The organism is Vibrio anguillarum, from assembly GCF_001989995.2.
GTDB classification, from domain to species: Bacteria; Pseudomonadota; Gammaproteobacteria; order Enterobacterales; family Vibrionaceae; genus Vibrio; species Vibrio anguillarum.
Genome location: NZ_JAHGUP010000074.1, coordinates 1 through 41,445, shown reverse-complemented (window position 1 = coordinate 41,445; position 41,445 = coordinate 1). Strand labels below are relative to the sequence as shown.

The window sequence follows — 41,445 nt, the reverse complement described above, 5'->3', positions numbered from 1 at the left end:
GTTTATGACGCGCTTACGCTAAAAATTATATTCACAACGGATGTAAACTCATCTGGATGAAATCAATCTTCTATATTTACTCACAAATAAAGACATGACCTTTTACTCATCCTCACGTCCAATAAGATGCATCTCTATACATCATACCGCGGTGATAATATAGCGCCTTCCACTGTGCTGACTATGGTTCGCTTAGATATCGTTTGAACAAAGCCTAATTTTATAAGGATTTGAAATGAAAACATCTTTTACATTTACGGAGCCTCAAAGCTATTCCCTCGAACGGGCAACATCACTACAAGAACCATTCTTTGTTAAACAGGTGAAGAATGTACCAGCCAGTGCAACGCAAAGCGTTTTGGAGCTTCGCCAGCGCCGGGTAAAAGATATGGATGATAATCGGTTCCTCTCTGAACCGAGTAATAAAATTAACTTATTAAAACATGTGCAAGAGAAGCTATGCCAAGGCGTTACGCCTCAAGAACAACCAAGCGCCTTTGTTGTTACAGGGCAAATGGGCGCTGGGAAATCGACCGCGATAAAAGCATGTTCGTCACAGCTCAAGAATAACTGTGTGGTGGTTGATTATGATGAACTGAAAAAATACATTCCAGGTTATTCGGAGTTAGCAAGCAATGGGCACCCAAGCACGGTGTCAAACTGCCAACAAACGGCGTTGTTTCTCTGCGAAGGTTTAATAAAGTACGGACTTGAAAAAAAATTCAACATGGTGATACAACGCTCCATGTTAGATCAACAACACTCAATATTACACGTTCTGGATGACTGTAAAAAACATGGCTTTAAGACTCATTTGACGGTGCTGGCCGTTGATAAGTCGTTAAGTATGATGGGGGTTTTCACAAGGTATGAGTCAGCACTTAAAAGTATTAGAGAAGGAAAGTTAGTCCCTGATGGTGCTAGAAGAACGCCATTGAACAAACATGATGAAGCCTATAGCGATATGGAAAGTGTCGAGAAGTTTCAAGAGCTTCTTCCATTATTAGATACGATCACTGTGACCTCAAGAGCGGGAATAAAGCTCTATACAGGAAGAAATCCTGATGAAATTGTCAAAGCTTTACAAGATGGTCGAACGGCTAGTAAAAACCATAAACATTTACAGATGGAGGCATTTAACACTCTAATCGGGCTAGTGCGGTATAACGTCCAATTCCCCAATTACGACTATAACTAAGTGGTCGATTCTGTCGAAACCTTTGACGTTTTAAGTCTAGATACCCTCTGGTAGGTCAGTGTATCTAGAGGCCGTTACCTGTACGTCAAGAATAAGTTTTGCGATAGAAGCCATCCTTAGCGATAAATGTCACTAAAAAGCACTGTCAAACCAATGGATAGTTTTTTAGAAAAAAGAAGAGCTGCACAGGTTAGCCCTTCTTTTTGTTGTGTGGCAATGAGTTGGTTCTAGCTGGATTTATTTTGTTTATAGCGGTCAAAGATAACCGCCGCGAGCAAAATAGTTCCTCGCACTACGTATTGAGAAAAAGGTGACATATTCAGTAGATTCATTGCATTCTCTACCGTACCGAGGATGAGCACACCCGCAATAACGTAAGATACTTTACCTATCCCGCCTTTGAGCGATACCCCACCGAGCACACAAGCAGAGATGACCACTAACTCAAAACCGACGGAAGTCATCGGCTGACCGCTGGTCATACGCGCGGCCAAAATGACCCCTGCGAGCGCAGAGATAAAGCCAGAGATAGTGAAAATGATGATTTTGGTTTTTACGACATTGACACCCGCTAATCGTGCGGCCTCTTCATTACCGCCAATCGCTAATGTATTGCGCCCATAAACCGTACGATTTAGCAAAAAGGCAAAAATAGCGAAGGTGATGATGGTTAACCAAATTGGTGTTGGGATACCAAATAAAGAGGAGTTACCAAGGGTGAAAAAATGTTCTTCAGTGATCCCAACCGCCTTACCGTCAGAGATGATATAACCAAGACCTCGAGCTATTTGCATCGTTGCGAGAGTCGTTATTAGTGCATTGATCTGCAATTTGGCAATAACGAAGCCATTTAGCAAACCAAAGAGTACACCTGAAAGTAAGCCTGCGCCGATACCCAATACCACACTGCTGGTTGCGTTAATCGCCACCGCCGTGACTACGCCAGAGCAGGCAATAACCGAAGCAATCGAGAGATCTAAATCCCCGCAGGCTAGGCAAAAGAGCATGGCGCACGCAACCATGCCGCTCATGGAAATAGCCAGACCGAGCCCTTTCATATTAATGAATGTAGCAAAATAAGGGACAAATAAACTGCAAAGCAAAAATAGCCCAGCAAAGACCATCAGCATGCCGAACTTATCCCAGATGGAAGAGAACTTAAAAGAGCGAGTCGGGCTCTCGGTATTGTCTATTTTGGTTGAACTCGTTACAGCCATTAGGATATTCCTTTTTACGCAGCGACGTCGTTGCCAATCATGGCAAGACGCAACGCAGATTGTTCGTTAAATTCAGTTCGTGTTAATTCACCAGTTACTTTGCCATCTTTCATAACCAGTAATCGGTCAGCGATACCAAGCACTTCAGGCATGTCACTAGAGACAACTAAGACAGTCACGCCATTTTCTGCCAATTTGAAGATCAACTCGTATATCTCAGACTTAGCGCCAACATCAATGCCGCGCGTCGGCTCATCTAGCAAAATGACGCTCATATCGGTAGATAACCAACGACCAAGGATCACTTTTTGTTGATTGCCACCGGAGAGCTCGCCAATGGGTTGATCTAACGAAGCGGTTTTGACGTTTAATGACTGGTTTTGTTTGAGGGCATTACTCGACTCCCACTGGAAGTTGATTAACCCGCCAAGCTTTAGATGCCATGGACGAGCGCTGATGTTGGTGTTTTCTTGCACCGATAAAATAGGCACGATACCGTCTGCTTTGCGATCTTCAGGGCATAAGGTAATGCCCGCCCGAATGGCATCTTCAGGTTTAGTAATCCGTATTTTTTGTCCGTGAAGATAAACATCGCCCGCGGTGGCTTTTTCTGCTCCGAAAATCAAACGGGTAAGTTCTGTTCTGCCCGCACCGACCAGACCAAACAAACCTAATATTTCGCCTTGCTTTATTTCTAGCGAGAGAGGAGCGGTGAGCCCTCTGCCCATCAGGTTTTTAATCGCTAATCCACTTTGACCAAGAGGACGAGAGCGGTAGTTGTAAATGTCATTGATTTCCCGGCCAACCATTAACTCAACCAAACGGTCATGAGTGAGAGTCGAAAGGTCATAACAGGTTTGCACATGGGTACCATCTTTGAAGATGGTGATTGCATCACACAGAGCGAATATTTCTTCCATACGATGAGAAACGTAAAGAATGATTTTGCCGTCGTCGCGCAATTCGCGGATCACTTTAAATAGGTTTTCAATTTCACGTTGAGACAAGCTGCTGGTTGGTTCGTCAAAAGCGATGATGTGTGCATTGCGACTTAGCGCTTTGGCAATTTCAACCATTTGCCACTGGCCAATAGAAAACTCTTTTAATGGGCGAGAGGGGTCAAAATTTTCCCCCAAGCGCAATAACTGTTTACGTGCGTTGCGATTGAGAGTTTCGGTATCGACCCGGCCATGTTTAGTAGGAAGTTGCCCTAAGAAAATGTTTTCTGCCACGCTGAGTTCAGGAACCAAATTAAGCTCTTGATAAATAATGGCGATACCTTGCTCTAATGCGTCAACCGTTGATTGAAATGTTACTGGATGCCCATCAATGAGCAGCTTGCCGTGGGTGGGTTGATGCAGCCCGCTTAGCGTTTTCAATAGAGTCGATTTCCCGGCCCCATTCTCTCCCATTAAGGCATGAACACTACCGCTGTTAACGCGAAAGCTAATGTCGGTCAGTGCCTTAACACCCGTAAAGTGTTTTGATATTTGGCAAAACTCTAAGCAAGAGTGTGAAGCTGCCATAGTCTGTACTCCTGTTTACTTCGCGAAAGCGGTACGAAGAAGCTGTACCGCTTTTAGCCATTGACGACGAACGCCTTACAGGCCTTTCTTCGCCAGTTCTGCTTCGTAGTTGTCGCGAGTAATTAAGACAACGTCCGTCACTTCAACGAATTTTTGTGGTTCAACACCGTCTTTCACCCATTTATAAAGTGATTCGATGCTTTTGAAGCCGTGTACATCGGGGCTCGGTAAAAGAGAACCATAGAACCCTGTTGGTTTCGATTTAGCTAATTCACTGACAGCATCGACGCCATTAATGCCAACACCAATCACATTCACATTACTTGCGTTAAACCCTTGTCCTTCTGTCGCACGAACTCCGCCGAGAACGGTATTGTCGTTCATACCGACGATAAGCCACTGCTTGACCATTGGGTATTGCACCAGTAGCGAGTTTGCTGCATCCAGAGCGCCAGGGATGTCATTTGCTTTGGTTGGCACGCGGTAAATTTGGTTGGATGGGAAACCCGCTTCTTTCAGTGCCTTAATCGAACCATCGACACGACGACGCGCGGTATCCAGCTCGTCTGCGGTTATGGCCATAACGCCCGTTGTTGCGGTATCCCAGTTACGTTTTGTCATCTCTTTGTACAGTTCAGAACCTTGGCGATAACCAATTTCACTGGCAGCCATCATCACCAAAGGCACGTTTGTCATCGGTTCGCCTTTCGCATTAAGGAACTGGTCATCAACCGTGATGACTTTCAAATCGTAGCTTTTTGCTTTAGCCATAATTGCAGGCCCAAGCTTAGGGTCAGGTGTGCAGATGACAAAGCCTTTGGCGCCACTTGCCGCTAGCGTATCGATAGCGTTCAGTGTTTTTTCTCCATCAGGCACCGCCATTTTGATCACTTCAAAGTTATATTGCTTACCTGCTTGCTCAGCAAAATTCCATTCTGTTTGGAACCAAGGCTCTTCAGGTTGTTTTACCAAATAACCTAATTTGAGTTCATCGTTGCTACCGAAAAAGGCATTAGCAGAAATACTGAATAATGCGGTTCCGGTGAGTATTGCGGCAGCGAGTGTGGTTTTTATGCTTTTCATCTTATTTGTCCGTCCACTGGTAGGGTTGTTTCATCTCCATACTTAAGGAAGTTGACGAGCTTTGAAGTGATGAAAATCACAGCAGAAAAATGTAGCGTTTTTGTCCATTCATGTAGCGAGGTAGGGCATGAAGTACCTCTCACTTTTTATGGTTTTATGTGTTTGATTTTATATGCCCGTCGGCTATTTGGCGTTTTTATGCGCTTTTTTTTCTGGAGAAAAGCTGAAGTGATGATTTTAAAACCATTAGCACAGAATGAGTGTGTCGACTAATTTATCCATATTTTTAGCTATTGGGTTCATGGTGATATTGACGTAAGACCGTTATAAAAATAGGCAGTTAATCGGTCTGATGTGGAGTGACCATGAATAATTTGAATATAGATTCACCTTACGTGATCGGCTTAGATTTTGGCTCTGATTCTGTACGAGCTTTATTGGTGAATGCTCGCAATGGTGAAGAGGTTGCGTCTGGCGTGGCTAACTACCCAAGGTGGGCAAAAGGACAATACAGCGACTCGAACCAATCTCAATTTCGTCATCATCCTCTTGATTATATTGAGTCTCTGACCGTTGCTGTCCGAGAAACGTTGGCGCAGGTTTCCACAGAGATCGCACAATCTGTTGTTGGCATTGGCGTGGACAGTACGGGTTCAACTCCAGCCCCTATCGATAAAGAGGGCAATGTGTTGGCGTTGCTTCCTGAGTTTGAGCATAACCCCAATGCCATGTTTATCTTGTGGAAAGATCATACTTCCGTGACCAAAGCGGAACGCATTAATGAGCTGGCCCATTCACACACTTTTCCAGACTACACCAAATACATCGGGGGATTGTATTCATCGGAGTGGTTTTGGGCGAAAGCCGCGTGGGTAGCGGAACAAGATGCAGGGCTTGTTCCTTATATCCATAGCTGGGTTGAGTTGTGTGATTGGGTTCCAGCTCTCCTTGCAGGGTGTCAGCATCCTACAAATTTACGTCGTGGTATTTGTGCTGCAGGGCATAAAGCGATGTGGCATGAAAGCTGGGGCGGTTTACCTTCGCAAGATTTTTTATCGGCCATTTCTCCCACGCTCGATGACATGCGAGATCGAATGTTTACTGAGGTATACACCTCAGACCAATTAGCTGGGCATCTGAGTGCGGAGTGGGCGCAGCGGTTAGGCTTACCAGAGGGAATTGCCATTGCCATTGGTGCTTTTGATTGCCATATGGGCGCGGTGGGCGCTGGCGCTGGCGAACATGATTTAGTGAAAGTTATTGGTACGTCAACATGCGATATTTTGATGGTGGATGCACAAAGTATCGGTGATCGAACCATTCATGGAATATGTGGCCAAGTTGCGGGTAGTGCGATGCCAGACTTAATGGCACTGGAGGCTGGGCAATCAGCATTTGGTGATATTTATGCTTGTTACAAACGTGTGATGTTGTGGCCAATCGCACAACTGGCTAAGCAAAACCCACAATTAGGAATTGATCTGGACGCCGCTGAGGCCTTGTTAATTCCTCAACTTACGGCGGAAGCACAGTCAAAACGTCTGCAACTGGAAACGCCTCTTACCTTAGATTGGCATAACGGGCGGCGAACGCCTTATGCCAATCAGCGTCTCAAAGGCGCAATTACGGGGCTGAATTTAGGCTCTAGCGCACCAGATATCTTTGCATCACTGGTGGAATCAACGGCTCATGGTGCGAAATCAATCGTCGATTGTTTCGTTGAGCAAGGTGTCGAAGTGAAACGTGTCATCGCCATTGGCGGAATTTCTCAAAAGTCACCATTTGTGATGCAAACCTGTGCCAATGTCATTGGGCGAGAGATCGCCGTTGTCGCTTCAGAGCAGTGTTGTGCATTAGGTGCGGCCATTTTTTCAGCTGTTGCGGCCGGGGTTTATAGCGATGCCGAGCAAGCTCAAACTCAAATGGCGAGCCCAATCTGCGATGTTTACTACCCAGATGCTGATACCAAAGGGACGAGCGAATGGCGTTACCACGCTTATCGCCAGTTAGGGCAGCAGATCGAACAATTTTCTGAATTCTTGTTGGCACAGGAGCGTACTGATGAGTGTTAAGACTTCTCTAGGCTTCGATTTAGCGAGCGACCCACAAGCAAAGCAACGTCTGAGTGAGCTTCGGCAGCAAGTATGGCAAGTCAATATGGCGCTACAGACCCACGGTTTAGTTACCTTTACTTGGGGCAATGTATCAGGCATTGACCGCTTAACAGGGTTAGTTGTGATTAAGCCAAGTGGTGTCGAATACGAAGCACTCAATGCCGACAATATGGTGGTGGTTGATCTGAATGGCTTGGTTGTCGAGGGCGATCTTAAACCCTCTTCTGACACGGCTACCCATTTGGCCTTATATCGCGCTTACCCAGAACTTGGCGGCATTGTGCACACGCATTCTCCTCATGCCACCTCTTGGGCTCAAGCAGGTAAAGCCATCCCAGCATTGGGTACTACTCATGCTGACTATTTCTACGGCAGCATTCCCTGTACTCGCCCCTTGACCAATGCCGAAATCGCAACCGACTACGAACACCATACAGGCAAGGTCATCATTGAAACGATCAGTGGTGGTGAAGTGTTGGCCATTCCTGGGGTTATTGTTAATGAACACGGCCCATTCAGCTGGGGGAAGGATGCTGATCACGCCGTTCATAACTCAGTTGTCATGGAGGTTGTCGCCAAAATGGCGCTGCAAACTTTGCAGATCAACCCTCAAGTGACATTCATCAATCAAGCCCTACTGGATAAACATTACTTACGTAAACACGGAGCTAATGCTTATTACGGTCAAAGTAATGTAAAAAATAAATAAGGGATAACAATGAACACGTTTACCAATCAACAAGTGTGGTTTGTCACTGGGTCGCAGCACCTTTACGGACCTCAAGTATTACAAAATGTCGCGCAAAATAGCCAAGAAATTATCCATGGTTTAAATCAATCTCCAGCCATTTCGGTTCCTTTGGTGAACAAAGGTACAGTGAAGACGCCAGATGAGATATTAGAGGTTTGTCGCCAAGCCAATAATGATGATTCATGTATTGGTCTCGTGCTTTGGATGCACACATTCTCGCCTGCAAAAATGTGGATTGCGGGGTTAAGCCAGCTCAATAAGCCGTTCTTGCATCTTCATACTCAATTCAATGCGGCCCTGCCTTGGGATAAAATTGATATGGGCTTTATGAACCTAAATCAAAGCGCCCATGGTTGTCGTGAGTTTGGTTTTATTGGCACGCGACTGGGGATTGATCGAAAAGTAGTCGTGGGGCATTGGGAGAGCCTGATTGTTCACCAACAGGTGGATGATTGGTGCCGTGCAGCGATTGCTATTCATGAAGGGAAGTCGCTTAAAGTAGCGCGTTTTGGCGACAACATGCGTCAAGTCGCGGTGACGGAAGGAAACAAAGTCTCTGCGCAAATTCAATTTGGTTATGAAGTTCATGGCTATGGTTTGGGTGAGCTGAGCGAGAGCGTCAATCAAGTTTCAGACAGTGATGCTAAGGCTTTAATGGATGAATACGCGTCTTGCTACACCATGAGCCCTGAACTTTTCAAAGACAGCGCAAGTATCAATATTCTAACCCAAGAAGCGAAGTTGGAATTGGGTATGCTGCGTTTCTTGGATTCCGTGGGCGCGAAGGCATTCACCAACACCTTTGAAAATTTATCGGGTATTTCGAACCTGCCGGGCTTGGCCACACAACGCTTGATGGAAAAAGGCTTCGGGTACGGCGGTGAGGGGGATTGGAAGACCGCAGCGATGACTCGCATTATGAAAGTGATGGGGCAAGGCCGAGTGGGCGGAACATCGTTCATGGAAGACTACACCTACAACTTTGGTCAGCAAAGCCAAGTGCTCGGCGCTCATATGCTGGAAGTTTGCCCTTCTATTGCTCAAGACAAGCCAAAGATTGAAATTCATCGTCACACTATTGGCTGCAAATGCGATATTGCTCGTATGATGTTCAGCGGAAAAGCGGGGCCTGCGGTAAACGTATCCTTGATTGATCTTGGAAATCGCTTTCGCATGATAGTCAATACGGTCGATACTCAAGCTCCACCACAATCGCTACCTAAATTACCCGTGGCGCATGCGTTATGGACGCCGCAACCCAACCTTGAGACGGCAGCCGCAGCATGGATCCATGCGGGTGGCGCGCATCATACCGTATACAGCCAAGCGGTGAGCGTTGAGATGTTAGCGGATTATGCCGAAATGGCGGGGATCGAAATAGTATTAATCGATAACCAAACCTCCTTGTATCCATTCAAGTCCGCACTCAAAACAAACAGCGTTTATTACCGTTTATCTTCAGGTATTTAAACCCGCGGAACACTCCCTCATCTGAGGGAGTGTTCATTAAGCTATGGTGTGAACATGAATGCTCTTCCTTTATCCACTGGCTTACCATTACTGCGTTATAAAGAGTGGTATTTGGAATTAAAAGCCGATACACCCGATCAATTTCAGCTGTGTTGTGAGGATAAACCTGTATTCGTTGGGCAGCTTGAGCTGATCAACAATGGGCTTATCATTGATATGCGCTCTGTGGTTTGGCATTTCAGATCTAAGCAAAACCATTTAGAGCAGTGGTGCAACATTCAGCTTAACGAAACACTCTCATTGAGTATGACTTACACCTTTTTTCAAGGTGCATTGGTGATTGATTATCTTGCGCGAAACAGCATCCCAACTCGGCTTGATATTCGACATCACATTACTCAAACAGACGTTAGCCACCAACTGGCCACGCAACCTAAAGACATCATCTCTTCGATTAAAGGTTGGCAAAGAAAACGTAATGGCCAACCCAGTGAATACTTAATCGAACCCGTAGGGCATGGCTTCTGTGAGGCTTTTTCTGCGACCCAATGGATAGTCTTAGATGAAAAGTGTGAACTGAAAAATCGTACTTAACGAAGAGGTTGCTTACACTACACGTAAATTACAGTGAATATTGCCCCCATGCAGAATAACCCTCTAAAACCTGGATATAACTTTAATGCTCATTTAGTGGCTGGACTAACGCCAATTATTGAGGGAGATGAACTGGATTTTACGATTGATCGACCTAATGGCATGAAAGGTTTTATTGTCAATTTTACGAGCAAAGGCGAGGGAACCATTTTTTATGGCGAAGATGAGTTTCACGTGAAACCTGGAGACTTACTTTTTTTCCCTCCAACAGCGGCTCACTATTATCATCGAAAAAAAGATTGTGCTTCTTGGTTTCACCGTTGGGTTTATTTTCGGCCACGAGCCTTTTGGCATGACTGGCTAACATGGCAACAGCAAAAAAATGGCGTCTACTTAACGCAAGGGTTGGATGAGAATACCATTCGCTATATTGAAAACCTGTTTATCGATATTGAATACACTTCAAAACAAGATGTCCCTTATCGAAATGATTTATCGATTAACTTGCTCGAACAATTATTGATTAGATGTAAGACACTGCAACCGGACGTTGTCAGCAAACCGCTTGACCCTAGGGTGGTGGAAGCGATGAATTATATGACGCAAAACCTCAATCAAGACTTCACTATCGAGGATGTTTCGGCCCATATCTGTTTATCACCATCGCGTTTAGGCCACCTATTTCGTTCTGAAATGGAGATGACCATAACCCAATGGCGCGACGACCAAAGGATCAGCCGAGCCAAACAATTACTGGTCACGTCTAACTACTCGGTCAATCACATTGGTCGAATTGTGGGCTATTCAGACCCACTCTATTTTTCTCGTGTTTTTAAACGTAAGGCCGGTGTGAGCCCTAAGATTTACCGCGATCAAATTACTTTGTAAACCTATGCAATCTGTCCGTTTGGGCTTTTCGTCAATTTGGGTCGCTTTCATTGAGTGATCGTTTTAGGCGTTTTAAACTGCTGCACGACAAGCCCTGTGATGATCAGCACTAAACCAATCAGAGTGGTGGGGTGAATAGTTTCGCCAATAATAGTAGCCAGCAACAGCAGTGAGATGAAAGGTGAAGCAAAAATGAGATTGCTGATCCTTGCGGTGTTGGCCGTGAGTTTTAATGCACTCAACCACAGCACGAAGGTGATCCCCATTTCAAACAAGCCGACATAAGTTACCGCGCTCCATCCTTTAATCGTAATCTGATGCCAGCTTGCACCTTCATAACAACTTAAACCAATCGCAAAAGGGATGGCGATCAAAAACCCCAGTAAAACGCCAATCACGGGGTCGGCGGTGTTTTTGGTATTAAGAATCCAGTAGCCAGCCCAAAGAAGCGTTGATAGTAGTGCCAGCCCAACACCCAGCGGGCTATCAAACTGCATGGCTAAAATATCACCCTTAGTCGCGATAACCACCACACCAAAATAGCTCAGTGCACACGCTATCCAATCTTGTTTACGGATGGTTTGTCCTAAAAATACAGCGGCCATCAGTGTGAGGGTGATGGCCCAACTGTAGTTGATCGCTTGCGCTTGAGAGGCGGGCAGCAGTGAGTAGGCCTTAAACAGAATGAGGTAGTATGCGAGAGGGTTAATTAAGCCCAACAATAAGTAATACCAAGGGTTAGCGAGAAAGGTACTCACCACTTGGTTGAGCTTGCCTTGCAGCGCGCAAATGCCCAGCAGTACGCACCCAGAGACAGCACTCGCAACCGTCAGCATCTGGATCGGCGTAAATTCAGCCAGCGTAAGTTTGAAAGCCGTGGCAACCGTTGACCACAATAATACGGCAGATAAGCCAAAGCCGAGTGCGCGTCGTTCGTCCATGAATCCTCGTTAGAATAATTGTTGAAATAGTGTTCAGCGGCGCAAGTCTATAGTTTGCTGTTAACTTGTACAAACTGGACATTTATCCAGTATCGAAATACCATTTGTCCATGACTGATAAAATGAGTTAACCCGTTATCATGCAATGGATTATCGAAAATCAAGCGTTAGTGCTTTCAACGTTAGGCAGCGCCGTACTGAGTGGCTCAGTCGCTGGCTGGTGGGTTAAGCAGAAGCTCAATTTGAAAAGTGAGCTATTACAACAGCAGTTAGAGACTCATCAAGCCCATCATCAGCAGCAGATAATCGAACTCAAACAAGCCTTGCAGCAGGCGCGACAAGAGTTGGATGAGCTGGATGAAGAACGAGATAAAGCCGCATTTGAGCTTAAGCAATCGCACGGGAAATTCATGGCCGCGATGGAAAAGTTGCGCTATTTCGAAGTGGTTAAGCAAGAGCGGCAACAGAGCATGGAAGATGCGCACGCTCTGCGTGAGCAGAAATCGCAACTTGAGGCTCAACTGCGTGAGCAAGAAGCACGGCATGAACAGCAAATTCAATCGAGCCAAGAAAAACTACAGTTACTTGAACACGCTGAGGAACGCCTAAAGCAGCAGTTTGAGCAGCTAGCTAATCAGTTATTTGAAGTCAAAACTGCGAAAGTGGATCAGCAGAACCGTCAAAGTTTGGAAGGGCTACTTTCTCCACTGAAAGAGCAGCTCGAAGGGTTTAAAAAGCAGGTCAATGACAGCTTCAATCATGAAGCGAAAGAGCGCCATACGTTGGTTCATGAATTGAAAAACTTACAACGCCTCAATGAACAGATGGCGCAAGAGGCACTCAATTTGACCCAAGCGCTGAAAGGCGACAATAAACAGCAAGGCAATTGGGGCGAAGTGGTTCTCGCGCGGGTGCTGACCGAATCGGGCCTGCGTGAAGGGCACGAATATCACACTCAAGTCAGTTTGCAAAACGAGGCTGGTAAGCGCTATCAACCGGATGTGATCGTCAATTTGCCACACGACAAACAGGTGGTGATTGACTCGAAAATGGCGCTGGTGGCTTATGAGCGTTATTTCCATGCTCAAACTGAAAGTGAACGTGCTCGCGCATTAAGTGAGCATTTACTTGCGCTGCGTGCCCATATAAAAGGACTCGGTCAGAAAGATTATCATCAGCTCAAAGGGCTACAAAGCCTGGATTACGTGCTGATGTTTATTCCCGTCGAACCTGCATTCCAAGTGGCGATTCAAGCTGATCCCAGCTTGGTAAAAGAGGCGATGGAGCAAAATATTTTGCTGGTTAGCCCAACCACCTTGTTGGTTGCGCTGCGTACGATCGATAATTTATGGCGCAATGATCGACAAAACCAGAACGCGAAGTTGATCGCTGAGCGGGCCAGCAAATTGTACGATAAATTACGCTTGTTTATGGAGGACATGGAAGGGCTTGGTGGCGCGTTAGACCGTGCAAACCAAAACTATCAAGGGGCGATGAATAAGCTCGCGACAGGGCGTGGCAACGCACTGCGTCAAGCCGAAAGTTTCAAACAACTTGGCGTCGAGATAAAACGTTCCATAAACAGTGAATGGGTCGAACAAGCACAAAATGAGGCATGGGCAGACAGTGCGGTGGAAAATGCACCTTTAGTAGAAAGACATCACGCTGAGGATAAAGTAAACTGATCGCTCGCAGTCGCCTTTAACAACACAGTGCTGCCCAAGAGGAACCTTCATGACGGATACCAGCGTGCAATCAAAAACAGCATTAGAGACACAAAATACCACTCACTTTGGTTTTGAAACCGTAGCGAAAGAAGAAAAAGTCGCCAAAGTCGCGCAAGTTTTTCACTCGGTTGCGGCCAAATACGACATGATGAATGACCTGATGTCTGGTGGCATTCATCGCTTATGGAAGCGTTTTACCATTGATTGCAGTGGCGCTCGCCCGGGCCAACGTATTTTGGATCTTGGTGGTGGTACGGGCGATCTCACCGCCAAATTTTCACGCATTGTGGGCGAAAAAGGTCATGTTATTCTGGCTGATATCAACAACTCGATGCTCAATGTCGGACGCGATAAATTGCGTGATAAAGGTGTCGTGGGCAACGTACATTACGTGCAAGCCAATGCCGAAGAACTGCCTTTTCCTGATAACTATTTCGACTGCATTACCATCAGTTTTTGCCTGCGTAATGTAACCGATAAAGATAAAGCGCTGAGCTCGATGTTCCGCGTTTTAAAACCGGGTGGTCGTTTGTTGGTACTTGAGTTCTCCAAGCCAGTGCTTGAGCCATTATCCAAAGTATACGATGCGTATTCGTTCCATCTATTGCCGAAAATGGGCCAAATCATTGCCAATGATGCCGACAGCTACCGCTATCTTGCGGAATCTATCCGCATGCATCCCGATCAAGAAACCTTAAAAGGGATGATGGATCAGGTTGGTTTTGAACAAACGAGTTACTACAACTTAACGGGCGGTATTGTTGCGCTGCACCGTGGTTACAAATTCTAAGGATTGGGCATGCCGTTTGAGCCTTTAGTTACCGCCGCGATTGAGACCACACTCAACACCTTAATTCAAGACGATCCTGAGTTGGTGCGCCGATTATCACGCCTGAAAGGGCAAGTCATCCAAGTGCATCTCAAAGAGTTCAATAAAACGCTGACCTTCATTTTTAGCCAGCAAATTGATGTGTTAGCGGCTTACGAAGGCGAGTCGAATTGCTACCTGTCGCTCAATGTTTCCATTTTGCCCGAGCTACGCGAGCAAGCGAACATCACCCAACTGATCAAACAAGATAAGTTGGTGCTGGAGGGCGATATTCAACTGGCGCAAAAATTTGCCCAGTTGATCACCGATTGCAAGCCGGATGTTGAAGAGTGGTTGTCACGCCTGACGGGCGATGTGCTGGCTCACGCTTTAGTGCAGGGTGTGAAAGACATAGGCCAAGCGCTGCAATCACAACGAAGCAAGCATCAAAACCATCTCAGCCAAGTGTTAACGGAAGAGTGGCGTTTATTGCCCAGCTCGCTCGAGGTGGCCTATTTTTGTGACCAAGTGGATGATCTCAATAGCCAAGCGGCGCGTATCGAAGCCAAAATTCAACACTTGTTGGAGCAAGCATGACGCCAACTGAACTCAAGCGGTTGTACCGAATTATCAAGGTACAATTGGAATATGGTCTAGATGAACTGTTGCCAGAACATCAACTCACCAAAGCGCCAATATTAGCGCGCAAAGGATTGTTCTGGATTAAAAATCAGCATGCGGACAAACCATTAGGTGAGCGCTTGCGCTTAGCCTTGCAAGAGCTTGGTCCAGTGTGGATTAAGTTTGGTCAGATGATGTCAACGCGGCGTGACCTGTTTCCACCGCACATCGCAGACCAACTTGCGTTACTGCAAGATAAAGTCGCTCCGTTTGATGGTGTACTTGCTAAAACTCAGATGGAAAAAGCATTGGGCGGCGCTTTAGAAACTTGGTTTTATGAATTTGATATTGAACCACTTGCTTCTGCGTCGATTGCTCAAGTCCATACCGCTAAACTCAAATCATCTGGCCGGGAAATCGTACTCAAGGTGATTCGGCCAGATATTCGGCCAGTGATTGATGCCGATATCAAACTCATGTATCGCATGGCGAAAATTGTTGCCAAAGCATTACCTGAAGCAAGGCGACTGAAGCCCGTTGAAGTGGTGCGTGAATATGAAAAAACTCTGCTTGCTGAACTCGACCTACGCCGAGAAGCAGCCAACGCCATTCAATTGCGTCGTAACTTTGAAAATAGTGAAGAGTTATACATTCCAGAGATAATTCCTGACTTTAGTAATGAAACTGTCATGGTTTCTGAGCGAATATACGGCATTCAAGTTTCTGATATTGAAGGTTTAGCGGCCAACGGCACCAACATGAAGTTGCTTGCTGAACGCGGGGTGAGCGTGTTCTTTACCCAAGTGTTCCGCGACAGTTTTTTCCATGCCGATATGCACCCGGGTAATGTCTTTGTTAATCCCGCGCATCCTGACAATCCACAATGGATTGGCTTAGATTGTGGTATTGTCGGTACCTTAAACAGTGAAGATAAACGTTATTTAGCCGAAAACTTCTTAGCTTTTTTCAACCGAGATTACCGCCGAGTGGCACAATTGCACGTTGATTCTGGTTGGGTTCCACGTGAAACCAACATCGATGAATTTGAGTTTGCTATTCGCGTAGTCTGTGAGCCAATTTTTGCCAAGCCATTGTGCGAAATCTCATTTGGTCATGTGTTGTTAAACTTGTTTAACACGGCTCGTCGCTTCAATATGGAAGTGCAGCCGCAATTGGTCTTGCTGCAAAAAACGTTATTGTATGTCGAAGGGTTAGGGCGTCAGCTTTATCCTCAATTGGACTTGTGGCAAACCGCTAAACCATTTTTAGAAAAATGGATGATGAACCAAGTTGGGCCGCAAGCGTTTATCCGCGCAGTGAAAGAGCGAGCTCCGCTTTGGGCTGAAAAATTACCTGAATTGCCAGAGCTGCTTTACGATAGCCTCAAACAAGGTAAAGCAATGAACCAAAGGTTGGATCAGTTGTACCAAGGTTATCGAGCCAGTAAGCGTCAACAGGCAACAGGAAAGTTTTTATTTGGTATTGGCGCCACTTTGGTCGTATGCTCGGCGATATTAGTGACCAGTGCTTATCAGCCGTTTGCAATAACCAGTGCGATTGCAGGTGTTGTATTTTGGCTACTCAGTTGGAGTGCTTACCGTCGTTAAGCGGTCTTTTATTTGAAATCAATTTGTTGAGAAATTCCTGAGGTGTAGAGAATGGGTGGTATCAGTATTTGGCAACTTCTAATTATTGCCGTGATTGTTGTATTACTATTTGGAACCAAGAAACTGCGTGGTATCGGTAGCGATCTCGGTGGTGCGGTTAAGGGGTTCAAAAAGGCGATGAGCGATGAAGAGCCAGCCAAGAAAGACGCAGATTTTGAACCTAAAAATATAGAGCAGCAGAAGACAGAAGCGACTGCTGAGACTAAAAAAGATAAAGAGCAGGCCTAACACGTGTTTGATATCGGTTTTTGGGAGCTGGTATTAATATCGGTTGTCGCGTTGGTCGTTCTTGGCCCTGAGCGTTTACCTCATGCTATTCGCAGTGTGGCAAAATTTGTTAGCACGGCAAAGAACATGGCGAACAGTGTCAAAGATGAATTAGCACATGAGCTCAAAATTCAAGAGCTGCAAGAAAACTTGCGTAAAGCAGAGCAAATGGGAATGGAAAATTTATCTCCAGAGCTGAAATCTTCTGTGGATCAGCTCAAGCAGGCTGCGCAAGATGTACAACGCCCTTATGCGAACTCATCGCCCTCTGAAACAAAAACAGAGCGCGATGAACAAAGCGTTGAAGTGATTCCCGCTACAACGATTTCGTCGCCTGAAACGGCCGATAAGAAAGCCGACTCATCTCTGTAGGAGGAGTTATTGTTACCACTGTAACTCCTCCTCTTATGCTCTATTTATACGAGGTTCGATATGTCTTCCGTTGAGCAGACACAGCCTTTAATCAGTCACTTGCTAGAACTACGCGATCGTTTATTGCGTTCAATAGCTGCGGTGATCGTGATTTTTATCGGCTTAGTCTATTTCTCTAGCGACATCTACGATTTTGTCTCCAAACCATTGGTTGAGCGTTTGCCTGAAGGGGCGACGATGATTGCGACCGATGTTGCCTCGCCCTTTTTCACGCCACTCAAACTTACTTTGATCGCGTCCGCTTTTCTCGCGGTGCCTTTTATCCTTTATCAAATCTGGGCCTTTGTCGCTCCAGGTTTGTATAAGCATGAACGCCGTTTAGTCATGCCATTGATGTTTTCAAGCTCATTGTTGTTCTATTGCGGTGTGGCGTTTGCGTACTTTGTGGTATTTCCGCTGGTGTTTGGCTTTTTTACGGCCATCTCTTTAGGCGGTGTTGAGTTTGCAACGGACATTGCCAGTTATCTCGATTTTGTGCTTGCGCTCTTTTTCGCTTTTGGTATCGCCTTTGAGGTTCCCGTCGCCATCATTTTACTGTGTTGGACGGGGGCGACGACGCCGAAAACCTTGAGTGAGAAAAGGCCTTATATCGTGGTTGGGGCATTTGTGGTGGGTATGTTACTGACGCCGCCTGATATGGTGTCGCAAACCTTGCTCGCCATTCCGATGTGTTTATTGTTTGAGGTTGGACTTTTCTTTGCTCGTTTTTATGTGCGCAAAGATGAGGAAGAGCAGGAAGATGAAAGTCATTAATACATGAAAAAAGCGGCGAATAGCCGCTTTTTTTGTACCTATGATAGTGGACTATTTAGATAGTGGACTATTTAATCTTCAAAAGATAACCGCACTGAGAGCATCGATAGACTTCCTTGATGCCCAGAAGTTTTTGCCAGAAGGTTCGATGTTGACGTTGTAAGTGATTACCATGTTCACACATATTAGCCACGTTTATGTATTAAAATTTTGCCGCATACTATAGTGTTTGGGTGATTATTTTTGTGACATATATCACGCTGATGTGTATGTCACTCTATCTATAGTTCTATAAATTATAATTTAAACAGTGAGTTAGCATTAGTGTTTGTAATGTTATTCACTTCAACCAACGAGAGTTCGGTGAGTTCTGCGATGCGTTTGGCAACTAGCGTTGTGTAAGCTGGTTCGTTGCGCTTACCTCTGTGAGGGGCAGGGGCTAAATAGGGACAATCTGTTTCTAGCAGAACAAAGTTCATATCGAGATGCGGTAATACTTTATCCATACCGCCATTTTTAAACGTTGATACACCACCAATCCCAAGATGAAACCCTAGCTCATTAATTGCTTTAGCTTCTTCAAGCGTGCCGCCAAAACAGTGGAATACACCGCTAAGTGAGCCATCTTGCTCTTTTTCCAGCAGTTGTAGAGTTTGAGTGATGGAATCACGGGTGTGGATGACAACAGGCAAATCGCGTTCTTTGGCCCAACTAAGTTGAGTGACGAAAGCCATCTCTTGTTCGGGCTGAAAGGTTTTGTCCCAATACAGATCAATGCCAATTTCACCAATGGCGATAAAGGGGTGTTTATCTAGCCAAGATTCGATAACCGTTAGCGTTTGCTTCACATTTCCATCCACATAGCATGGGTGCAGCCCCATCATCGATCGGCAAAGTTCAGGGTAAGCCGCTTCTGTTTTAAGCATAGGCTCAATGGAGGCAAGATCGATATTGGGCAACAAAATAGCCTCAATGCCTTGCGCCTTAGCGCGTTGCACGACCTCATCTCGATCGTGATCAAATTCAGTGGCATAAATGTGAGCGTGAGTGTCAATCATGGTGTATCTCGATAAACAGAGAATGGGAGAACAGTATACGGAAGTGTGAGCCTGAGGTCATTTTTCTGATTTTTGTCGATTGGCGCTAGCGTCAAAAAGCGAGAGTGATATGATTTCGCCACACTTGAGCGATAGCGGTAGTGAAGAAAGAATGCTTTCTCACACCGCGTATAAACAAGGAGAAGAGAGTGTCAGTATCCATTCAAGGTCAGTTCCCAGGGCGTCGCATGCGTCGCTTACGCAAGCATGATTTTAGCCGCCGTTTGATGGCTGAGAATCAGTTATCGGTTAATGATTTAATTTATCCCATGTTTATTTTGATGGGTAAAGATCGCCGCGAGCCAGTGGAGTCTATGCCCGGTATTGAGCGTCTCTCTATCGACTTAATGCTCGAAGAAGCGCTGTATTTGGCTAATCTCGGCGTGCCAGCCATCGCACTTTTTCCAGTGGTTAATCAAGATGCTAAAAGCTTGTGTGCTGCTGAAGCACATAATCCTGACGGCTTAGTGCAACGTGCGGTGAAATTATTAAAAGAGCATATACCACAAATGGGTGTCATTACCGACGTCGCGCTGGATCCTTTCACGACCCATGGCCAAGATGGCATCATCGATGAAAGTGGCTATGTGATGAATGATGAGACCACCGAGGTGTTGATAAAACAAGCGCTGTCTCACGCTGCAGCCGGTGCCGATGTGGTTGCCCCTTCCGATATGATGGATGGACGAATTGGTAAGATCCGCGAAGCGCTTGAAGAGGCGGGTTTTATTCACACACAGATCATGGCTTACTCTGCGAAATACGCGTCATGTTATTACGGCCCATTCCGCGATGCGGTTGGTTCCTCTTCGAACCTGAAAGGGGGAGACAAGAAAAACTATCAGATGGATCCGGCCAACAGCGATGAAGCCATGCACGAAGTGGCGATGGATATCAATGAAGGGGCTGACATGGTGATGGTGAAGCCCGGCATGCCATACCTTGATGTGGTGCGCCGCGTGAAATCTGAATTACAAGTTCCTACGTTTGCGTATCAAGTGTCTGGCGAATATGCGATGCATAAAGCGGCCATTTTAAATGGTTGGCTCAAAGAACGTGAAACCGTAATGGAGTCATTATTGTGCTTTAAACGCGCTGGGGCAGACGGCATTTTAACCTATTTTGCTAAAGACGTTGCGCAGTGGCTGGCAGAAGATAACGCCAAAACGGCACAATATTTACATCAAGACAACTAAGTTGTGAATTTAGACAGGGGAGCGAATTTTTCTATCTATTTGAAAATAAATCAAAAAAAGATTTCATGAAATAGATGGGTAGGTGTTTTTAGCATGATTAGAAAATAAATGAGATTTTTTCTCATTTAGGGGTTGATAATTAAATGAGAATCATTATTATTAACCATGTCTTAGGGAATGGCGAAGTTCACAAGGACGTCGAGTTTACGATTAACGAATTGCTAGGTGTTAAAAGTAACAAGACAAATTGGCGACGAACTTGCGCAAGTTCTTTTTGACACGACATTGCTCACATTGCTTCCAGTGTAATTTATAGCTTTATCGTAAGGCTGAATGAATCACTTCACTTAGTTTTACCTGTTTTTGCTAGGCGACATCCTCGGGTGTCGCTTTTTTTATCGCTCATTTTCAAGAGGATGCTTTTGTTGTGAATAAAAGGCCATCGATAGTCTTTTCCACAATCAATGATCGTAAAAAGATCATGATAGGAATGTTCGATCTTTGTTTTATTCATTTATAAACAATAAGTTAATACCATTGTTTTCCTCGTTAATCACTGTTTAATAACCAGTGGATAAAAACTATGAACAGAGTTATCCACAGAATGTCATTTGCGGTGGTGGACAAATCAGCAAAATGTTTCGTTGCTCAAGGTGCATTGGCGTGGAATCCTCAAGACAGTCATGGCATCCTTAGTCATTACATTTCGTACTCGCTTTGGATTGCAAAAGACTATGGCTCGCATACCTGACAACCCGTTCATTCTGATTGATGGCTCTTCTTACCTTTACCGTGCATTTCATGCCTACCCAGGCACCATGAGTAATGGCGAAATTCCAACTAATGCTGTCTATGGCGTGGTCAATATGCTCCGTAGCATGATGCGCCAGTTTTCCGCTGAGCGTATGGTGGTTATTTTTGACGCGAAAGGAAAAACCTTCCGCGATGATATGTACCCACAATACAAAGCTAACCGTCCACCAATGCCTGATGATCTACGTTGTCAGATTGAGCCGTTGCACAATGTTATCCGTGCGATGGGGCTACCGCTGATATCGATTGAAGGTGTCGAAGCCGATGACGTGATTGGTACGCTAGCCTCTCAAGCATCACAAGCCGGCATGCCAGTGCTGATCAGCACTGGTGATAAAGACATGGCACAGCTGGTGGACGAGAATGTCACCTTGATCAATACCATGACGAATGTGGTACTTGACCGTGAAGGGGTGATTGAAAAATTCGGTATCCCTCCTGAGCTTATCATCGACTATCTGGCTTTGATGGGCGATAAAGTCGATAACATTCCTGGTGTACCGGGTGTCGGTGAGAAAACAGCGATTGCGTTACTACAAGGCATTGGCAGCCTAGAGCAAATTTACGATAACCTCGATAAAATTGCGCAATTGGGTTTTCGAGGCTCTAAAACCATGGCGCAAAAACTGGCGGATAACCGTGAAAACGCTTTTCTCTCTTACCAATTAGCCACCATCAAGCTGGATGTCGCTTTGGAAGAGAAACCAGAAACCTTGTGCAAAACCCAGCCCAATATTGATGAGTTGATTAAACTTTATGGTCAGCTCACGTTTAAATCTTGGTTAACAGAATTGCTGGGTGGTGGTAATGGGGTGATTGACGCTGATGAAAAAGTGGGTGCGGTAAACACTTCTTCTTCACAAGCAAGGGAGATGGATACAACCGCCGCCACGATTGATCGCAGCCAATATCAAACCATTTTAGATGAAGAGACATTTAATACTTGGTTAGAAAAACTGAAAGCGGCAGAAGTGTTTGCGTTTGATACGGAAACCGACAGCCTCGATTATATGGTAGCGAATTTAGTTGGCCTCTCTTTTGCGACCGAAGAGGGCGTTGCAGCGTATGTTCCTGTTGCGCATGACTATCTTGACGCACCAAAGCAACTGGACCGTGATTGGGTACTCGCCCAACTTAAACCCATTTTAGAAGATGAAAGCCAAGCCAAAGTGGGGCAGAACCTAAAATACGATGCCAGTATTGTTGCGCGTTACGGTATCAATATGAAAGGCATCAAGCACGATACGATGCTCGCATCTTATGTGTACAACAGCGTCGGTGGCAAACATGATATGGACAGTTTGGCGCTACGATTCTTGCAACACAGCTGTATTTCATTCGAACAGGTGGCGGGAAAAGGTAAAAACCAGCTGACCTTCAACCAAATCGAACTTGAGCAAGCGGCACCGTACGCTGCGGAAGATGCTGATGTGACTTTGCGACTTCATCACCGTTTGATGAGTCATATTGAGCAAGATGAGAAGCTCAATCGCATCTACCAACAGATAGAAGTACCTCTTGTTCCCGTGTTGTCTCGTATGGAACGCACAGGCGTGATGATCGATGATATGTTGCTTGGCGCGCAATCGCATGAAATCGCTGCTCGTTTAGAGCAACTAGAACAACAAGCGTTTGATATCGCGGGTCAACCTTTCAACCTAAGCTCACCAAAACAGCTGCAAACCATTTTGTTTGAACAGATGGGGCTACCGGTGATTAAGAAAACGCCAACAGGTACACCTTCCACCAATGAAGAAGTACTGCAAGAGTTGGCACTCGACGGTTACCCTCTGCCTAAAGTGATCATTGAACATCGTGGTTTAGCTAAGTTGAAATCAACCTATACCGATAAACTGCCTAAAATGATCAACCCAACCACAGGGCGAGTGCATACCTCGTATCACCAAGCTGTAACCGCCACTGGTCGTTTGTCTTCAACCGATCCAAATTTGCAAAACATTCCGATCCGTAACGAAGAAGGACGCCGGATCCGTCAAGCCTTTATCGCTCCTCATGGCTGGAAAATCCTGGCCATCGATTACTCGCAAATTGAGCTGCGGATTATGGCGCATTTGTCCGGCGATAAAGCGCTGCTTGAAGCATTCCAGCAAGGGAAAGATATCCATGCAGCGACCGCGGCTGAAATTCTTGGAGTGAGTATTGAGCAAGTCAGCAGTGAGCAACGTCGACGTGCGAAAGCGGTTAACTTTGGTTTGATTTACGGGATGAGCGCCTTTGGTTTAGCCAAGCAGCTCGGCATTCCTCGTTATGAAGCCCAAGAATATATGGATAAATACTTTGAGCGTTATCCTGGTGTGATGCAATACATGGAAGATACACGCTCTACGGCTAGTGAACTTGGCTATGTTGAAACTTTATTTGGTCGCCGTTTGCATCTGCCTGAAATTAAATCGCGTAATGGGATGCGCCGCAAAGCCGCTGAACGTGCTGCGATCAATGCACCAATGCAAGGTACGGCTGCGGATATCATCAAAAAAGCGATGCTATTAGTCGATGCTTGGATTGAGGAGCATGGACAGGGACGCGTTAAACTCTTGATGCAAGTGCACGATGAACTGGTGTTTGAGGTACAAGAGACGGCTTTAGCCGAAATTGAAATTAAAGTACAACAATTGATGGAATCAGCGGCAACGCTAGCGGTGCCATTGGTCGCGGATACTGGTCATGGAGATAACTGGGATCAGGCGCATTAGTTGTTTTTTAAGCAGAATTAGCTAATTTATATGAGCCGACGCACAAATGTCGGCTTTTTTATGGCCTAGAAACAAGTGTTCTTGATTTTAAACTTTGTGTTGTTTAACAAAATTTCCATGAAAAAAAACCACAAAAATAGTTTTCATTTCTGACCATTTGTTATACATTAACTCTCGTAGGGTACAGAGGTAAGATGTTCTATCTTTCAGACCTTTTGTTTCACGTTATTGGATTAGGCTGATTCAGCCGCCCCAGTCAGTATTTGACTGGGGCGTTTTTTATTGGGCCAAAGAAAATATTCATCACTGTTTTTTTACGAGAATTTAGGTGATACAAACACACTATTCTATTGCTGAGTAGTTACTTTGTTTCTTTTATAAACACCCAATTCTGTAACTGGCTAACAGTCACACTTTGATTATTTCTAATGAGAAATCAAGTTCGCCTCAAACACAAAGAATATGTTTAAATTTCATTAATATTCATTATGTTATGTTGATTTCATTGGAATGAGCCAGAGGAGTGTTCTGTGGGTGAGTGAATTGATGACTCTTTGACCTATTGAAAAGTTGGAGGGATTAAGGAATGCTTAGCAAAACAATAATAAATTACCTCCTACTTCTCTCCCGTTGCCCCACCAGGATGGTGGGGATTTTTCTCTTTGCCGTTCGCATTTGGATTTAAAGCCTATAAAAAAGCCCCACGATTAGGTAGGGCTCTGTTGGAGTCACGATTTTTAGTGTTCTTCAGAATTAGTGTTGTGCAGAATGGTCTGGATTCTCTTCTATCTCTTCTAAGTGAGTTGAATCACACTCATCCATCTCTTCCACTGTTTCTTGCTCGGCTAAATGTGCGAGTGCGGGTGCAAACCACGTATCCAATTTGTTACGCAGCACATCGACGCCTAAGCCTTTCAATGATGAAAAAGCATCGACAGTGACATCGCCGCCAAAAGAGCGTGCCTCTTCACGAATTTTTAACACTTGAGCTTTACGTGCGCCACTTTTTAGCTTGTCCGCTTTAGTCAGTAGTACTAGTACTGGGATGTAGCAATCGACAGCCCAAGAAATCAATTGTTGGTCGAGATCTTTCATCGGATGGCGAATGTCCATTAGCACAACCAGCCCTTTTAAGCTCTTACGCTTTTGTAGGTATTCACCTAATGATTTTTGCCATTTTTTCTTCAGTTCCAAAGGAACTTGAGCAAAACCATAGCCCGGTAAATCCACAATATGACAACCTTCAGTGACTTTAAATAGGTTGATCAGTTGGGTTCGACCCGGAGTTTTACTGGTTTTAGCCAAGTTCTTCTGATTCGTTAAGCGATTCAACGAACTCGACTTACCTGCATTGGAGCGTCCTGCAAACGCAATTTCGATCCCTTCATCATCAGGTAGATGACGAATGTCAGGCGCACTGGTAATGAAATGCGTGTTTTGATAATGAATTTTTACGCTCACTGTTAACTCCATCTCGACTTTGTGTAGTCGATTGATTACTTTTTTGTGAAATTGTGTAAAATAACCGTGCTCGGCATAAGGTCGCCTATTGTACCATGAGTCGCCACTGAGAGTGAGTAGCAACTGCAAAGTGGTACTGGAAGCTTGATAATTATAAATGGAATGTCATGAAGAAATTAGCGCTAATCTTGAGTCTTTTAGCCAGCTGCTCAGTGTGGGCCCAAGGCAGCATTGAAGCTGGTAAAGCAAAATCCCAAACGTGTGTTGCCTGTCACAGTGCTGATGGCAATAGTCTACTTACAATCTATCCTAAAATTGCTGGTCAGCATGAGAAATACATAGAGAAGCAATTGCATGATCTCAAGCTGGGAATGACAAGCGGTGGCAAACAAGGTCGTTACGATCCCGTAATGAGTGCCATGGCGATGCCTCTTAGCGACGAAGATATAGCTGATCTTGCAGCGTATTTTGCATCACAAACTATTTCAGCGAACTCAACGCCTGAAGACGTTGCAGTGAAAGGAAAAGCACTTTATAGCGCAGGTGATGCAGAGCGTGGTTTAACCGCTTGTATTGCGTGTCATGGTCCACGTGGTAATGGTACTGAGCTTTCAGGTTTCCCTAAAATTTCTGGTCAGCATGCTGACTACATCAAAGCTCAACTGCAAAAATTCCGCGATGACGCTCGTAATAATGATATGAATGCCATGATGCGTGATGTCGCGAAAAAGCTCAGCGACACTGACATCGAAATACTTTCTAAATACGTTGGTGGCCTTCACTAAACCCTACACCGTTCGAGCACTGTTGTTTGAAAACGCCTTAGCACTGAGCTAGGGCGTTTTCTTTTGTGCTGAAGAAAACGTAATTTTTTGCTCAATGATCGGCTTACCTATCGCTTTTTTTATCTTTTTTTGCCTAGCTGGTGAAAAAATACGCGCTGACTCTCCACTCTAATGCCACTTTCTGGTATGTTGCGCATCCCTGTTTGAGGATGTTACATGCACATTTGCCCATTATGTTTTAGTGAACAAATAGTTCCTTATTTTGCCGATAAAGTTCGCCCTTATCTGCAGTGCCAACACTGTGCACTTGTGTTTGTTAGCCCTGAACATCGTCTTGACGAAAAAGCGGAAAAAGCATTTTATGATTTGCATGAAAATAACCCGCAGGATAGGGGTTATCGCCAGTTTTTGTCACGCGTTTGTGCGCCGATGTTGGAGAGGCTTTCTCCGGCATCTAACGGGTTAGATTTTGGTTGTGGGCCGGGGCCAACCTTATCCATTATGTTGGAAGAGGCTGGGCACACAATGTCGTTATACGATATCTTTTTTCATCCAGATGAAAAGGTGTTGCAGGCGACCTATGATTTTATGACTGCCACTGAAGTGATTGAGCATTTACATAAGCCGCACCAAGTTTGGCAGCAATGGTTAAATTTAGTTAAGCCAGGAGGCTGGATTGGGTTAATGACCAAACTAGTCAAAGACGTGGAGGCGTTTGCTGGGTGGCACTACAAAAATGATCTCACACATGTGATCTTTTTTAGTCGTGAAACCTTCCAGTACTTGGCCAAGCGGGATGAGCTTGAACTTGAATTTATTGGTAATGATGTAATTTTACTGAGGAAACCCCAGTAATGAGCCGTAGTAAAAAATCGAGAAAGCCGGGTTCAGCCGGTGAAGGCGACGTGATTGTCACGCGTAATCGCAGTGAGGCAGATGTTGAAGGCCGTTTGCGTAAGCGAGTTAAAAAACAGAAAGGTCTGAAAGCGGGTAGCCGCCATTCCGATGGTTCAGATCAGCAGCAGCGAGAAGCCGCTAAAGCGCGCGATCCACGTTTAGGCAGCAAGAAAAAAATTCCTCTGGTGGTTGAGCCAGCGAAGAAAATGACCAAGCAAGAGCGTCGTTTGTCGGCTGAGCAAGAGCTCGAAATGCTGGAAAATGATGCGCAATTGAACGTGTTGCTCGATCGTATTGATAATGGCGAAAACCTAGGTGCCGGCTTACAAAAATACGTTGATGAGAAACTCGATCGTATTGAAGCACTGATGAAGCAACTTGGTCTGTATGCTGAAGAGCAAGAAGATGTTTTCGAGCCAATCGTGACTGGCGGTAGTGCCAAAAAATCACGTTCAGATGATGATTTATTATCAGATTTTGAAGGCTTCGACCTAAATGATTTAAAAGGATAGAAAGTGCCATGAATGTAACCTTGTTAGCCATTGCTGGTGGAATCATTATTCTCGGCTTAGCGTCTTACGCTGGTTACCTTCTGCTGCAACTGAAAAAGCAAAAGGATTTGCAGCTTCAACATCAAACATTGGCCATTGAAAAACGCAATGCAAATATTTTTGATAGCGTAAATACGCTTTGCATGGCTGGGATTCAAGGCCAATGTGATCTCTCCGAGATCAGCATCCGTGTCTACTGCATTATGGATTATGTTCAAGGCGAACAGAGAATCGACTTTGATAGTTCGTATCCCGCTATTTCCGAACTGTATTCTATAGTGAAGGATATGCCGCGTGGCGAAGAGCGCAGCCAACTCGCTAAACAAGAGCGAATGAAGCATAACTTAGTGCGCCAAAAGGCGGAGGCCCGTTTAATGGATGCGATTGTTGAAGAGTTAAAAGTTCTACAAAAACGCATTGCCCCTTTGAATAGTCAAATTCCGATTCAAATGATGTAATGGCTCGACTGCCTCTTTCGAGTGAGTGATCGCGTTAGCAGTTTAGAACATTTATACACAAATTTCGTTTTGTCACCCGACGTCCATCATTGTCATGTGGCAAAATAGCCCGTCAAAGTTTCGAACGGAAAGCACAGCATGTCTTCGCAAGTCGTACCCAGCCAACAGATCGTATGGGATCAAGCTGTTTTAGATAAGTATAACTATTCAGGCCCGCGTTATACCTCTTATCCTACAGCACTTGAATTCCATGAAGCATTTACTATTGCCGATTATGATATGGCGTGTGCCCAATACCCTGACAGGCCACTTTCGCTTTATATTCATATCCCGTTTTGTCATAAACTTTGTTACTACTGTGGTTGTAATAAGGTGATTACCCGTCATTCGCATAAAGCCGACGACTATTTGGATGTGCTCGAACATGAGATTCGCCAACGAGCCTCTTTGCTGCATGGCCGTAGAGTCACACAACTGCATTTCGGTGGCGGCACACCAACCTTTTTAACTCAATTGCAAATTAGCCGTTTAATGGCCATTTTGCATGGTGAGTTCCGCTTTGAAAATGACGCAGAAATCAGTATTGAAGTTGATCCGCGTGAAATTGAGTTAGAGATGCTTGATCACCTGCGCAGCGAAGGATTTAACCGCTTGAGCATCGGCGTACAAGATTTCAACAAAGAAGTGCAAAAGCTGGTGAACCGCGAGCAAGATGAAACCTTTATTTTTGCTATGGCGGAACGAGCTAAACAACTGGGTTTTCGCTCAACCAACCTTGATCTCATATACGGCTTGCCTAAGCAGACTAAAGGCTCTTTTGCTAAAACATTAGCGCAAGTGTTGGAGATGAAGCCGGGTCGATTGTCGGTATTTAACTACGCGCACATGCCGCAGCTGTTCGCTGCGCAGCGTAAGATTAAAGATGAAGAGCTACCTACGGCGGAAGAAAAACTGGCCATATTACAAGACACGATCGCGACCTTAACGGGTGCTGGTTATCAGTTCATTGGCATGGACCATTTTGCTCTGCCCAATGATGAGTTGGCCGTCGCGCAGCGTGAAGGCATTTTACATCGCAACTTTCAAGGTTATACCACGCAAGGTAACTGCGACTTAGTTGGCTTTGGTGTCTCAGCCATTTCAATGATTGGGGATGCGTATGCGCAGAACCAAAAAGAGCTGAAAAAATACTATGAGCAAGTCAATGAGTTACGTCATGCACTCTGGAAAGGGGTGGCACTGGATAGTGATGACTTACTCCGTCGCGAAGTGATCAAGCAGCTTATCTGCAATTTCAAACTGGATAAAAGCCAAATTGAAGCACAGTTTGACGTGACGTTTAATCACTACTTCAAGCAAGATCTTGAGTTACTACAAACCTTTATTGATGATGAGTTAGTGGAAGCTGATGAAAAAGAGATCCGCGTGACTTTGCGCGGGCGGTTGTTGATCCGCAACATCTGCATGTGCTTTGATAAATACTTGCGTGTTCGTGCTCGTCAGCAACAATTTTCGCGGGTAATTTAACGCCCTTACCATGAATCATAAAGCCACTGCTCGTCAGTGGCTTTTTCTTTGAAAAGAGGGATGAGTTATGGCGTCAGGTATTTATTCGCTGCAACATCCCACAATGCTTTGATTAATGGGTTATCAAGCTGCGAGCGTTTGCAGCACACACCGAGCTGAAATGGTTTTACGGGTGCTAATTTAAGGCGCTGGATCTTATCTCTCACCGGGCTATTGTTGATCACCACATCTGGCGCAATGCCGATACCACAACCGAGCGCGACCATGCTGACAATCGCTTCATGCCCTGAGCTCTGCGCGTAAATATTGGGTTTGATCTTCATTTTTTTAAACCATGCATTGGCTCTATCTCTTGCCGTTCCCGCTTCAGGAACAATAAAAGGGACAACTGACCAATCGGGTGTGTCATTTTGCAGTTGTTCGATAAAGCTACTGATCCCGAGCGGCGCGATCACCGATAAGGGTATTTCACCAATCGTTTCAAATTCAACGCGAGCTGGTAGCTGTTCGGGCATGGCTGAAATGGCAATATCCGCTTCATCATTCAAAATCTTATCAATCGCTTGAGCAGGATCGCCAGTCAAGAGTTTGAACTCAATATACGGATGGCGAACTCGAAAATCGGACAGTAACTGAGGCAGGTGGCTATAGCTGGCAGTGACGGAGCAAAACAAACGAATTTCACCTTGTAATACGCTATTTTGGTTTTTCATTTGTACGTTATATTGCTGCCACTCTGTAATGATTTTGAGTGCAACAGGAACCAGTTTACTGCCTGCTGGCGTTAGCTCAACGCTACGATTATCACGCACAAATAAGCTTTGGCTAGTTTCTTCTTCCAGCTTCTGGATCTGCCGGCTGAGCGCGGATGGGCTGATGTGCATCGCGGCGGCAGTCTTACTGAAGTTTTTACTCTCACACAGATGGATAAACATCTGCAGGTTTTTAATGTTCATAAGTTAATCACATCACGTTGCATAAATTGCAATAACTAATTGTGAATATATCACTTTAAGCAACTTGATGTCTGCTTTAGTATCAGTTTATTCGGTTCTAGAAACCGACCTGATGGAAAGAATCTTTAAAGGAGAGCGCTAACATGGCTAACTATTTCAATACCCTAAATCTACGCCAACAACTTGACCAACTTGGTCGTTGCCGCTTTATGGATCGCTCTGAGTTTGAAAGCGAAGCCGAGTACCTCAAAGGTAAAAAAGTAGTGATTGTCGGTTGTGGTGCACAAGGTTTAAACCAAGGTCTAAATTTACGAGACTCTGGCCTTGATGTCTCTTATGCATTGCGTCAAGCAGCGATCGACGAACAGCGTCAGTCTTATAAAAATGCTAAAGAGAACGGTTTTGAAGTGGGTAGCTATGAAACGCTCATCCCTCAAGCAGACTTGGTCATTAACCTAACGCCAGATAAACAGCACAGCAATGTTGTCGAAACCATCATGCCGCTGATGAAAAAAGGTGCAGCATTAGGGTATTCTCACGGTTTTAACGTGGTTGAAGAAGGGATGCAGATCCGTAAAGACATCACGGTTGTGATGGTGGCGCCTAAGTGTCCGGGAACCGAAGTGCGTGAAGAGTATAAGCGTGGTTTCGGCGTGCCGACTTTGCTTGCCGTTCACCCAGAAAATGACCCTCAAGGTGAAGGTTGGGATATCGCAAAAGCTTGGGCGGCCGGAACGGGCGGTCATCGTGCTGGCTGTTTGGAATCCTCTTTCGTTGCCGAAGTAAAATCGGACCTTATGGGCGAGCAAACCATCTTGTGTGGCATGCTACAAGCGGGTTCGATTGTGTGCTATGAGAAGATGGTAGCAGAAGGTATTGACCCAGGTTACGCAGGTAAACTGCTGCAATACGGTTGGGAAACGGTAACCGAAGCGCTGAAATTTGGTGGCATCACTCACATGATGGATCGCCTATCAAACCCAGCAAAAATCAAAGCGTTTGAGCTGTCTGAAGAGCTTAAAGACTTGATGCGCCCACTGTACAACAAACATATGGATGACATTATTTCTGGTCATTTCTCTAGCACTATGATGGCTGACTGGGCCAACGATGATGCTGATTTGCTGGGCTGGCGTGCTGAAACCGGTGAAACTGCGTTTGAAAACTACCCACAGTCTGATGTACAGATCACTGAGCAAGAGTACTTCGACAAAGGTATTTTGATGATTGCCATGGTTCGCGCTGGGGTTGAGCTGGCATTTGAAGCTATGACGGCTTCCGGTATTGTTGAAGAGTCAGCTTACTATGAATCCCTGCATGAGCTGCCACTGATTGCCAACACAGTAGCACGTAAGCGTTTGTATGAAATGAACGTGGTTATTTCTGATACAGCAGAGTATGGTAATTACCTGTTTGCCAATGTCGCAACACCGTTACTGCGCGAAAAGTTCATGCCAAAAGTATCTACTGATGTGATTGGTAAAGGCCTTGGTGAAAGCTCGAATTTCGTTGATAACGCGACCTTGATTGAAGTGAACGAAATTCTTCGTAACCATCCGGTTGAGTACATCGGTGAAGAGTTGCGTGGTTACATGACAGATATGAAACGCATCGCTGTCGGTGGCTAAAGGCTAATTAACCTTCCGGTGGTTAAGAAGGGGCCGAGAGTTCGCCCCTTTTGAATGACGAGAATGATGACGTTGACTGGAGAGAATAAATACAAAAGCAAACACAATATAAAACAAAAGGCTTGGTCGCCGTTGACCAAGCCTTTTTTATTGGGAAATTTTTATCTCAACCGGGCAATATTATTTGGCGGTGATTTTCGCTTCTAACTCGGCCAATTTTTGCTCCATTTCAGTGAGCTTTTGGCGAGTACGCATCAATACTTGAGTCTGTACATCAAATTCTTCACGGCTCACCACGTCCAATTTATTTAATTGGCCTTGGATCACTTGGCGAATTTTTTGATCAACGTCGGCACCCAAATCTTTTACGGGTTGAGGCATTGAATCGTGAATTTGTTTGGCAATTTGCTCAAGTTTTTTAGGGTCAAACATAGCGGCTTACACTCCTGTCAGTTTGTCTCCATTCTAAGCAATTGAGCTGAGAATGTCGTTATTCAAGGTAAGAAAAAGGCCACTGAGGTGGCCTTTTTTGAAGCAGTCTTAATTATATGGTGTTATTTATTTTCAGCGAGTCGGCGTTGTGCTGCTTTGGCCTCGTCAACTCTGGCTAGCTTTTCGAGGTCTTTATCCTCAACAAACACAGGCAGTGGTTTATGTTTTTCGGCTAGATAGCTGTAAATTACAGGCAGTACGAATAGCGTAAATAGTGTACCAATCGCAAGACCTGCCACAATCACAATACCAATACTAAAGCGCTGAGCTGCACCTGCACCCGTTGCGTACATCAACGGGATCAAACCTGCAATCATCGCTGCTGTCGTCATTAGAATTGGGCGAAGACGCACTTTGGCTGCCTCCATCACCGCTTCGATGCGAGACTTGTTATGGTATAGCTGCTCTTCTTTCGCCACTTCACAAATAAGAATACCGTGCTTGGTGATAAGACCAACCAGTGTAATCAACCCTACTTGCGAGTAGATGTTCATGGTTGCTGCGCCCCAAGCCAGGGCAATTAATGCTCCGCAAATGGCGAGAGGAACAGATACCATGATAACCAATGGATCTTTTAACGACTCAAATTGAATCGCCAGTACCAAGAAGATGATGGCGAGTGCCAAACCAAAGGTTGCGTAGAGTGCGCTTCCCTCAGTCACGTATTGACGTGCTTCACCCATATAATCGTGGTTGTAGCCTGCGGGCAGTTTAGTTGCGGCAACATCCTCAAACCACGTAATCGCATCACCCATTGCAACTCCTGGGCCCGGTACACTTCCGACGGTTGCCGAGTTTAGCTGGTTAAAGTGCGGCAGTGAGCGTGGCTCTGCAATCACATCAATGGTAATTAGGCTCCCCAATGGGATCATTTTTCCGTCAACGGCACGCACAAAGTAGTGATTCATCGATTCAGGGTTGAGGCGATATTTACGTTCAACCTGCGGGATCACTTCATAAGAGCGGCCATTGAGATCGATGCGGTTGACATAGCCATCCGCCATCATGGTCCCTAATGTCGTGCCAATATCCTTCATCGTGATGCCATAAACCCCAGCTTTATCTTTGTCGATATTGATTTTCATCGTCGCAGAATCGTAATTGAGGTCTAAATCGGAGTACACAAACATCGGGCTTGCTTTCACTTCTGTTAGCACTTCAGTGGCAATAGCGAACAAACTTTCAAAGCTATTGGGTGTAGTGATGACAAATTGAATTGGCAATCCAGAGCCTGCGCCGGGAAGTTCGGGCATTTGGAAGGCCGTCACGGCCATGCCTGGAATATCTTGCACTAAGGTGCCGACTCGAGTGGCAACCTCAGCTTGGCTTGCCTGGCGTTCACTCCAAGGCACCATAGAGGCAATACCAAACGCTTGGTTGGAGCTTGGAACACCGGTAAAGACTTGAGCAAACTGAACTTCTGGCTGTTCAGACAGAATCGTATTCACGTCATTCATGGTGTTTTGTAAATAGTCCAAGTTCGCATTCGAAGAACCCGTACCAATTAACATGACCACGCCTTTATCTTCAGAAGGGGCAAGCTCACTTGGAATGAATTTGAACAGCATAGGCAGGCTGGCAAACACGATCACCGCAAAGGCAATCACGACAGGACGGCGCTGCATTACTTTCTCGAGTAATTTCGCGTAGCGATTACTCATTGAATCAAGTAATCCATGCACTTTTTGTTCAAACTTGTTGGGCTCTTCGTGCGCTTTAAGCATTTTAGAACACATCATGGGTGAAAGTGTCAGTGCAACAATACCTGAAACAAATACAGCACCAGCCAGTGTGAGTGCAAACTCTTTAAAGAGTGAGCCTGTTATGCCACCCATCATCGCTATCGGTGCATAAACGGCGCCCAGTGTCAGCGTCATCGCAATTACCGGAACGGCGATTTCACGAGTACCAATAATCGCGGCACGAAATGGTGATTCACCCAGCTTAATGTGGCGGTCAACGTTTTCTAGTACAACGATTGCATCATCCACCACAAGGCCGATAGCCAATACCATCGCTAGCAGTGTCATCAAGTTCCATGAGAAGCCCATTCCCTGCATTACCATAGCAACACCAACTAAGGAGAGTGGAATGGTAACAATCGGGATGATAACGGCACGTAAAGAGCCTAGGAATAGAGTAATGACGACAAGTACGATCAAGGCGGCTTCAGCGATGGTTTTTATGACCTCGTGGATCGATTCATTGATCGCCACCGTGGAGTCATACATCACGTTCATTTCGATGTTACTTGGTAGATTACGCTTTAACTGCGGTAACAGATCCAGCACATCTTGAGCAATGTTGATTGGGTTTGCGCTAGGTGCTGCGTTGATGGCTGCTACAACCGCTTCTCGGCCGTTTGCACTTGCGCGGTAAACATCATGGCTTTTTTCTAGCGTGACGTTTGCAATATCACCTAGGCGAATAACATTGCCGTCGCCCGTTTTAACCACCAGGTTTTTCAGCTCATCGACATTTGACACTTGCGTATCGGCACTACCGTTATACAGCACGAATTCGCCAGTGGCTTGTCCTGTTGCTGATTGATAGTTGTTGGCATTCAGCACGTTCATCACATCGCCCGCAGTGAGCTGTAGTCCTGCCATTTTTGCTGGATCAAGCCAAATACGAAGGGCGTATTTCATGCCACCATACAAGTCAATCTTAGAGACGCCGTTGACGGTGAATATTTGAGGGTTAAATACACGCTCAAGATAGTCAGTAATTTGGCTTGAACTAAGTTCATCACTAGTGAAACCAATATACAGCACCGCGGTGGTTGAGCCGGTAGACATAGTTACCGTCGGATCTTCGGCCTCTTTAGGAAGCTGTGAGCGTACCGAGTTCGTTTTTGCTAACACATCTGAAAGTGCAGCGTTGGGATCGGTATTGAGCTTCATCGTTACGGTAATCGTTGATTTACCCAATACCGAAGAAGAAGTCATATAATCAATGTTGTCGGCTTGTGCGACTGCTTGTTCCAAAGGTTGAGTGATAAAACCTTGGATTAAGTCGGCACTTGCACCGTAATAGCCTGTACTCACTGTAACAACGGTATTCGTCATTTCAGGGTATTCACGAACCTGCATTTTGAAAATAGCTTGAAAACCAAGCAGAGCTATCAAAAAGCTGATCGATACCGCGAGCACTGGACGTTTTATAAAAACATCAGTAAAACGCATGATTCCTCCAATTACAGCATCGGTGTTTCAGCAGGTGGTGTAGTCGCATTACTTTCGACTACCCGAACTTTCGAATGGTTACTTAAGCGCACTTGACCTGAAGTGACCACGATGTCTCCATCTTGTACGCCCTCTAAAATATGCGCCACAGCACCTTTGCGTTCACCTACTTTTACAACGCGCTGCTCTACTCGTTTAACGCCATCTTCTTCTTTCAACACGTAAACATTATCACCATACAGGGTGAAGGTAATGGCGGTTTGAGGAAGCGTGACTTGGTTTTCTAATTTCGGCAGGATGATGTTGGCACGAGCAAACATACCGCTGCGTAGTTTACCGTCACTATTTGGAATATCGGCTTGCACTTGGATTAAACCACTTTGAACGCTAACGGCAGGCTCAATCGCAGTAATGGATCCTGTAAACGCTGCATTAGGATAAGCATCGATAAAAATATCTACTTGCTGGCCTAATGAAATACGTGAAATATCCGTTTGTGGAACGGTAAAGCGCAGACGCATTACACTGGTATCTTCCAAGCGAACAATATCGGTGCCTGGCTGTAGGTATTGGCCTAAATACACATTACGGATACCCACCACACCAGCAAAGGGAGCTTTGATTTCACGACGATCAATGGAAGCTTTTAAACTTTCAATATCTGCAGACAAAGAGTAGTAGTTTGCTTCGGCTTCATCATAAGCTTCTTTTGAAATCGACCCTTTAGCGAATAGACCTTTATAGCGTTCGTATTTCGCTTTTGCAGCAGGTAGGCGAGCTTGTGAGCTTTTTAAATTAGCTTTCTCAACCGCAGAATCAAGTAAAACTAAAGGTTGGTCTTCCTCAACTTGTGTCCCTGATTCAAATGAAATCTTATCGATCACGCCGCTGGTTTCAGATGTCAGTGTCACGCCTTGATTGGGTTCAATAAAACCAATCGCTTCAATCACTGGGATCCAATCAACAGGAGTTACATCAGTCACTGTCACTGGAAATTCAGGTTCAGGACGGTTGGCCATGAATTCGGCAATTTTTTGTTGTTTAAACAGATTAAAACCTATCACGCTACCAAACAGTATGAAGGCGATAAGTAACATAAAGAATGTCCACTTTTTCATTCTAGTCAGAACTCCAAGTTAGTGTTGAGTAATTGCATCCCAACTGGCGTCAATCACAGCACTGAGTGCGCTGTCATCCAGTTGATAACATTCCATCGCTTTTTTACGGGCAAGGGCGACCGTTGTTTCGAAGCTTAAAGCAGACAAAATCTGGTTATCCAACGGCTTGAATAATCCCTGCTCTTTACCTTGATCAAATAGTAAATCCACTTTGGCAAACATTTTTCGCTCAAGTTCCTTAACATTGCAACTGATTGTTGTTGGCAATGATTCATATTGAACTCGGTTGCTGAGTGTTGCACTGCTTGATTGTGCTAATTCCCAGATATTAAGCCACATCATTTTAAAGCGTTCTTTCAAAGGCATCTCATCATCAATATTGGCTTGCACCGCGTCAGCAATGTGCTGACAAACGTGTAAGCGAACTGTCACGAGAAGATGATCTTTGTCATCAAAGTAACGGTAAATTGTTCCCGTTGCGACACCGGCTTCTTTGGCTAATTTGTGCATCGATAAGCCTTGAAATCCAGATTCAGCGATCAGCTTTTCAGCGGCCACCAATATCTGCTGGTACTTATCCACGTGAATACAGTTAGACATGCTGACATCCCACAGTGAATGAACGTTCATTCATTATAGACCAAACTATAGCCCCTTATGCAATACACTAGTGTAGTAAAATGACAAAAATCTTATGGTGAATGACGTAGTAATCAGTAAAGCGCGGCATTATCATAGACGGCCCAAATAAAAGTGATACGAGTACCTCATGAAGCTGAATCCAAGACAAGACGAAGCCGTCAAATATGTATCGGGCCCATGTCTAGTATTGGCGGGGGCTGGCTCGGGTAAAACGCGCGTAATTACCAACAAGATCGCTTACTTGGTTCAACAGTGTGATTATAAAGCGCGCAACATTGCTGCCGTTACATTTACTAACAAAGCCGCTCGAGAAATGAAGGCGCGGGTAGCACAAACGCTTGGAAAAGCTGAGTCAAAAGGGCTGCTCGTTTCCACATTTCATACTTTAGGCCTCAATATTATTCGTCGGGAATATAAATTTTTGGGCTTGAAAGCGGGGTTCTCTCTGTTTGACGACCAAGATCAGCTTGCGCTGCTCAAAGAGTTGACAGAGAAACAGCTCGAGGGCGATAAAGATCTGCTGCGCCAATTGCTCAGCACCATCTCCAACTGGAAGAACGACATGTTGACGCCAGAGCAAGCGAAAGGTTTTGCTCAAGGTGAACAACAACAGCTGTTCGCTTACTGCTTCGATCTTTATCAAAAGCAAATGAAAGCGTATAACGCGCTCGATTTTGATGATCTTATTTTAATGCCGGTGCTGTTATTGCAAAACAACGCCGAAGTTCGTCAGCGTTGGCAAAACCGCATTCGCTACTTGCTGGTGGATGAATATCAAGATACCAATACCAGTCAATATGAGTTAGTGAAACTGTTGGTTGGAGAACGTGGCCGTTTAACCGTGGTGGGTGATGATGATCAATCCATCTATTCTTGGCGAGGGGCGAAACCGCAAAACCTCGTGTTGCTGGGGCAAGATTACCCAAATCTTAAACTGATTAAGCTTGAGCAGAACTACCGTTCAACCAGCCGTATTTTGAGAGCGGCCAATATTCTGATTGCCAACAACCCACACGTGTATGAGAAAACGCTTTTTTCTGAGATCCCTGAGGGTGAAAAACTCAAAGTTCTGCTGGCGAAAAATGAAGATCATGAAGCGGAGCGAGTCACTGGTGAACTGATTGCGCATAAATTTCTCAATCGCACCGAATATCGTGATTACGCGATATTGTACCGCGGTAATCATCAGTCACGCTTAATTGAAAAATCGCTGCTGCAAAACCGCGTGCCTTATAAGTTATCCGGTGGAACGTCATTTTTTGCCAGAGCCGAAATTAAAGACATCATGGCTTACCTCAAAGTGTTGGTGAATCCTGACGATGACAATGCTTTTTTACGCATTGTGAACACGCCAAAACGAGAAATTGGCCCAGTCACGTTAGAGAAATTGGGTAGTTACGCCAATATGCGTGGCAAAAGCTTGTTTTCGGCCAGTTTTGAACTTGGCTTAGAGCATCATTTGTCTGGAAGAGGGCTCGACAACTTGCGTCAGTTTACGCAATGGTTAGTGGCTATCTCAGATCAAGCTGAACGAGGCAATACCGTTGAAGCGGTGCGATCGTTAGTCCGAGATATTCATTATGAAGATTGGCTGTATGAAACCTCTTCCAGCCCCAAAGCGGCCGAAATGCGTATGAAAAACGTCTCTGATCTCTATTCTTGGATTGTGGCCGACCTTGAAGGTGACAACTATGACCAACAAGAAAAATCACTCAAAGAAGTTGTACAGCGCTTAACCCTACGCGACATGATGGAGCGAAGTGAAGAAGAGGATGAGAGTGATGCCGTTCAGTTGATGACACTGCATGCATCGAAAGGCCTTGAATTTCCTTACGTTTATTTGATTGGCACTGAAGAGGGTATTCTTCCTCATCAAACCAGTATCGATGAGGACAACGTCGAAGAAGAACGTCGTTTGATGTATGTCGGGATAACTCGCGCGCAGCGAGAACTGACTTTCACTATGTGTAAAGAACGTCGTCAATACGGGGAACTGCTTAAACCCACACAAAGTCGCTTTTTGGATGAATTACCCTTTGACGATGTTGAGTGGGAACAGAGCAAAAAGCCAGTAAGTCAAGAAGAGCGAATGGCGAAAGGACAAAGTCATATTGCTAATTTGCGCGCTGCCATGTTTAAGAAATAGTGCTTAAAAAATAATAAAAACAAAGGTTTGGAATTAAAGCCAAACCTTTGTTTTATAGGGGTTAATGTATTAAAGACCTGCAATCATATGCTCAATGGCGGCAACGATTTCGTCGTCAGAGCAATCCATACAGGTTCCTTTAGCTGGCATGGCATTAAAGCCTTGCAGTGCATGATTTTTCAATACATCTTTACCTTGGGCGATACGTGGAGCCCACTCTTCGGCATTGCCAATTTTAGGTGCGCCACTGATGCCTGTAGAGTGGCAAGCGATACAGAATGTACCATAAACTTGCGCGCCATCACGAGGGCCTGTCGGCTCTGCCGCAACGGGTTCACTACCCGCTAAGTAAACATCACCTACAGGTTTAATGCGATCAGCAATGGCATCGTATTCAGCTTGGCTGGTTGCCAATGCAACACTAGAAAAGGTTAAAGCAGCGAATAACACGCTTATGATTCGTCGAGACATATCCATTAAACTCACTTTATATTCCAAAGGTAAGTTCATGCTTACCTATTTATACTTAGATTTAGAGTGTGGCTGATTTAAAAGCCATTCAAGCTGTTAAATCAATGTAAATATTGGGTGATTATATCCCGATAAGTTGTTGCAATAAACAACAAGTTGCGATCTTCAAGGGGTGAGTCACATCCTTATTATAGAGGTAATAATGGTTATCTGATGAAAAAGGCGTCAAACGATAAAAAAAGTTGAAAAAGTACTAGACGCCCTAGTGTGAACTCCGTATTATTCCACTCCGCCGATAGGGCATGCGCCCGTAGCTCAGCTGGATAGAGCGTTGGCCTCCGGAGCCAAAGGTCGAAGGTTCGAATCCTTTCGGGCGCGCCATCCGGATGCTTATGTAAATAAGTAGCAAATTGGCAAAACAGTGGTGGCTATAGCTCAGTTGGTAGAGCCCCGGATTGTGATTCCGGTTGTCGCGAGTTCAAGTCTCGTTAGCCACCCCATTATTTGGTAACTTCGGTTTCCTTTCTTGGTGAAAGTCGAGAAAAAAGATTTACATCGATGAATAGACTAGTTTGATAGTGCATCATGATGTTAGGAATAGCGGAGCAGAGAGTTTTCTCTCGTTTATTCCAAAAAATGAATTTGTATCGGTGAATAGCGCAGCTTGGTAGCGCATCTGGTTTGGGACCAGAGGGTCGGGGGTTCGAATCCCTCTTCACCGACCACTTTTCTTTTCTTCTCATTGGTTAAAAATGAAAAGAAAAATAACGGCAAGCAAGCGGTTATTGCAAAGTTTGATGGTGGCTATAGCTCAGTTGGTAGAGCCCCGGATTGTGATTCCGGTTGTCGCGAGTTCAAGTCTCGTTAGCCACCCCATTATTCGGTAACTTCGGTTTCCGTTCTTGGTGAAAATCGAGAAGAAAGAGATATATCGGTGAATAGCGCAGCTTGGTAGCGCATCTGGTTTGGGACCAGAGGGTCGGGGGTTCGAATCCCTCTTCACCGACCACCTTAATAAGCCTCAGTCGAAAGACTGGGGCTTTTTAATATCTGATGTTTGGAGCCTTAATCAAGGTAATGAGAGCCAAAGTAGGGTTCGCCTGATCTTCAAAACCGGGCTCTTCACCGGCCATCTTAATAAGCCTCGGTCGAAAGACTGGGGCTTTTTAATATCTGATGTTTGGAGCCTTAATCAAGGTAATGAGAGCCAAAGTGGGGTTCGTCTGATTTTCAAAACCGGGCTCTTCACCG

36 protein-coding genes and 5 tRNA genes are annotated in these 41,445 nt (G+C 45.1%); 29 read left to right on the top strand and 12 right to left on the bottom strand.

Annotated elements, in window-relative coordinates; all coding sequences use genetic code 11:
* Positions 1 to 235: 235 nt before the first annotated feature.
* The gene (locus tag PL85_RS15285) at positions 236 to 1,198 is read left to right on the top strand and encodes a zeta toxin family protein (protein ID WP_088721445.1); all 963 of its coding nucleotides are present in this window, start codon (positions 236 to 238) and stop codon (positions 1,196 to 1,198) included.
* Between the two features lie 227 nt (positions 1,199 to 1,425).
* Here the strand turns inward: PL85_RS15285 and araH are convergent, their stop codons facing one another.
* The 3 genes from araH to PL85_RS15270 form a co-directional block, all read right to left on the bottom strand.
* Entirely contained in the window at positions 1,426 to 2,415 is a 990-nt protein-coding gene (gene araH, locus PL85_RS15280; protein WP_088721444.1) for an L-arabinose ABC transporter permease AraH, read from the bottom strand.
* 14 nt (positions 2,416 to 2,429) lie between these two features.
* Positions 2,430 to 3,941 (bottom strand): L-arabinose ABC transporter ATP-binding protein AraG, encoded by a 1,512-nt coding sequence (gene araG / locus PL85_RS15275; RefSeq protein ID WP_013855628.1) that lies wholly within the window; start codon positions 3,939 to 3,941, stop codon positions 2,430 to 2,432.
* Positions 3,942 to 4,016: 75 nt separating this feature from the next.
* Complete coding sequence (locus PL85_RS15270; protein WP_174223812.1) at positions 4,017 to 5,024, bottom strand: arabinose ABC transporter substrate-binding protein; 1,008 nt, start codon at positions 5,022 to 5,024, stop codon at positions 4,017 to 4,019.
* Positions 5,025 to 5,389: 365 nt separating this feature from the next.
* Between PL85_RS15270 and PL85_RS15265 the strand changes: the two genes are divergently transcribed.
* The 5 genes from PL85_RS15265 to araC are packed head-to-tail and all read left to right on the top strand — an operon-like array spanning position 5,390 to position 10,841.
* On the top strand, positions 5,390 to 7,096 hold the full coding sequence (locus tag PL85_RS15265) for a ribulokinase (protein ID WP_174223811.1): 1,707 nt from the start codon (positions 5,390 to 5,392) through the stop codon (positions 7,094 to 7,096).
* Complete coding sequence (locus PL85_RS15260; RefSeq protein WP_115339386.1) at positions 7,086 to 7,847, top strand: L-ribulose-5-phosphate 4-epimerase; 762 nt, start codon at positions 7,086 to 7,088, stop codon at positions 7,845 to 7,847. Before PL85_RS15265 ends, PL85_RS15260 begins: the two co-directional genes overlap by 11 nt.
* 9 nt (positions 7,848 to 7,856) lie before the next feature.
* Entirely contained in the window at positions 7,857 to 9,359 is a 1,503-nt protein-coding gene (araA, locus tag PL85_RS15255) for an L-arabinose isomerase (RefSeq protein WP_088721440.1), read from the top strand.
* Positions 9,360 to 9,413: 54 nt separating this feature from the next.
* Complete coding sequence (locus PL85_RS15250; protein WP_088721439.1) at positions 9,414 to 9,953, top strand: hypothetical protein; 540 nt, start codon at positions 9,414 to 9,416, stop codon at positions 9,951 to 9,953.
* 48 nt (positions 9,954 to 10,001) lie between these two features.
* A complete protein-coding gene (gene araC, locus PL85_RS15245; protein WP_088721438.1) occupies positions 10,002 to 10,841 on the top strand; it encodes an arabinose operon transcriptional regulator AraC in 840 nt (279 codons plus the stop codon).
* A 47-nt stretch (positions 10,842 to 10,888) separates the two neighbouring features.
* Here the strand turns inward: araC and PL85_RS15240 are convergent, their stop codons facing one another.
* Positions 10,889 to 11,782, bottom strand: coding sequence for a DMT family transporter (locus PL85_RS15240; protein ID WP_017044512.1), 894 nt, complete (start codon positions 11,780 to 11,782; stop codon positions 10,889 to 10,891).
* Between the two features lie 140 nt (positions 11,783 to 11,922).
* Here PL85_RS15240 and rmuC point away from each other — a divergent pair, with 140 nt between their 5' ends.
* Genes rmuC through tatC form a run of 7 tightly spaced genes read left to right on the top strand, consistent with a single transcriptional unit; the run spans position 11,923 to position 18,057 of the window.
* Positions 11,923 to 13,467, top strand: a complete 1,545-nt coding sequence (rmuC, locus tag PL85_RS15235; protein WP_013855636.1) for a DNA recombination protein RmuC — start codon at positions 11,923 to 11,925, stop codon at positions 13,465 to 13,467.
* Positions 13,468 to 13,516: 49 nt separating this feature from the next.
* The gene (gene ubiE, locus PL85_RS15230) at positions 13,517 to 14,299 is read left to right on the top strand and encodes a bifunctional demethylmenaquinone methyltransferase/2-methoxy-6-polyprenyl-1,4-benzoquinol methylase UbiE (RefSeq protein ID WP_010319838.1); all 783 of its coding nucleotides are present in this window, start codon (positions 13,517 to 13,519) and stop codon (positions 14,297 to 14,299) included.
* A gap of 9 nt (positions 14,300 to 14,308) precedes the next feature.
* Complete coding sequence (locus PL85_RS15225) at positions 14,309 to 14,914, top strand: ubiquinone biosynthesis accessory factor UbiJ (RefSeq protein ID WP_047690304.1); 606 nt, start codon at positions 14,309 to 14,311, stop codon at positions 14,912 to 14,914.
* On the top strand, positions 14,911 to 16,545 hold the full coding sequence (gene ubiB / locus PL85_RS15220; protein WP_088729282.1) for a ubiquinone biosynthesis regulatory protein kinase UbiB: 1,635 nt from the start codon (positions 14,911 to 14,913) through the stop codon (positions 16,543 to 16,545). The genes PL85_RS15225 and ubiB overlap by 4 nt, the downstream gene beginning before the upstream one ends.
* A 51-nt stretch (positions 16,546 to 16,596) precedes the next feature.
* Entirely contained in the window at positions 16,597 to 16,833 is a 237-nt protein-coding gene (tatA, locus tag PL85_RS15215; protein WP_010319841.1) for a Sec-independent protein translocase subunit TatA, read from the top strand.
* 3 nt (positions 16,834 to 16,836) lie between these two features.
* Positions 16,837 to 17,244 carry a Sec-independent protein translocase protein TatB gene (gene tatB / locus PL85_RS15210; protein ID WP_010319842.1) on the top strand — a complete coding sequence of 136 codons (408 nt, stop codon included), beginning with the start codon at positions 16,837 to 16,839 and terminating at the stop codon, positions 17,242 to 17,244.
* Positions 17,245 to 17,304: 60 nt separating this feature from the next.
* The gene (gene tatC / locus PL85_RS15205) at positions 17,305 to 18,057 is read left to right on the top strand and encodes a twin-arginine translocase subunit TatC (RefSeq protein ID WP_088721434.1); all 753 of its coding nucleotides are present in this window, start codon (positions 17,305 to 17,307) and stop codon (positions 18,055 to 18,057) included.
* A gap of 296 nt (positions 18,058 to 18,353) precedes the next feature.
* On the opposite strand, the gene PL85_RS15200 is transcribed toward tatC, so the two are convergent.
* Positions 18,354 to 19,115 (bottom strand): TatD family hydrolase, encoded by a 762-nt coding sequence (locus PL85_RS15200; RefSeq protein ID WP_088721433.1) that lies wholly within the window; start codon positions 19,113 to 19,115, stop codon positions 18,354 to 18,356.
* 188 nt (positions 19,116 to 19,303) lie between these two features.
* On the opposite strand from PL85_RS15200, the gene hemB reads away from it, so the two are divergent.
* The 4 genes from hemB to PL85_RS19140 all read left to right on the top strand — a co-directional run bounded on the left by hemB (position 19,304) and on the right by PL85_RS19140 (position 24,119).
* The gene (hemB, locus tag PL85_RS15195) at positions 19,304 to 20,350 is read left to right on the top strand and encodes a porphobilinogen synthase (protein ID WP_026027224.1); all 1,047 of its coding nucleotides are present in this window, start codon (positions 19,304 to 19,306) and stop codon (positions 20,348 to 20,350) included.
* Positions 20,351 to 20,933: 583 nt separating this feature from the next.
* The gene (locus tag PL85_RS15190; RefSeq protein ID WP_156117117.1) at positions 20,934 to 21,101 is read left to right on the top strand and encodes a hypothetical protein; all 168 of its coding nucleotides are present in this window, start codon (positions 20,934 to 20,936) and stop codon (positions 21,099 to 21,101) included.
* Entirely contained in the window at positions 21,085 to 23,877 is a 2,793-nt protein-coding gene (polA, locus tag PL85_RS15185) for a DNA polymerase I (RefSeq protein ID WP_115339901.1), read from the top strand. The genes PL85_RS15190 and polA overlap by 17 nt, the downstream gene beginning before the upstream one ends.
* Before the next feature lie 194 nt (positions 23,878 to 24,071).
* Positions 24,072 to 24,119, top strand: a complete 48-nt coding sequence (locus PL85_RS19140) for a small protein SpfP (protein WP_438356636.1) — start codon at positions 24,072 to 24,074, stop codon at positions 24,117 to 24,119.
* A gap of 511 nt (positions 24,120 to 24,630) precedes the next feature.
* On the opposite strand, the gene yihA is transcribed toward PL85_RS19140, so the two are convergent.
* A complete protein-coding gene (gene yihA / locus PL85_RS15180) occupies positions 24,631 to 25,338 on the bottom strand; it encodes a ribosome biogenesis GTP-binding protein YihA/YsxC (RefSeq protein WP_088721431.1) in 708 nt (235 codons plus the stop codon).
* Between the two features lie 167 nt (positions 25,339 to 25,505).
* On the opposite strand from yihA, the gene PL85_RS15175 reads away from it, so the two are divergent.
* The 5 genes from PL85_RS15175 (at position 25,506) to hemN (ending at position 29,556) form a co-directional block, all read left to right on the top strand.
* Positions 25,506 to 26,123 carry a c-type cytochrome gene (locus PL85_RS15175; protein ID WP_013855644.1) on the top strand — a complete coding sequence of 206 codons (618 nt, stop codon included), beginning with the start codon at positions 25,506 to 25,508 and terminating at the stop codon, positions 26,121 to 26,123.
* Positions 26,124 to 26,339: 216 nt separating this feature from the next.
* Complete coding sequence (locus PL85_RS15170) at positions 26,340 to 26,978, top strand: class I SAM-dependent methyltransferase (RefSeq protein WP_013855645.1); 639 nt, start codon at positions 26,340 to 26,342, stop codon at positions 26,976 to 26,978.
* A complete protein-coding gene (gene yihI, locus PL85_RS15165; protein WP_013855646.1) occupies positions 26,978 to 27,532 on the top strand; it encodes a Der GTPase-activating protein YihI in 555 nt (184 codons plus the stop codon). The genes PL85_RS15170 and yihI overlap by 1 nt, the downstream gene beginning before the upstream one ends.
* Before the next feature lie 8 nt (positions 27,533 to 27,540).
* Positions 27,541 to 28,029 (top strand): DUF2489 domain-containing protein, encoded by a 489-nt coding sequence (locus tag PL85_RS15160; RefSeq protein ID WP_017042451.1) that lies wholly within the window; start codon positions 27,541 to 27,543, stop codon positions 28,027 to 28,029.
* A 138-nt stretch (positions 28,030 to 28,167) separates the two neighbouring features.
* The gene (gene hemN, locus PL85_RS15155) at positions 28,168 to 29,556 is read left to right on the top strand and encodes an oxygen-independent coproporphyrinogen III oxidase (RefSeq protein WP_115339385.1); all 1,389 of its coding nucleotides are present in this window, start codon (positions 28,168 to 28,170) and stop codon (positions 29,554 to 29,556) included.
* A gap of 65 nt (positions 29,557 to 29,621) precedes the next feature.
* Here hemN and ilvY read toward each other — a convergent pair whose 3' ends face one another.
* On the bottom strand, positions 29,622 to 30,512 hold the full coding sequence (gene ilvY, locus PL85_RS15150) for an HTH-type transcriptional activator IlvY (RefSeq protein WP_013855649.1): 891 nt from the start codon (positions 30,510 to 30,512) through the stop codon (positions 29,622 to 29,624).
* 143 nt (positions 30,513 to 30,655) lie between these two features.
* Here ilvY and ilvC point away from each other — a divergent pair, with 143 nt between their 5' ends.
* The gene (gene ilvC / locus PL85_RS15145; RefSeq protein WP_013855650.1) at positions 30,656 to 32,140 is read left to right on the top strand and encodes a ketol-acid reductoisomerase; all 1,485 of its coding nucleotides are present in this window, start codon (positions 30,656 to 30,658) and stop codon (positions 32,138 to 32,140) included.
* A gap of 180 nt (positions 32,141 to 32,320) precedes the next feature.
* Here the strand turns inward: ilvC and ubiK are convergent, their stop codons facing one another.
* The 4 genes from ubiK to PL85_RS15125 form a co-directional block, all read right to left on the bottom strand.
* The gene (ubiK, locus tag PL85_RS15140; RefSeq protein WP_010319855.1) at positions 32,321 to 32,572 is read right to left on the bottom strand and encodes a ubiquinone biosynthesis accessory factor UbiK; all 252 of its coding nucleotides are present in this window, start codon (positions 32,570 to 32,572) and stop codon (positions 32,321 to 32,323) included.
* A 122-nt stretch (positions 32,573 to 32,694) separates the two neighbouring features.
* Positions 32,695 to 35,817: a multidrug efflux RND transporter permease subunit gene (locus tag PL85_RS15135; RefSeq protein ID WP_115339384.1), complete on the bottom strand. Its 3,123-nt coding sequence runs from the start codon at positions 35,815 to 35,817 to the stop codon at positions 32,695 to 32,697.
* Between the two features lie 11 nt (positions 35,818 to 35,828).
* A complete protein-coding gene (locus PL85_RS15130) occupies positions 35,829 to 36,935 on the bottom strand; it encodes an efflux RND transporter periplasmic adaptor subunit (RefSeq protein ID WP_115339383.1) in 1,107 nt (368 codons plus the stop codon).
* 18 nt (positions 36,936 to 36,953) lie between these two features.
* Complete coding sequence (locus tag PL85_RS15125) at positions 36,954 to 37,565, bottom strand: TetR/AcrR family transcriptional regulator (protein ID WP_013855653.1); 612 nt, start codon at positions 37,563 to 37,565, stop codon at positions 36,954 to 36,956.
* 139 nt (positions 37,566 to 37,704) lie between these two features.
* Between PL85_RS15125 and rep the strand changes: the two genes are divergently transcribed.
* Entirely contained in the window at positions 37,705 to 39,723 is a 2,019-nt protein-coding gene (gene rep, locus PL85_RS15120) for a DNA helicase Rep (RefSeq protein WP_017048508.1), read from the top strand.
* A 69-nt stretch (positions 39,724 to 39,792) separates the two neighbouring features.
* On the opposite strand, the gene PL85_RS15115 is transcribed toward rep, so the two are convergent.
* Positions 39,793 to 40,200 (bottom strand): c-type cytochrome, encoded by a 408-nt coding sequence (locus tag PL85_RS15115; RefSeq protein WP_088718017.1) that lies wholly within the window; start codon positions 40,198 to 40,200, stop codon positions 39,793 to 39,795.
* 298 nt (positions 40,201 to 40,498) lie between these two features.
* Here PL85_RS15115 and PL85_RS15110 point away from each other — a divergent pair.
* From PL85_RS15110 to PL85_RS15090, 5 genes are all read left to right on the top strand, one after another.
* A tRNA-Arg gene (locus PL85_RS15110) sits at positions 40,499 to 40,575 on the top strand.
* Positions 40,576 to 40,618: 43 nt separating this feature from the next.
* Positions 40,619 to 40,694, top strand: a tRNA-His gene (locus tag PL85_RS15105).
* A 148-nt stretch (positions 40,695 to 40,842) separates the two neighbouring features.
* Positions 40,843 to 40,919: transfer RNA gene (locus tag PL85_RS15100), tRNA-Pro, on the top strand.
* Between the two features lie 75 nt (positions 40,920 to 40,994).
* Positions 40,995 to 41,070: transfer RNA gene (locus PL85_RS15095), tRNA-His, on the top strand.
* A 56-nt stretch (positions 41,071 to 41,126) separates the two neighbouring features.
* A tRNA-Pro gene (locus tag PL85_RS15090) sits at positions 41,127 to 41,203 on the top strand.
* Positions 41,204 to 41,445 lie beyond the last annotated feature (242 nt).

Bases quoted from the DNA above. Each gene is read 5' to 3' on its own strand.
- PL85_RS15285 (WP_088721445.1), top strand. From the start codon at position 236: ATGAAAACATCTTTTACATTTACGGAGCCTCAAAGCTATTCCCTCGAA.
- araH (WP_088721444.1), bottom strand. From the start codon at position 2,415: ATGGCTGTAACGAGTTCAACCAAAATAGACAATACCGAGAGCCCGACT.
- araG (WP_013855628.1), bottom strand. From the start codon at position 3,941: ATGGCAGCTTCACACTCTTGCTTAGAGTTTTGCCAAATATCAAAACAC.
- PL85_RS15270 (WP_174223812.1), bottom strand. From the start codon at position 5,024: ATGAAAAGCATAAAAACCACACTCGCTGCCGCAATACTCACCGGAACC.
- PL85_RS15265 (WP_174223811.1), top strand. From the start codon at position 5,390: ATGAATAATTTGAATATAGATTCACCTTACGTGATCGGCTTAGATTTT.
- PL85_RS15260 (WP_115339386.1), top strand. From the start codon at position 7,086: ATGAGTGTTAAGACTTCTCTAGGCTTCGATTTAGCGAGCGACCCACAA.
- araA (WP_088721440.1), top strand. From the start codon at position 7,857: ATGAACACGTTTACCAATCAACAAGTGTGGTTTGTCACTGGGTCGCAG.
- PL85_RS15250 (WP_088721439.1), top strand. From the start codon at position 9,414: ATGAATGCTCTTCCTTTATCCACTGGCTTACCATTACTGCGTTATAAA.
- araC (WP_088721438.1), top strand. From the start codon at position 10,002: ATGCAGAATAACCCTCTAAAACCTGGATATAACTTTAATGCTCATTTA.
- PL85_RS15240 (WP_017044512.1), bottom strand. From the start codon at position 11,782: ATGGACGAACGACGCGCACTCGGCTTTGGCTTATCTGCCGTATTATTG.
- rmuC (WP_013855636.1), top strand. From the start codon at position 11,923: ATGCAATGGATTATCGAAAATCAAGCGTTAGTGCTTTCAACGTTAGGC.
- ubiE (WP_010319838.1), top strand. From the start codon at position 13,517: ATGACGGATACCAGCGTGCAATCAAAAACAGCATTAGAGACACAAAAT.
- PL85_RS15225 (WP_047690304.1), top strand. From the start codon at position 14,309: ATGCCGTTTGAGCCTTTAGTTACCGCCGCGATTGAGACCACACTCAAC.
- ubiB (WP_088729282.1), top strand. From the start codon at position 14,911: ATGACGCCAACTGAACTCAAGCGGTTGTACCGAATTATCAAGGTACAA.
- tatA (WP_010319841.1), top strand. From the start codon at position 16,597: ATGGGTGGTATCAGTATTTGGCAACTTCTAATTATTGCCGTGATTGTT.
- tatC (WP_088721434.1), top strand. From the start codon at position 17,305: ATGTCTTCCGTTGAGCAGACACAGCCTTTAATCAGTCACTTGCTAGAA.
- PL85_RS15200 (WP_088721433.1), bottom strand. From the start codon at position 19,115: ATGATTGACACTCACGCTCACATTTATGCCACTGAATTTGATCACGAT.
- PL85_RS15190 (WP_156117117.1), top strand. From the start codon at position 20,934: ATGAACAGAGTTATCCACAGAATGTCATTTGCGGTGGTGGACAAATCA.
- polA (WP_115339901.1), top strand. From the start codon at position 21,085: ATGGCTCGCATACCTGACAACCCGTTCATTCTGATTGATGGCTCTTCT.
- PL85_RS15175 (WP_013855644.1), top strand. From the start codon at position 25,506: ATGAAGAAATTAGCGCTAATCTTGAGTCTTTTAGCCAGCTGCTCAGTG.
- PL85_RS15170 (WP_013855645.1), top strand. From the start codon at position 26,340: ATGCACATTTGCCCATTATGTTTTAGTGAACAAATAGTTCCTTATTTT.
- yihI (WP_013855646.1), top strand. From the start codon at position 26,978: ATGAGCCGTAGTAAAAAATCGAGAAAGCCGGGTTCAGCCGGTGAAGGC.
- PL85_RS15160 (WP_017042451.1), top strand. From the start codon at position 27,541: ATGAATGTAACCTTGTTAGCCATTGCTGGTGGAATCATTATTCTCGGC.
- hemN (WP_115339385.1), top strand. From the start codon at position 28,168: ATGTCTTCGCAAGTCGTACCCAGCCAACAGATCGTATGGGATCAAGCT.
- ilvY (WP_013855649.1), bottom strand. From the start codon at position 30,512: ATGAACATTAAAAACCTGCAGATGTTTATCCATCTGTGTGAGAGTAAA.
- ilvC (WP_013855650.1), top strand. From the start codon at position 30,656: ATGGCTAACTATTTCAATACCCTAAATCTACGCCAACAACTTGACCAA.
- ubiK (WP_010319855.1), bottom strand. From the start codon at position 32,572: ATGTTTGACCCTAAAAAACTTGAGCAAATTGCCAAACAAATTCACGAT.
- PL85_RS15135 (WP_115339384.1), bottom strand. From the start codon at position 35,817: ATGCGTTTTACTGATGTTTTTATAAAACGTCCAGTGCTCGCGGTATCG.
- PL85_RS15130 (WP_115339383.1), bottom strand. From the start codon at position 36,935: ATGAAAAAGTGGACATTCTTTATGTTACTTATCGCCTTCATACTGTTT.
- PL85_RS15125 (WP_013855653.1), bottom strand. From the start codon at position 37,565: ATGAACGTTCATTCACTGTGGGATGTCAGCATGTCTAACTGTATTCAC.
- rep (WP_017048508.1), top strand. From the start codon at position 37,705: ATGAAGCTGAATCCAAGACAAGACGAAGCCGTCAAATATGTATCGGGC.
- PL85_RS15115 (WP_088718017.1), bottom strand. From the start codon at position 40,200: ATGGATATGTCTCGACGAATCATAAGCGTGTTATTCGCTGCTTTAACC.